Source organism: Winogradskyella sp. (assembly GCF_028289625.1).
GTDB lineage: Bacteria > Bacteroidota > Bacteroidia > Flavobacteriales > Flavobacteriaceae > Winogradskyella.
Genome location: NZ_JANQOM010000030.1, coordinates 1 through 57671 on the forward strand (window position 1 = coordinate 1; position 57671 = coordinate 57671).

The following is a 57671-nucleotide window of genomic DNA, read 5'->3' on the forward strand; positions in this document are numbered from 1 at the left end:
ATTTTCTTTCATCAAAGCTTTTCTTTCTTTCTCAGAAAGTTCAAGATTATAATCTACATAATTAAAACCTTTATCTGCATTAATCGTCATGCGCTTTAATTCTGCACCTTTTTCAGAAAGCACTTTTATGGTTTTTTCACCTGAAGCATTGCTATAAAACTGAATGGTCTTTTCTGGCTCGTAGGCGTCTAACCATTTACTCCAAGAACTTCCCCAACGACTTGAATGACGCACAGAACTTAAATCAAACATTGTAATCGCTTTCGATTTCAACTCTAAATTCATCTTTTGAAGTGGTGCAATGTTCGCCTTATAAATACTTCTACCATGCGTTCCTAGCAAGAGGTCTTTGGCATCTGGCTGAATAACTATATCATGCACAGCAACATTTGGCAAGCCATTGGAGAACACCTCCCAAGATTTGCCCATATCGAAAGAAACATAGGCTCCATTATCAGTTCCTAAATACAAGATGTTTTCATTATCGGAATCCTCTCTTATTACATTGACTGGCGACGCGGGAATATTACTACTGATGTCTTTCCAAGTTTGTCCATAATCATCACTCATGTAAGCATACACTTTAAAATCATCCCAACGGTAACCGTTCAAAGTGGCATAAACACGCTCTTTTTTGTGCTGAGACGCTATAACTCTACTGACCCATAAATCCTTAGGGAATGCGTTTGAAATATTGGCCCAACTGCCACCGGCATTTTTAGTGACATGTAACAAGCCATCATCGCTCCCTGCATAAATCAATCCAAATTGAAAAGGACTTTCACTAATTGACGTCAATGTGCCATAAGCCACATTGCCTTTTTTTCCTCCATTGGTTAGATCATCGCTTATCGCTTCCCATGAGTTTCCTTGGTTCATGGAGCGCATCAATTTATTACCGCCTAAATACAGTATATCCTGATTGTGTGGTGACAATAGAATTGGAGTCTGCCAGTTAAAACGATACGGATTTTCGCCAAGCGTATGTTTCGGTTGGATGTACTTTCGATCTTTGGTCTCCAAATTCAACCTGTAATAATTCCCAAACTGGAAGCCTGTGTATACGATATTTGAGTTTCTATTGTCAATCTGAACTTGCATACCGTCACCTCCCATAATCGATGTCCAAGGATACTTTCCTTGTTGGTGCCAACTTTTATCCTGACGAGCAGTATGAGCTCCTTTCCAAACTCCATTATCTTGTAGGCCTCCATAAACATTATATGGTTTTTCGTTATCAATATTAATCGCATAGAATTGCCCTACGGAAGGGGAGTTATTCTTTATCCAGTTTTCACCATCATCATACGAAATGTTGACTCCTCCATCATTACCATCCACCAAATGATTTGGATTTTTAGGATTTATCCAAAGCGCATGATGATCGGCATGTGCATTTTCTGCACTTATAGAAGTCCAAGATTTTCCCCCATCTTTAGATTTCACAATAGGCACACCATAAATATAGATGTGGTCTTCATTGGCTGGTGACACATGGATATGCCCAAAATAATAGCCATAACTGAAGTAGATGCCATCTAAATAATCGTCATGGGTTTTCTTCCATGTTTTACCACCATTCGTACTTTTGTAGACCTCAGCTCCAATCACTGGAGTGTTAAACAATAACGAATTGGCATCTTCCAAATATTTAGCTAAATCCACTGGCTTCACATTGCCCGAGCGTACCATTTGCTTTACATTTTCAGCTCTGTATTTTTCTTGAAAACCGTTGGTCTTTAAAAAGGTATTTAGCTTTTTATCATCAAGTGCAAGAAAATCCTCATTAGACATGGTTTTAAAATCATCCTTTGTTAAACCTCTTTTGGTTGCTGAGCTTGTTGAAGCATCATCTGGTCGTCTAAACTGACTATCGTGTACGGCATAAACCACATTATCATTATACACCGCAATCCCTATACGACCAACGCCTTCTCCCGTTGGGAAACCACTTCTTTCTGTCGATACTTTAGTCCATGTTTCACCGGCATCTGTACTTTTATAAATTCCTGAATTAGTACCATTCCCAGTAAAGTTCCAAGCTTTTCTATCCTTCGTCCAAGAGGTAGCATACATCACGTTATAATTATTAGGACTGTGCTGTAAGTCTATGATACCACTCATATCATCCACAAACAAGGTTTGTTTCCAAGTTTGTCCACCATCAGTTGTTTTATACACTCCACGTTCATTATTAGGCGAATACAAGTGTCCCGTAACACCTACAGTGATGACATCGGGATTATCGGGATGAATCAAAATTGGAGCAAAATGGTGTGCATCCATTAAACCTATATTGGTCCATGTTTCACCATTGTCCGTAGATTTCAACAAACCAATGCCTGCGTAAGAAGACCGAGACGCATTATTTTCACCTGTGCCTACATAGATGGTTCTGGTTGGCCAGTGCACAGCAATATCGCCGACATTCTGTGTATCCGAATTATCTAAAATTGGTGTAAATGAAGTTCCGTTATTAGTGGTGTGCCAAACACCTCCAGAGGCATAACCCACATAAAACTCAGATGGCATTTCTGGGTTTACCTCCAAATCCACCACACGACCACTCATAATGGTTGGCCCAATATTTTTAAAAGGCACATTCTTTACTAATGAGCTCTCGGTCATTTTTCGTTTTTGCTCTAAAGCCTGTTTAACCGTTTCTGCCGATGTGGCTGGTTGCTGTGCAAAACTAAAAATTGAGAAAAGGATAAAGAATAGACAAAGTTTTTTCATTTGAGTAAAGTAGTATTATTTCAATCAAAAATACTGAATAATTAATTAGTTATTTAAAGTTGATAGATAATAGTGGACTCTGTAAATTTTAATTTTTCTTAAATTTATAGTATTAACTAAATCATAGTATTATGGGATTATTATACGCATTATTAATCGGTGGTGTTGCTGGTTTTTTAGCTGGTAAACTTATGAAAGGCGGTGGTTTTGGTATCATCATCAACATTATTTTAGGTATTGTTGGCGGTATTGTTGGCAATTGGCTTTTTGGCCTATTGGATATTAGCCTTGGCTCTGGAGTTATTAGCGATTTGTTAACTGGTGTTATCGGTGCCGTCGTGGTATTGTTTGTGGCTGGCTTATTTAAAAAGTAAGTTCTAAATAATGTGGTTCTAAATTAAAAGCTGTCGGTTATGATGGCTTTTTTTCTGAACAAAAACTATGTAACTTTAACCTCATAATAAAAAACTCACTTCATGAAATACCATCCAATAGACCGCAACCTCTTTATAAACAACCGTAACAACTTTATGGCACAGATGAAGCCTAACAGTTTGGCGGTGTTCAATTCTAATGATATTTATCCTGTAAGTGCTGATAGCACCTTGCCTTTTGCCCAGCACAGAGATATCTTTTATTTAAGTGGTGTGGATCAGGAAGAAAGCATTTTGGTATTGTATCCTGATTGCCCAAAGGAAAAGCATCGCGAAATTTTATTCTTAAAAGAAACCAACGAACATATTGCGGTTTGGGAAGGCGAAAAACTCACCAAAGAAGCCGCTTTAAAGACTTCAGGCATTAAAACCGTGTATTGGTTACAGGACCTAGAAAAGATTATGTTTGAACTCATGACCCAATGCGATACCGTTTACATTAATACCAACGAACATTATCGTGCCAGTGTAGACACCGAAACGCGCGAAGATCGTTTTACCAAATGGCTAAAAGGTAAATACCCTGCCCATACTGTGGCGAAGAGCAATCCGATTTTACAGCGTTTGCGTTCTGTAAAGAATCCTATTGAACTAGACTTGATGCAAAAGGCTTGCGATATTACCGAAAAAGGGTTTAGACGTGTACTCAACTTTGTAAAACCAGACGTTTGGGAATACAATATTGAAGCCGAATACATGCACGAGTTTTTAAACAACCGTTCAAAAGGGTTTGCCTATACACCAATCATTGCGGCTGGTAATAATGCTAATGTTTTGCACTATATTGAAAATAACCAACAATGTAAGGCTGGTGACCTCATCTTGATGGATGTGGGTGCCGAGTATGCCAATTACTCGAGTGATATGACACGTACCATTCCTGTGTCTGGCAAATTTACTAATAGACAAAAAGACGTATATAATGCGGTGAACAGGGTAAAAATTGAAGCTACAAAACTATTGGTGCCAGGCACGCTTTGGGAAGCATACCACGTCGAAGTTGGTAAACTTATGACTTCTGAATTGTTAGGTTTAGGTTTACTCGATAAAGCTGATGTGCAAAATGAAAATCCTGATTGGCCAGCTTATAAAAAATACTTTATGCACGGTACGTCTCACCATATTGGTTTAGATACTCACGATTATGGTTTGCTACACGAACCAATGCAGGCCAATATGGTCTTTACGGTTGAGCCTGGTATTTATATCCCTGATGAAGGTTTTGGGATTCGTTTAGAGGATGATGTGGTCATCCAAGCGTCTGGCGAACCGTTTAATTTGATGCGAAATATTCCGATTGAGATTGAAGAGATTGAGGATTTGATGAATAATTAACATCATATATATGGACGATAAACAGCGTTTTATATTATTAGAAAAAGCCAAACAATTTTTTAGAGAAGAAATCGTTGAAGCCCATATTAACAAAGCATGTGCAAAAGCTGGAAAGTTGTCAAACTACAATGTTAATCCATTTCTCTTTAAATATTTAGCAAATTTTTTAAGAGGTAATGATGATAGTAGAAGTATTGCAGAGGCACTCGTTCTACCTAGAGTATTAGGATCTGCAATTACAACATCATTTGGCATGAAGGTTCAAAAACTTATAAGTGAATTGTTTGAAGGCTTTGGCTCTACAACTCCTGGAATAGACATTGAGTTCACTGACGCGTTAGATGGGAGGAAAAAATATTGTCAATTAAAATCAGGGCCTAATACTATAAACCATGATGACGTTGAAACTATTTTTGGTCATTTTCAAGGAACTATAAATTTGGCAAGAACAAATAACTTAGCCATTGGAATTAACGATATGATTGTTGGAGTAGTTTACGGAGAAGAAAATGAATTAAGTTCTCACTATAAAAAAATAAATGAAAGATATCCTGTAATTATTGGTAAATCATTCTGGTACAGCTTAACAGGAAAAGAGGATTTTTATTTTGAACTTATAGATGCAGTCGGTGATGTAGCTTTAGAAGTTGACGGAACTGGAGTATTAGAGGAAACAATCGAGACTTTATCTAAAGAGATAGAAGCTAAATTTTCCTGATTTTTCTTATAGTATTTATTTAAGAACTTAACAATAGAATAACCTACCTCTTTACCTAAATTGCATGGAACAGCATTGCCAATTTGTTTATACTGTTGGGAAATAGAACCCATAAATTTCCAATTATCCGGGAAAGTCTGAATCCTAGCATACTCTCTAACAGTAAATGGCCTTGTTTCCTCTGGGTGACAACGTTCGGTTTGCTTTTGAGCTGGACTACACGTTAGGGTTAAACTAGGTTCATCCCAGCCTATTCTTCTGGCCATTCCTGTTTTTCCACCTCCCAAATAGAAGCTTTTACCCATATAATCCTTTTGAATTTCTAATGGTAAATCACGCCAGTAACCTTTCGGTGGTACTAAATCAAGAACTACCTTTTTATGCTCTGGATACTTGGAGCCTTCAGAACGAGGGACATCACAGTCATATAGGTCGCCTTTTTTTAAAGCATCTACTAGGTTATAAATTCTTTTATATGGATTTGGATATTCGTATTTTATATTGATATCTTTTCGAATACCCACAAGAATAAGACGCTCTCGCTTTTGCGGCACTTTATAATGTATTGCTTTTAAAACTTCCACTGGAACAACTTTGTAACCTACTTCATCCAAAATAGAAATCATTCCTTCTAAGGTTTTACCTTTTTCATGGGATAATAGACCTCTAACATTTTCCCCAATACATATTGGAGGTTTGACCTCATTGATCACTCTGGCAAACTCATAGAACAATGTTCCTCTTGCGTCTTCCAATCCTAATTTCTTTCCCGCGTAACTAAATGCCTGGCATGGAAATCCTCCTGTAACTACGTCAACTTTATTCCTATACTTTTCAAAATTGAAACTTTTAATGTCTCCTTCAAGAACATTCCAATTAGGTCTATTTTCCCGAAGGGTTTGGCAAGCCCATTTATCTATTTCATTTAATGCAACACACTTTATTCCTGCTTTTTCTAAACCAATTGCAAGACCACCTGCACCTGCGAATAATTCTAAAACTTTATACTGTTTTAGTGGTTTTTCAAAATTATTCGTAGTTTCTTCAATGCCATCATCAAATAAACCAATAAGCGAATCAATTTCTGACTTTTTATAAATCCTATAATCGCTAATAGGCTCTCTAACTGCAATTAATTTCTCATCTCTATCCCACCTTCTTAGAGTTTCTTTACTTTTCCCAAGTTTTTCTGCAGCTTCCGCAAGCGAATAGTACTCTTTTGTAACCATATTACACAACCTTATACAATGGTTACAAATTTAATAGTAATTTTTAAATAAATAAGATATGCTAAATAAATTTTTTTAAAAAAGAAAAATCAATATCCAAACACAAACAACCGTTCCACACTTTCTTTAGTCGATAAGTTTTCGGCATGCCAAGAAAAAGTAGTTTTCGCACCTTTTTCCCATATACAAGTAAAGTCTTCTGGCGCATTGTATTCGCTGATAAACACTTGATGATCAGCTTGGCTTTGTTGGCGACACCAATCCCAAAAGACCTCATGGTCAAACCTATCTCTGTATTTGGTGGTAGATGCATAAGGAGGGTCACAGTAGATGATACTGTTTTTTAGGATCTCTAAATCGAGATAGGATTTACAAGAGAGTTGCACACCTTCTAATTTGGGCACTTGCTTTGTGATGTTATGGTAATGCTCAGACCAATAATCCCGTTTACCTTGTTTGTCGCGTCGGTACCCAGCAAACCATTTGCCTCCAAAGGAGTTAAACCCAACATAGGCGACCAAATGTTTTGGGTATTCTTCTGGGTTGTGTTTAATGGCTCTGTACTCAGCTTCACTCACGGATTGTGGTGGATCCCAATTTTCATAAATTAAAGCTTGCCACATCGCCATCAGTTCCTCGTGTTGGTCATTAGCCATACGAATCCCATCCACCTTGTCCATCATATTCATACCACCAGCAAAAGGTTCTAAATAGACTTGGTTCGGTTGCCTATCCTTTAAAATAATGGGCAATAAATCTTTGGCAAAACGCGCCTTGCTTCCCATATACTTCATTACACGTCCTATTCTTTTGGTTGAACTAAGGCTACAATAATAAAGGTCAATAACGCTGGTAAGACCCAACCCAAGCTATACTGTGCTAAAGGAATCATCTCAACAACAGGCTGTATCTGTTCTCCCAGACCTAGAGACCCCAAAAAATCCGTGATGCTAAACAGCATGGTCACAAGTACCACCGCTCTGAATATTAAGGGCTTTGCCATGTGCTTTGGCAAGATATTCAATACAATGAGAACAATGGTAATCGGATATATAAACATTAAGGCTGGCACCGCCACTTTAATAATAAATTCCACATTATAACTGCCAACAATAACTCCTGTAACGCATCCGATAATAGCCGTCAGATTATAAGCTAATTGTGACTCATTAAACAAGCCTTTAAAATAATCTGCCGTTCCCGTAATCACTCCAACAGCAGTTGTAAAACAAGCTAGGGCTACTAACACACTCAAAAAGGTGGTACCAATATGTCCAAGGGTCTTTAAACTCAATCCTGAAAGCAAAGCCGTACGCTCAATATCAGCTTCAAAGACATCGCTAAACAATGCACCTACCAAAATAAGCCCAGCATAAATGATAAACAAACCACCACCTGCAACCAATCCTGATTTGGTAATGAGTTCTTTTTTAGCTTCAAAGGTAGTATGTCCTCTAAGGTTTAAGGAAATGATTAAGACGGCTCCAACAACAACTCCACCAATCGCATCAAAGGTCTGGTAACCTTCTAAAATACCATCTACCAATGGAGCTTCGGAACTGCCATTTGCTAAGGCTGGTACATCTGCCGAAACTCCAATACCAATAATCAATAGTAAAATGATGACAATTAAAGGAGTCAAAAACTTACCGAGAATACTTAGTACTTTAGAACGATTGAGCGTAAATACCAAAACCAAAGCAAAATAAATAGCGCTCGTTAACAAGGTCGAACTCTCAAAAAATGGCGCAATGGCCATTTCGTGTGTCACAGACGCTGTTCTTGGCGCTGGTAAGGCAATCGCGATGATATAAATGAGCACGCAATAAATAACACTGAATACAGGTGAGACCTTTTTACCGAAATCATATAAAGTGCCTTGCAAACGTGCATGGGCGTAAATAGCCATAATTGGAATAATCACAGCGGTAATGGCAAAGCCAATAGCGACAATAAACCATTGGTCTAATGCTTTAAATCCTAAAAGTGGAGGAAGTATTAAGTTGCCCGCACCAAAAAACATTGAGAATAGCGCGAGACCGCTCACCCAAATTTCTTTCGTTCTGTTCAACTAGTCGGTCTTTTTGAGTTCTAAATCATGAAAATCGAAACTAAAGTCGGTAATTGGCGCAATGTATTTCATACTTGCGGATACGGCATTTCCTTTTTCATTAAAAGTGAATTGCACAAAGACATCAGCATCATAACTTCGGTCGTTCCATTTGGCGACATAGGTCGTTGCATTGTAAGGTAACAACTCTCCGAACAATCGTGGTGAACGTTTACATTTTATACGATAACCATTCTCGTCATGAGAAATCATAATATCACCGAACCAATCGTCCGTATAAGTCCCAACGATTTGCTCTGGTTTTGGAAGCTGAGGGCTGCCCTTTATTTTAGCAACTTTAGCATAGACATCAGCCTTTAAGCTGTCATTATATTTTAGATAATTCGTGTTGCGCTCTCCATACATTTTTAACCAGCCTCTATCTTCATAACCCAAATAGGAATCCTTAATAGTGTTGGTAATCGTGTTAAAAGCAGACCCATTCATTTGATTGGTCAACACCACAATGGCTAAATCCAGATCTGGAATCATGGTAAACTGTGTTACTGTCCCTAATAATCCGCCTGTATGATAGACTTGCTTATGACCTCCTTTGACGTCGGTGACAAACCATCCTAAACCATAACCTCTAAAATTAGAGTTGTACCAGTCCCCTGGACGCACGGTTAATGACGAATGTAATTGCCATAACTCATGAAACAATCTTGAGTTGAGTAAACGTTCACCGCTTTCAGTCACAGCATCATTCATTAAAAACTTGGCCCAGGTCATCATATCGTGCACGTTACTTACAATACCTCCAGCCGCATTAGCCGTTTCACTCCAATCATGTGGAATCTGAATAACCTTCCCTTCTGCTCGGGTATGTGCTTCTATGATATTCGATTTGTCCGTTACGCGATTGTAAGCAGCTTTGGAATTTTTCATCCCAACAGGCTTCATAATCTTGGTTTCAATAAATTCTTCCCAAGACAATCCACTCACACGTTTTAAAACCTCACCAGCTACAATGAACATATTATTGTTATAAGCGAACTTGCTTCTAAATGAGGTTTCAGGTTCTAAGTACTTCACATTATTTATCACATCCTGAACCGTAAAATCATTCCCTTCTGGAAAGAACATGAGGTCACCAGCACCTAACCCCATTCCGCTACGATGCGTCACTAAATCCCTGACTGTAAAATGTTCAGTCACCCAAGGGTCGTGCAATTGAAATTCTGGAATGTACTTACGTACAGGGTCATCCCATTTCAATTTTCCTGCATCAACCATCATCGCCAAAGCAAAACAGGTAAAGCCTTTACTATTAGAGGCTACGCCCACTAAAGTTTCGGAATTCATATCTTTTTTTGTGGTTAAGGAACGTACGCCATGGCCTTTGGCATACACTTCTTTGCCATCTTTATAAATACCGACGGAAATGCCTGGTACATCAAATGTCGTCAGTGTCTCTTGGATGAGTTTATCGAGTTTGGTTTCTTCAATTTGTGCTGAGAGCGTGAAACTCATTATGACGGCCAACAAGCCTAAGAATCGCTTTAAAATCATGTGACTATTGATTTAGTTTGAAAGAAATCAAATATAATAAAATGTTAGGATGATTCTAGCGTAAAACTATTTTTGAAATTTATCTTTGCAACTATGATTTTAGAGTATAAAAACAGTAGCATCCATTACACAATTCATGGAGAAGGTCCTGCTTTGGTTTTACTTCATGGTTTTTTGGAGACCTTAGATATGTGGAATGATTTTATTCCTGAATTATCGAAACATCATCAAGTGGTTTGCATCGATTTATTGGGCCATGGCAAAACCAATAGTATTGGTTATGTGCATACCATGGAGATTATGGCCGATGTTGTTCTTGCCGTTTTGCATCATCTAGAAATTAAAACAGCCAAGTTTATCGGACATTCTATGGGAGGCTATGTTGCCTTAGCATTGGCAGAACAACAACCTCAACGTGTTGAAAGTTTATGTTTGATGAACTCAACGTTTGAAGCTGATGATGCTGAACGAAAAGTGTTACGAGCGCGTGCTGTGGAAATGGCTAAAACCAACTATGAAAATTTAGTGCGCTTATCTTTTGCCAACCTGTTTGCACCTGAAAGCAGAGAAACATTTAAACTAGATTTTCAAGATGCCTTAGACATCGCATTACAAACCTCAGTCCAAGGCTATATTGCTGCTCAAAAAGGCATGGCATTACGAGCTAATCGTCTTGAAGTTTTCAAGAGTATCAATGGAAAAACACTGATTATAACAGGAAAAAAAGATGCTTTGGTTAATCCGATACATATTGCGGAACAGATTAAAAACACTTCTATTATTCATGAAGAATTATCAGAAGGGCATATGAGCCATATTGAAAATAAATCAGAATTATCTTACTTAATAAAACTTTTTATCGAAAAATAATTCTTTTTAACGTTATTAATAACTTTTTTTTCTAAGTTTATCCAATTAATAGAATTTATCTTAAATCTTAACCTACTTATGCCTACAAAACTATACTGCGATTTTTTTGGTCACAACTACAAGATGACGAAGAAAGTAACCAATCATGTTAAGGAATATACATGTACACGTTGTAAAAAGCAATTAACTACAGATAGTAATGGTAGGCTCACCGAGTTAACCCCTAAATATAAGGACATCAATTCTACCTTAGAACGCATATACAACAATAGAATGATGCGTTTAAAGCAAAAAACAATCAGTTCATCGATTTGTTGATTGTTAATAACTTGTGAATAACTCTTTTTCTTATATTTAAATCCCTTTCTGTGATTAATTCATACTGTAAGAAAAAGCAACCGCAATGAAAAACGTTTATTGCTCATTATTTGGGCATGATTATAAAGTCTCCAAAGTCATCACCTATCATGTGAAAGAGTACAAATGCTCACGCTGTAATTCAGAGGTGACGATAGACAGTAACGGTCAATTAATACCTCTAACACCTAAGCGAAAAGAAATTAATTCTGTACTCAATCGTGTTCATTTGAAACGCTTAGAAAAGAGTCAAAAAATTCTTATGGTTGATTATTAAGGGCATTCCAACCTTTAGCTATAATCGGAATTTTCTCTTCTGCCCTAGTCACCAAATGCATTCCCTTACGTTCTTCTGTCATATAACCAATTACCGATAAATTTGGGTTTCCTTTTATCTTAGGGTAATCTTCTTGTGAAATGGTCATCAGCAATTCATAATCCTCACCACCATTTAGAGCCACAGTTGTACTATCGATATTGAATTCTTCACATGTTGCTATCACTTGAGGGTCTAGCGGAATCTTATTTTCATAAACATCAACCCCAACCTTACTCTGCTTACAGAGATGAATGACTTCTGAAGATAACCCGTCACTAATATCTATCATACTCGTTGGCTTAACGTCGAGTTGTTTTAGCAATTCCACCATATCCTTTCGCGCCTCTGGTTTAAGTTGACGTTCTACAATATAAGTATACATTGACAAATCGGGTTGCGACTGAGGATTGACCTTAAAGACTTCTTTTTCACGTTCAAGAATTTGTAAACCCATGTATGCACCACCTATATCACCAGTTACCACTAATAAATCATTGGGCTTTGCACCTGACCGTAACACCTGGTTCCCTTTCTCAACTTCACCAAGGGCTGTAATCGAAATAATCAAGCCAGAAGTAGAGGATGTTGTATCCCCACCGACAACATCAACATTATACAGTTTAGCCGCAGTACTGATTCCAGCGTATAACTCCTCAAGAGCTTCTAAGGGAAAACGATTTGAAACAGCTATAGAAACGGTAATTTGTGTCGCTATAGCATTCATAGCGTAGATATCGGAAAGGTTAACCATAACTGCCTTGTATCCCAAATGCTTTAAAGGCACATAGCTTAAATCAAAATGGACTCCTTCCACTAATAAATCTGTAGAAATCACAAGGTCCTTGTCTTCAAAACTTAGAATTGCTGCATCGTCTCCAATACCTTTAACTGTTGATTTTTGATTAATCTCAAAGTGATTCGTCAAATGCTCAATTAGTTTAAACTCTCCTAATTCGCTTAAGGGTGTACGTTTTGGGTTTTTATCCTCTATCATGCTGCAAAAATATTATCCTTTTTTGAATTAAAGTCGCATTACTTAGGTTAATTATATATTATTCAAATGGAAATGCAAAAATTACCGTAAATTGCTAAAAAAAGAATATGAAATGTATTGCCCTTAAAAAGACCTACTATACTGTATCTATTTTTGCCTTAATAATCTTTATAGCTTTATCGTGCTCTAGTGACGATGATAACACAACTAATGGGATGACTCAATTTCCTTGTGTTAATGGCATGTCTAATGGCCATCCTTGTAATGGATTTGATTTAATAAGTCATATCCCTATCAATATTCTTGGAGGACCTGGTGCCGAGGGGAATGATTCTTGGGGTTGGACAGATCCTACTACAAATAAGGAATACGCATTAGTATGCTCTAACACGGGTACTGCTTTTGTGGATATTACAAATGCTTCCGAACCAGTTTTTTTAGGGACACTCCCAACAGCCACAGCCAATAGTCCTTGGAGAGATGTTAAAGTGTACAACAACCATGCATTTATCGTAAGTGAAGCCCCAGAACACGGTATGCAAGTTTTTGATTTAACACATTTAAGAAACATCACAAATGAACCAGAAACTTTTAATGCAGATGCCAATTACAATGGTTTTGGAAGTGCACACAATATTGTAATTAATGAAGACAGTGGTTTCGCGTACGCTGTAGGAACCACAACTTTTGATGGTGGCCCTCATTTTGTAAATATTCAAAATCCACTCGCACCTGTCGCAGCTGGTGGATATGCAGACGATTCTTATTCGCACGATGCCCAAGTAGTAACATATAATGGCCCAGATACCGATTACACTGGTAGAGAAATCTTAATAGGAAGTAATGAAAATGAAGTCGTTATTATTGATGTCACCGATAAAGATAATCCAACCCAAATTTCAACAATTGACTACAGCAATATCGGTTACACACACCAAGGTTGGTTTACAGAAAATATGAACTATTTTTTATTGGGAGACGAGGTTGATGAAATCAATTTTGGCGGAAATACCAGAACTATAGTTTTTGATTTTTCCGATCTCGATAATCCTTCATTTCATATGGATTATTTTGGTCCGACCTCTGCCATTGACCACAATGGCTATGTGGTTGGCAACACCTTTTATATGGCTAATTATACAGCAGGACTCAGGGCAGTGGACATATCGAATATTGATTCTGGAGTAATGACCGAAACAGGCTTTTTTGATACATTCGTACCTTCTAACAATGTAGCATTTAATGGTGCATGGAATATATACCCCTTTTTTGAAAGTGGTAATATTGTCGTCAGTGATATTGATGGTGGTTTATATGTGGTAAGAAAAAGTAATCCGTGAGCTTAGGGTAATTCCAATTTCTGTTGTTATAATACTATGGTATAACCTTTATAAATTTTGTTATGAAAATTAGAATATTAAATTTCTTAATTTTTGTCATTAGTATTTCCCAGTTTGTTTTTTCCCAAACCAATTGCGTTAATGGTTTTGCTGGTCAATACCCTTGCAACAATTTAGATTTACTTTCTAACATTCCAATCGCTACACTAGCCAATTCTAGTGGAACTCCAGAAGGAAGTGATATTTGGGGTTGGACAGACCCCTTGGATGGCAAAGAATATGCCCTAGTTGCAACTACAAACAGTACAGCCTTTGTAGATGTCTCAGATCCAATAAATCCAATATTTCTTGGAAGATTAGACACCTCTGCAGGCACAAGTTTTTGGAGAGATGTAAAGGTATATAATGACCACGCTTTTATTGTTGCCGATTTGGTTGGTGCACATGGTATGCAGGTGTTCGATCTTAAACGATTAAGAAATGTCTCGAATCCACCTCAAACATTCACTGCTGACACAGTATATACGGGCGTCACTAGCTGTCACAACATTATTATAAATGAAAGTCAAGGCTATGCGTATTTAGTGGGCTGTAACACATTTAGCGGAGGTATTGTTATTGTAGATATTTCAGACCCAGTAAATCCAGTAGGCGCTGGGGGTTTTGCTGCTGAAGGCTATACTCATGACGCTCAAGTAGTAACTTACAATGGACCCGACACAGACTATACTGGGAGAGAAATCTTAATAGGAAGTAATGAAACTAAGGTAGTTATCCTAGATGTAACAAATAAAAATAACGTTATAAAAATTAGCGAAATTTTTTACCCTCAAACCGGATATACACACCAAGGCTGGTTTACCGAAGACCAAAGGTATTTTATTTTAGGAGATGAAGATGATGAAGTAAGTTTCGGAATCAATACTAGAACTCTAATTTTTGACTTCTCGGATTTAGATAATCCCGTACAATCTTCTACTTATTTTGGACCTTCAGAAGCTATAGACCATAATGGCTACGTCCTAGGTAATGAATTTTATTTAGCTAGCTACAGGGCAGGTTTAAGACTATTAGACATCTCAAATATTCAATCCCCAACTAACCCTATGACAGAAATTGCTTTTTTTGACACATACCCAAATAACGATTTTACAGGTTTTAATGGTGCATGGAGTGTGTATCCATATTTTAGTAGTGGCAACATTGTAATTAGTGATATTGAAAGAGGATTGTTTGTTTTAAGAAAGAACCAAAGTTTATCAATTGATGACATAACATCTGAGGCTCGTTTTTCGTTATCGCCAAACCCAACAAGTGCTTTGGCCTTAATTGAAGCCTCGCAAAACCAAATCATTGAGACCATTGAAATTTATAATAATTTAGGTCAAAAACTATTTTCAAAATCTAATATCAATAGCAATAGTGTTACTTTACCAACATCTACCTACACATCTGGTATGTACGTGGTAGTAATAAATCAAAGAATAACAAAAAAATTAGTTGTCAATTAACACTAAAAGAAGTTACGTATTAAAGTAAAATCATCATAGCGATATGAAAAAAAAGGCTGCCATATTATTATTACTTTGCTTTACAATTTTACTAGTTGACTGCTCTGATGATGATTCAAGGAATCCGGCAATAATCAATGGTGAAATAAGTTTGGTTAAAACTTATGGTGGTGCTAATAATGATAGTGCACAATCAATAGTCTCTACAACTGATGGTGGTTATGCTATTTTAGGATTTACGCAAAGTAATGACGGTGATATTACAGATAAGCAAGATGAAAGTTTTGATTATTGGCTTCTAAAGTTTGATGCTCAGGATAATTTACAATGGCAAAAGACATATGGAGGCAGTGGTGATGATAGAGGCAGGAATATCATTCAAACTCAAGATGATGGCTATGCTATTTTAGGCTTTAGTTCTAGTAATAACGGAGATATGACCTCTAATGCAGGTTTACAAGATTTTTGGATGGCAAAGCTAGATCCAAACGGTAATATAAGCTGGCAAAAATCGTTTGGTTTTCAAGGGGCTGATTCTGGAATTTCTATTATTCAAACCAATGATCAAGGATACTTGATTTCTGGAATTCTCGATGTCACAGCTTCAGGCGGTGAAGGGGATACATCCAGAAACTCTAATAGGCATGCTGGTGGTGATTACTGGGCTTTAAAACTTGATAGTTCCGGCGATTTGGAGTGGAGCCGTTATTTTGGTGGTAATTTTACTGATACTCCTGAAGGTGTTGTTCAAACTGACGATAATGGATTTATCATAGCAGGTGGATCGGATAGTGACGACACTGATATATCGAGCAATATAGGAACATACGATTTTTGGGTGATTCGTATCTCTTCTACTGGAGATTTAGTATGGGAAAAATCTTTTGGTGGAACTCAGATTGATGAAGCACGAGCTATAGTACAAACTGACGATGGCAACTTTATCGTAGCGGGAGATACTCGCAGTAGCGATAATGATATATCCAACAATAAAGGTGCTGCCGATTTATGGCTTCTTAAAATTTCGCCCGATGGTAATCTAATTTGGGAAAAGACCATTGGTGGATCAAACTTTGATGTTGCTAGGGCTATTATAAAATCTCAAAATAATGGTTTTGTGCTTGCGGGTAGTTCTCGCAGCAGTGATATCGACGTTGCCGAGAATAAAGGGCAAAATGATGCATGGATACTAAAAGTAGATGACAATGGCAATTTACTCTGGGAAGTCTCGGCTGGTGGATCTAATATCGATTTTTCGTATGGTGTAGCAGAATTGAACGATGGCTCTATAGTTGCTGTTGGTGATTCTACAAGTAGCGACGGAGACATTACAGAAAATAAAGGCTTTACAGACTTATTATTAATAAAAATTAATTAAAAAATTAAAATGATCAGAAAAATTTTATTGCAGTTATGCATTGTATTATGTGTTTTTGGATGCGAAAGTGATGACTCTAATTCAATTAATACAACTCAGGCATCTCCCACATTTACATTTTCGCACGATTGGGATGGAACTCCAGTAAGCAGTTCGGATTTTAACAATTTCATCTTTACAAATGCTAATGGGGAAACAATTAGTATTGAGCGATTAAGATATGTGATTTCGGATATTATATTTACAGCCAACTCTGGTGAGGCATTAAGTATTAATGGGCACAATTTGGTGGATGTGACCAATGACGAAGGCCTTTCTTATACACTTCCGAGTACCATTCCTATTGGTACTTTTGTAAATGTGTCTTTCACATTTGGCTTAGACAATGAAGATAATTCCCAAAATTTACTTGATCTAAATTCAGCAAACTTTAATGTTCCCGATGTGCTTGGTGGTGGTTACCATTATATGCAATTTGATGGTGAATTCATTAACTCTAATATGGAAGAAATGGGCTTTAACTATCATGCTATAAGAGCGGTTGATGCCTCAGACCCTGATAATTTAGTATTTCCTGAAGACACGTTTTTCACTGTTAACCTTGGGTCTATTCCTATAACCAGTGCAACTGAGATTGAAATAAAAATGAATATTGCCGAGTGGTTTAAAAACCCGAATCTCTGGGATTTGAATGTATATAATCAAATGCTAATGCCTAATGCTACAGCCCAGATATTAATGTCCGAAAATGGTCGTAATGTGTTTAGTTTAGGTGAAGTTACCCAAGGAACAGAATAAAAGATGAAAAAAGGATGGTATTGGATATTCTTGATTTTCCTTTATCTGAATTGCTCAGATGATGATACTGGTTATGAACCTACACCAATGCCTTTAAATATACCTGAGATTTTTTCAACCAATATTATTCCGCCGGTTATTCCTTCGGACAACCCACAAACCGTTGAAGGCGTTGCTCTAGGTAAAAAACTGTTTTTCGATACCATTTTATCAGCCGATGGGACAAAATCCTGTGCCTCTTGCCACTCGCCCCAAAATGCCTTTACAGACAACTCACCAACAAGTGTGGGTATTGACGGCATTGCAGGAATGCGTAACTCCATGCCTATTTTTAACTTAGCTTGGAACGACAATGAACGTTTCAATTGGGATGGAAGTGCTTTGAGCTTAGAACGACAAGCAGAGGAACCCGTTCAAAATCCTATAGAACTACATAGTAATTGGGATAATGTAGTAGATCGTTTACTAGCGCATCCCGAATATCCTGAACTATTCGAACTGGCATTTAAAACATCTACAATAACAAAAGAGTTAACTACTAAGGCCATCGCTCAATTTGAACGCACACTGATTTCGGCCAATTCAAAGTTCGACCAATACACTTTAGGTGAAGCAACGTTAACAGCGCAAGAACTGAATGGGCTGAACATTTTTCTTAGGGAAGATAAAGGGGACTGCTTTCATTGTCATGGCTCACCTAATAGCCCACTTTGGACCAATAACGATTTTCATAATAATGGCTTGGATGCTACATTTACAGATTTAGGTTTAGGAGCGGTTACTGGCGACCCTAGTGACAATGGTAAATTCCGTACACCCTCCCTACGGAATTTAGCCTATACAGCACCATATATGCACGATGGTAGATTTGCAACACTAGACGAGGTCATAGATCATTACAGTGAAGGACTACAGAACTCTCCAACCATAGACCCTTTGATGAAGCAAATTGCCCAAGGAGGCGTGCAATTAACTGCTCAAGAAAAAGCAGATTTAAAAGCATTTTTATTAACACTGTCTGACACTTCGTTCATCAATAATCCTGAATTTCAAAATTAGTTTTGTAAGAATAATCTGTTTTTTTAGTGTGTTTTGTCGAAAAATAATGTGTTTTAGCATTCTTTTCTATAGAAATCACTAAATTTTCAATCCCAAATTTTCTCGATGAAACCTACTTCAAACAAAGCGCTACCATGTGCTGTGTTTGGTCATAATTATGTGAAAACCAAAACAAATTCTGACCAAACAACAGAACTCACTTGCAGCCATTGTGGTACTGTAGTAACTACGGACCAACATGGTAATTTTGATGAGCTAAGCATAGCTAATAAACATATCCAATCCACGCTTAGACAATTATTTCATCTCAATCTTCAAATATCCAAGCCTAATTTTCTTAAACTATAGGAAAATTCTATTAAATCATATGCTAATATAATGTTAGCAAACAAGGTAAAACCTTAGCTATATCGTATATTTGCATACAATTTAGAATTAATCTACTTTAACATTATGATTAAAGTTTCAGAACAAGCAAAGAAAAAAGTCGTTGAGTTGATGAGTGATGACGGCTATAATCCAGATACCGATTACATTAGAGTAGGAGTAAAAAGTGGTGGATGCTCTGGTTTGTCGTACGATTTAAAATTTGACAAGGAACAAGTTGATGGTGATAAAGTATTTGAGGACAATGGCGTAAAAATTATCGTAGATAAAAAGAGTTTTCTCTACCTCATAGGCACCACACTCGAATATTCAGGTGGACTAAACGGGACCGGATTTGTATTTAATAATCCAAATGCTAATCGCACCTGCGGTTGTGGAGAATCATTTTCACTTTAAAAAAGACTCATGAGTAAATATACTGAAGACGATTTAAGGGAAGAATTAAAAACCAAAGAATACGAATATGGTTTTTATACAGATATAGAATCTGACACCTTCCCTAATGGCCTAAACGAAGACATCGTTAGAGCAATTTCTGAAAAGAAAGAAGAACCAGAATGGATGACCGAATGGCGTCTAGAAGCTTTTAAAGTTTGGAAAGAAATGACCGAACCAGAATGGGCTAACGTTAATTATGAAAAACCCGATTTTCAAGCTATATCTTACTATTCGGCACCTAATAGCAAACCAAAATACGATAGTTTAGACGAAGTTGACCCAGAACTTTTGGCAACTTTTGAAAAACTTGGTATTTCCCTTGATGAGCAGAAAAAGTTAGCTGGCGTGGCTATGGATGTTGTTGTTGATTCGGTATCCGTAGCAACAACATTCAAAAAAACATTAGCTGAAAAAGGAATCATCTTTATGAGTATTTCTGAAGCCATTCAAGAACATCCTGAATTGGTTAGAAAATATATGGGTACGGTGGTCCCACAAAAAGATAATTTTTATGCAGCGCTAAACTCTGCTGTATTCAGTGACGGATCGTTCTGTTATATTCCGAAAGGTGTGAAATGCCCAATGGAGCTTTCAACATACTTTAGAATTAACCAAGCAGGAACAGGTCAGTTTGAAAGAACATTAGTCATTGCAGATGAAGGTAGTTACGTAAGTTACCTTGAAGGCTGTACAGCACCAAGTAGAGATGAAAATCAATTACATGCTGCTGTTGTTGAGCTGATTGCTTTAGACAACGCCGAAATAAAATATTCAACCGTTCAAAACTGGTATCCTGGTAATGCTGAAGGTAAAGGTGGTGTTTACAACTTTGTGACCAAACGTGGCCTTTGTGAGAATAATGCCAAAATCTCTTGGACCCAAGTAGAAACAGGTTCTGCCATTACGTGGAAATATCCTTCATGCGTACTAAAAGGTGACAATTCAGTTGGTGAATTTTATTCTATCGCAGTCACCAACAATTTCCAACAAGCAGATACAGGAACCAAGATGGTACACCTAGGTAAAAACACAAAATCTACTATTATTTCTAAAGGGATTTCTGCTGGCAAATCCCAAAATTCATATCGTGGATTAGTACAGATTAGTTCTCGCGCAGAGAATGCACGTAACTTTTCGCAATGTGATAGTTTACTCATGGGCAATGAATGTGGAGCACACACTTTTCCATATATAGAAGCTAAAAACAAGTCGGCTCAGATAGAACACGAAGCTACTACCAGTAAAATTGGTGAAGACCAAATTTTTTATTGTAATCAGCGCGGCATAGATACCGAAAAAGCTATAGCCTTAATTGTTAATGGTTTTAGTAAGGAAGTCCTTAATAAACTTCCGATGGAGTTCGCTGTTGAGGCGCAAAAATTATTGGAAATAAGTTTAGAAGGGTCTGTAGGATAAACCATTTATGATGAAAAAATTAGTATGGATTCTTATGATTTCAATTGGTCTTTTTGCTTGTAAAAATGAGCCTAAGCAAGAGGAAATTAGCTTAGAAGAAAATCGTGCTAAATCCTATAACCAAAACGATGGTTTTATTACCATGAAAGGCGAGTTTATATACGATGCTGACAAAAAGGCTGCTGTATTTCAAACACCAAATGAAATTTATGGAGTTGTTGTTGACGACAACTTGCATCTTTTAAATGAAAAAGTAAAACCATTTAAAACAGATGATTATACATCTGTTCCGGTTACCATAAGAGTTAAAAGAATTGAGAATACCAATCAAGATATTCTATGGGACAACATATTAGAAATTAAAGACATATTAAAGGTGGAAGCGCCTAATCCAAATAAAGAAGACGTAATAAAATTAGCAAACTAAATAGAGCAATGTTAAAGATAAAAAACTTACACGCTAGTGTAGATGATAAAGCCATTTTAAAAGGTATTGACCTTCATGTAAAACCAGGAGAAGTACATGCCATCATGGGACCTAATGGTTCTGGTAAAAGTACTTTAGCTGCGGTTGTTGCTGGTAAAGAAGAGTACGAAGTTGAAGAAGGAGAAATTCTCTTAGATGGGGAAAATATTGATGAGTTAGGACCAGAAGAACGTGCTCATAAAGGAGTTTTTATGTCGTTTCAATATCCCGTAGAAATTCCAGGGGTTAGTGTTACCAATTTTATGAAGACCTCAATCAATGAGACCCGAAAGGCCAAGGGCTTAGAGGATATGCCTGCTAACGAAATGCTTAAAATGATTCGTGAGAAGTCTGAAATGTTGGAGATTGACCGTAAGTTTCTATCGCGTTCCTTAAACGAGGGGTTTTCTGGTGGTGAGAAAAAACGAAATGAGATTTTTCAAATGGCTATGTTAGAGCCTAAGTTGGCCATTTTGGATGAAACAGACTCTGGGTTAGACATCGACGCGCTTAGAATTGTCGCTAATGGCGTTAACAAGCTGAAGTCTAAAGACAATGCTGTTATTATCATCACCCACTACCAGAGGTTATTAGACTATATTGTCCCAGACTATGTACATGTTTTAATGGATGGAAAAATAGTAAAATCTGGCGATAAGCAATTAGCTCATAAGCTAGAAGCTAAAGGCTACGACTGGATTAAAGAAGAAGTTGGTGTGTAGCTATTATATTCCTGCCTTCGCATGAATATCGAGTAGCGTTTGTTTACAAATAATAATAAATTGATTCCTGTCTCAGCAGGAATGACAGAAAATATGGAATTAAAAGAAAAACTTGTATCTTCATTCATGGCCTTTGAAAACATGGTCGATATAGATTCTCCAGTCCACGATATAAGAACTGAAGCCATTAAACATTTTGAAGTTGAAGGGTTTCCAACGAAACGCCAAGAAGCTTGGAAATACACATCATTAAATTCGGTGTTAAAACACGATTACAGTGTATTCCCTAAGCATGAAGAAGCTTTAGAGTTTAAAGATGTTAAGAGGTACTTTATCCACGATATAGATTCGTACCAGATCGTTTTCATCGACGGCAAGTATTCCTCACACTTATCGCAAACCACCCACGATGGCATTGACGTTTGCTTAATGTCGGCTGCCTTAACCAAACCAAAGTACAGATTGATTATTGAAAATTATTTCAATAAGATTGCCACTAAAGATGGCTTATCATCATTAAATACCGCATTTTCTGCTGAGGGTGCTTACATTCACATTCCGAAGAATAAATTAGTTGAAAAACCGATTCAAATTCTTCATTTTTCAACCGGAAATGAAGCCGCACTAATGCTTCAGCCACGTAACTTAATCGTTGTTGACGAAAATTCATATGTTCAGATTATTGAGCGTCACCAAAGCTTAACAGACAATCCTGTTTTAACTAATAGTGTTACTGAGGTTTTTACAAACAAGCGCGCTATTGTAGATTACTATAAAATTCAGAATGATAGGGAAACGGCTTCATTAATTGATAATACATTTATCAATCAAAACCGCGAGAGTATCGCAAAAGTGCATACCTTTTCTTTTGGTGGTAAATTGATAAGAAATAATTTGAATTTCTTTCAAAATGGGGAACGCATCGACTCTACCATGAAAGGGATTACCATTATTGGCAACAAACAACACGTAGATCATAATACATTAGTTCACCATATAGAACCCAACTGCGAAAGTCATCAGGACTATAAAGGTATTTTTGATGATAGTTCTACAGGTGTATTTAACGGAAAGGTTATAGTTGAAAAGGAAGCACAAAAGACGAATGCATATCAGGCCAATAATAACATTTTAGTTAGTGACAAAGCGAGCATCAACACTAAACCTCAACTCGAAATTTTTGCGGATGATGTTAAATGCTCTCATGGCTGTACTATCGGACAGCTAGATGACAGTGCCATGTTCTACTTACGTTCGCGTGGTATCCCAGAGAAAGAAGCAAGAGCTTTATTGATGTTTGCCTTTAGTAATAATGTGTTGGATTCCGTAAAAATTCCTGAAATCAAAAACAGAATCACAAAAATTATCGCGAACAAATTAGGAGTTAATATTGGGTTTGATTTGTAATAAATCCATTGTAAAATCAAGCACAACAGCCTATCATGTATTCGACCAGTTATAGGGCGTCCTGCGCTTTCGCTGTAAAGTATAGAATAGGATAGCACTCAAAAAATATAAGATTATATCTATAGGATCTGAGGTATAACGCTCATAATATTGCGGTAAAACAAATTCAAAAAGCACTGCATAAAAAAGCGCTAAGTACAAAACGGGATAAATACGCAGATAATAACCTTTATCGTTTCTAGTAAGTCTTAATAACGCTAAACTAATCGTTAAACAAATGGGTACAATTAAAAAATCATTCACATAATTATTGATGATTCTTGGTAGTTCAAAATGTTGTTTTTGAGCTACGTATATAGCAGTGCCAATGACTACTGAGATTGTGAAGTATAATTTTAAGAACTTATTCATTTTATCCTGCAGCAATAGCAAATACCAACCACGCTATAAATGCCCCAATAGCACTAACCACTAAAAAACCAGAATATAAAATCCAACCTAGTACACGATAGACCATATATCGATGTTGCTGTAAATTATCAATAAAACTTGGAGGGCTCTTTTTTGCCTTTTCTAACCTTTCGGCTTTTTCAGCTTTTATGTGTTGCTCTCGTCTTTTTTTGTATGACAAAAGTGTACCACAATTTTTACAATGATCCCTGTTTTTATTATAGACACCACAATTAATACACTTTACAATTTTCACTTTTTAGCAGTCTTCTATTTTTCGATTTAACTTAAATTGGTTTTTTCAAAAGTGACTTGAAAACTCTTATCATAATAAAGATACTTATGAAATAATGAATCTACTCTTAAAGCATTGTTATAAGTTTTACTTTGTTAACATTGCTTCGTACCTTTGCATATGGAATTAAAGCTAGTGTTAGACGTTCAAAAAATTAGAAAAGACTTTCCGATACTTAATCGTAAAGTCAACGGAAAACCTTTAATCTATTTCGACAATGCAGCAACATCGCAAACACCGCAACAAGTTATTGACGTTATTGTAGATTACTATTCTAACTACAATGCCAATATCCATAGAGGAGTGCATGCACTAAGTCAAGAAGCCACTGATGCTTATGAGCAAGCGCGACTAAAGACCCAAGCGCATTTCAATGCCAAGCATGCCCACGAAATCATTTTTACATCAGGGACGACTCATGGTATCAATTTAGTAGCTAACGGTTTTTCCTCTCTTCTAAAAGAAGGAGATGAAGTCCTAGTTTCTGCTTTAGAGCATCATAGTAATATTGTGCCTTGGCAAATGCTATGTGAAAGAACTGGTGCCACATTAAAAGTGATTCCGATGAACGATAACGGTGAATTGGTACTTTCTGGATTTGATGTCCTTCTAAATGAAAACACAAAGCTGGTTTTCGTCAATCATATATCCAATGCTTTAGGGACTATTAATCCTATAGAATACATCATTGAAAAGGCCCATGAATATGGTGCAGCCGTTTTGGTGGATGGTGCACAATCTTGTCCACATTTAAAACCAGATGTTCAAGCCTTGGATGTCGACTTTTACGTCTGTTCTGCCCATAAGGTTTGCGGACCAACAGGTATTGGTATGCTTTACGGCAAACAAGATTGGCTTAATAAACTACCACCTTATCAAGGAGGTGGAGAAATGATTGCGGAAGTCACTTTTGAAAAAACCACTTACGCCGACTTACCACATAAATTTGAAGCTGGCACGCCAAATGTCTGTGGAGGTATTGCCTTTGGTGCGGCTATTGATTACATGAATGCTATTGGTTTTGCAAACATAGCGCAATATGAACAAGAGCTTTTAGAATATGCCACCAATCAACTACAGCAAATTGAGGGTGTAAAGATTTACGGTACGGCTAAAAATAAGACCTCTGTGATTTCCTTTAATGTTAGTGATATTCATCCCTATGATATCGGTACTATTTTAGATAAAATGGGAATCGCTGTACGTACTGGTCATCATTGTGCCCAACCCATTATGGATTTTTATCAGATTCCAGGTACCATTAGAACCTCCTTTATGTTCTATAACACTAAAGAAGAAATTGACGTTTTCATAGCTTCATTAAAAAAGGCAATTATGATGCTATCTTAAACTTTGGCATTAAAAGTGTATCTTACTTATCAAACGCTTTTAATATGAAAATTTTATTCTCCCTTTTTACTATATTACTCCTTGCGGATTCCTGTAACACCAACAAAAGTACAATGGAAACTAAAAGTTTGAATCAGAATTCCATTTCTGGTGATTACATCATTACAGAAATGAATGATAAAACCATAACAGACGCAGCTTTAAAAATCTCATTTGAAGGCAACTCAAATAATATTAATGGTTTTGGTGGTTGCAATAGCTTTTTTGGAACATATACATTACAGAATAATAGTATAAGTTTTAGCGATATTGCATCATCCAAAAAGTATTGTGGTAAAGAATTAGGAGCGACTGAAACTAATTTCTTTTCAACTTTAAAAACATCCAATAAAATAGAATTGATAGATAATTCTCTAGTTTTTTATAATGACAATACTAAAGTCTTAAAGGCAGAAAGGATAACGATAGCTGAGCCTAACAAAAAAGTACAAACTCGAGAAAATCACATTAGTAGTAATAGTAATGGAACCTTTATTACCTACAAGGCCTTATCAAGAAGCGCATTTGAGTATGTTCAGATTTCAAAATCTGGTATAACTGTATCTCAAGACAGAACTTTACAAGCCTTAGAATCCTATGCATGTAAACCACAAGACTGGGAGGCATTATCCATAATGTTGAAAGAAATAGATATAGAAAATCTAGATAAGCTAAAGGTACCTATAGATAAACGCTTATATGATGGTGCGGCACATGCTACGTTATCCATAATAAAAGGTGATGTTGAAATGATGTCTCCTTCTTTTGATCATGGTACTCCACCAAAGAAAATTGAAGAACTAGTTAATAAAGTGTTATCTATGGGCGAAAATGCATCTAGAAATTAGTGATTTTGTAATTTTGCAGTAAAGAAATGGATATGACTATTGAAGAGATTCAAAATGATATAATAGACGAGTTCTCCATGTTTGATGATTGGGAAGAACGCTACCAATACATGATAGATTTGGGCAAAACCTTACCGCTTATTGACGAAAAATATAAAACCGAAGACCACATCATAAAAGGTTGTCAAAGCAAGGTTTGGGTACATGCCAATATGGAAGATGATACAATTAATTTCACAGCCGACAGTGATGCCATAATCACAAAAGGCATTATTGCCATATTAATTAGAGTGTTTTCTAATCAGCACCCAAAAGATATCATTGAAGCCAATACCGATTTTATTGACAAAATCGGATTAAAAGAGCACTTATCACCTACGAGAGCTAATGGTCTAGTAAGTATGATAAAACAATTAAAAATGTATGCTATTGCATACCAAACCCAATTGAATTAAAAATGAGCGAAGCAACTATAGATACAACCGTACTTGGAGACAAAATTGTAAGAGTTTTAAAAACGATTTATGATCCGGAAATTCCTGTAGATATCTACGAATTAGGATTAATTTATGATGTACTAGTCAATGAAGATTACGAGGTGAAAATACTGATGACTTTAACATCACCTAACTGTCCGGTGGCAGAAACTTTACCACTTGAAGTTGAAGAAAAAGTGAAATCCATAAATGATGTTAAAGATGCTGAGGTTGAGATTACTTTCGACCCTCCTTGGTCACAAGATTTAATGAGCGAAGAAGCCAAATTAGAACTAGGAATGCTATAGTATGGCCGAAGAAATTGTAAATAGGGTCGCCAAAAGTAAACTGAAGGTGATTGACCTAGAGGATTTTTATCCTGAAGGTAAACGCATCTTATTTGATATAAAAGACTGGCTTTTTGAAGGATTGGTGCTCCGCGAAAAAGATTTTAGAGCATCCGTTTCGGCGCATAATTGGTCACAATACAGAGATTGCTATGTCGCCTTATATTGTTCTACTGATGCCATAGTGCCAGATTGGGCCTACATGCTCATATCCATGCAACTTCAAGGTGTTGCCCAATTAACAGTTATTGGCTCTTTAGAGCATTTGGAATCTATAGTTTACACTTCAATTATTTCAAATTTAGACGTATCTATTTATCAAGATATGCCTGTAATCATTAAAGGGTGTGCCCATAAACCTGTGCCTTCTAATGCACTGGTACTGCTTTCCCAAAAGCTAAAACCAATTGCTAAATCCATCATGTTTGGTGAAGCTTGTTCATCGGTTCCTCTTTTTAAACGAAAAAAAATGTGACCTTACCTCAATTATAAGGTCTAAGTGGTATTGATTTCCAAATATTTATATATTAATCAGAGATCAATAAAGCTTATATTTGCACGCAAATAACAACTTTGATTTACTAAACTATTACTCATTATGAACAAAAAATTAATTTTTTCGACATTGTTAATGTTGGTTATAACTTTTGGTTTTTCCCAGACAAAAGAGGAGTTAGAAGCTCAAAAAGCTGAGAAACAAGCTGAAGCCGACAAATTTCAGGCAGAAGCTGATGCTCTACAAGCACAAATTGATGCCTTACCAGGATGGAGAGTCGGTGCATTCGGTACTATTGGTGGTAGCTTATCTAATTTTAGCAAGTGGTATGCTCAAGGAGCACCTAATAACCAATCTGGTACCATTGGTTTTACGGTTAATGCATTTGCTAATAAAATTGAGGACAAATACTTTTGGAGAAATAGTCTAAATACAAATTTTAATTGGACAAAATTAGATGATAAGGACGATCCTAATGACAGTGAAAATTTTGAACCTACGACAGACGTATTCAATTTAACATCGCTTTACGGTCATAGACTAAGCGACAAGTGGGCGGTTTCTGGTTTAGCAGAATACAGAACCACTATACTCAATAACTTCAATGATCCTGGTTACTTAGATTTGGGTGTTGGTTTCACTTGGACTCCCATTACGGATTTGGTCGTGGTGATTCATCCAGCCAACTACAATTTCGTGTTCTCTAGCGGAGATACGGTTTTCGATTCGTCTTTTGGTGCAAAGATTGTTGCCGATTACACCAGACAAATTGGAAAAATTAACTTTAAAACCAACCTTTCGGCTTTTCAAAGTTACGAGGACAGTAACCTCTCTAACTGGACATGGATTAACTCTTTTGCTTACACCTTATGGAAAGGTATTGGTGTTGGTTTTGACTTTGGTCTAAGAAGTAATCATCAAGAAGCTGTTAATTTTGAACAGACTAGAACAGGAGGAAATCCTGACGCCACATTTGATGATGTAGATAATGATATTCAAAGCTATTACACAGTTGGTTTAAGCTACAATTTCTAGAAAACTGTAAAAAGCTTATAAAAAAAGAGGATGAATAGTATCCTCTTTTTTTATGCAATATCTTCAATATCCGGATAGAGAAAATGGTTATACGGAAATCTTGTGATGTGAATTTGTCTTACCGCCTTGTAGACACGTTTTCTAAATTCATCTAAGTTTTCTTTATTTAATGCAGAAATAAATAAGGCATTGTCACCTATTTTAGACATCCAGGTTTTTTTCCAATCCTCTATGCTATAATTGGCTTTTGTTCTATCAGCGACTAAATCTTCTTCATCAAATGGCTCAGGTTTGTAAGCATCAATTTTATTAAAAATCATAATGGTTGGCTTGTCTTTGCTATCAATCTCATCCAGAATCTGATTAACCGATTCTATGTGCTCCTCAAAATTGGAATGCGAAATATCTACAACGTGCAACAATAGGTCTGCTTCTCTTACCTCATCGAGTGTACTTTTAAAGGACTCAACTAATTGTGTAGGTAACTTTCTAATAAAACCAACCGTATCACTTACTAAAAATGGTAAATTACCGATAACTACTTTTCTAACAGTTGTATCTAGAGTAGCAAACAACTTGTTTTCTGCAAAGACTTCACTTTTACTAATAACATTCATTAATGTAGACTTTCCAACATTGGTATAGCCTACAAGGGCAACCCTCACCATTTTACCTCGGTTACCTCTTTGTACAGCCATTTGCTTATCAATAGTTTTGATTTTGGATTTCAAAAGAGAAATCTTATCGCGAACAATACGTCTATCTGTTTCAATTTCGGTTTCACCTGGGCCACGCATACCTATACCCCCTTTTTGGCGTTCAAGGTGAGTCCACATCCCTTTTAGTCTTGGTAATAAGTATTCCAATTGTGCCAATTCAACCTGCGTTCTGGCATAACTAGTTTGAGCGCGCTGAGCAAAAATATCTAGGATAAGATTGGTCCTATCTAGTATTTTGCAGTTCAATATTTTACTGATGTTACGTTCTTGTGCAGGAGATAATTCATCATCAAAAATGACAGTCCCAATCGCATTCTCCTTTACAAAATGCATTACCTCATCCATCTTACCAGTACCAATAAACGTTTTAGGATTTGGCATGGTCATTTTTTGGGTGTAACGCTTTACCACTTCTCCACCTGCTGTGTAAGTAAGGAATTCCAACTCATCCAAATATTCTTTAGATTGGGCTTCATCTTGATCTTGGGTTATTATACCTATAAGTACAACTTTTTCTAAAGCGATGTCCTTTTTCTCTATCATAAATAAATCAAAGTGCAAAGTTAAACAAATGACATATTCTAAAAACACTTTAAATATCCTATATTTAATGCTATGAATAAATATACCATTGCCTTTTATAATATCGAAAACTTATTTGATATTGAAAATAATCCATTAACTAATGATGACGATTTTTTACCTACCTCTGTAAAGCGTTGGACTCCTAAACGTTATGAAAATAAACTACGAAAATTAGGTGCTGTTATTTCTAAAATAGGTGAAGATGACACAAAAATTGCACCTGTAATTGTTGGTCTTGCTGAAGTCGAAAACAAAAAGGTTTTGTCAGATTTAGTGCAAAGTAAAAATCTTATCGACGAAGACTATAGTTATGTGCACTATGATTCTTCGGACGAACGAGGTATTGACGTCGCTCTGTTGTATAAAAGTGATTATTTTAAATTGGAACATTCTGAAACGTATTCAGTATATCTTCAAACAGAAACAGGTGAAAGAGATTATACCAGAGATATCCTCTTAGTGCAGGGAACATTAAATAACGAATCGCTTAACATCATTGTAAACCATTGGTCCTCTAGACGAGAAGGAGAAAAGGAAACCGAATACAAACGTATAGCCGCAGTCAATGTTGTAAATTCTATTATTCACAAGTTGAAAAAAGATGATGATAAAGCTAAAATAATCGTGATGGGAGACTTTAATGATAACCCAGATAATGACAGTATAGAATTGCTAGAGGAAAAAGGTAATTTATTTAACCCTTTTAAAACGGTTTGGTCAAAAGATAATGGTAGTATAAATCATGATTTTAAATGGAATTTGTTTGATCAGATTTTGTTTTCGACTAATTTTTTTGATAGCTCCAATAATATTCTGGCCTTTGATAAAGCCAATGTATTTAATAATCGGTTTTTAACGCAATATCACGGAAAATATAAAGGACAGCCTTTTAGAACTTATGTTGGCAAAAAATATAAAGGTGGTTATAGCGACCATTTTCCCGTTTACATACAGCTTAAAACATCATAAACCATTTGTCGATTAATACGGTAGTTAATCTATTATAACATTGTTAACATCTTGTTAATAGTCATTTTTTATATATTCGAGTTTATATAAAAAAGGTGACTAACCTACACCTTAATTACTAACAAAAGCTCCATTTTTAAACAAAAAAATCAATTCCTTTATAATCAGAGTGTTATAAAGGAATATATAATTTCTAACAAACCGATTAATAATGAAAAAGATTACTCTACTTTTATTGCTTTTTATGATGCTCTTTTATAGCAACGCTCAAGTTACTATAGGAGCTGGTAATCTGCAAACTGAAAATGGGCCTTTTGAGGCATATTTCGGATTTTCTTACGTGCAAACCATTTACCTAGCTTCGGAAATTAATGCCTCAGGTGATATTTCAGATATTCAGTGGTATTATAGTGGCACCTCTGCACTACCAAATAGTCAAGATTTGACTATTTATATGGCAGAATTGCCTCGGACAGAATTTGCTGACACTAATGATTGGGAGCCGATATCTTCTTTTACACAAGTTTATACTGGTGGTATTACAGTTACTGCAGGAGTAGAAGGTTGGGTAACAATTACCTTAGACGCCCCTTTTACCTATACAGGTACGGGGAACTTAGTTATTGCTGTAGAAGAGAATTCTCCTGGTTTTGATCAGTTTAGTGATGATTTTTACAACACCCAAGTAACCACAAATAGAAGTATATCTTTTTTTAGTGACTCTGTTAATCCAGACCCTTTAGCTCCACCAACGGCTAATAATATTGATGTTACAATAGCTAATATAATATTAGGCGGTATAACACAGTCTTGTCCTACACCTACAGGTTTAGACGCTATGGGTGTAACTTCGGATGAGGCTCAATTATCTTGGACAGAAAATGGAACAGCTACAACTTGGAACATTGAGATAGTGCCAGAAGGTTCAATGCAAACTGAAACACCAACAAATACTGGAGTTTCTAATCCTTTTATGGCTTCAGGACTAACACCAGCTACCAATTACACCTACTACGTGCAATCAGATTGTGGAGGTGAAGTTAGCGCTTGGGCAGGACCATTTGCATTTTCAACAGAATGTGTAACCTTTACCGCACCTTATACTGAAGATTTTGAAAATTCTGGGTCTATCCCATTGTGTTGGGCTATGGATGGAGGCGAAGATTGGTTTTTTGATGTGGCTGCAGATGTTGGAGGAGAGCATGTAGGAGATGATGGTGTTGTTACCGGAACTACCGCCTCTAACGGTTACTTTGCCTGGGCTGACTCTTCGGGTAATGATGGACCAAGAACTTTAACTAGTCCATTGATCGATATTTCAAGCTTAGCAGTCCCTACATTATCCTTTTATTTGATAAGTGATAATGAAGGTAATGCCAATAGTAATTTAGATGTCGAGGTATGGGATGGAGCCGCATGGAATAATTTAGGCACGTTCAATACAAATACCAACGGTTGGGAATTGCGAATCTTAGATCTTAGTGGATTGACCATAACAGGTGACGCACAAGTTCGTTTTATATTTTCTGAAACCGTAACAGGTGATTTTTATGATGATATTGCTATTGATGATGTTACACTTGATGAAGCCCCAGCATGTTTTAATCCGACTTTTTTAACTGCCACCAACATTACAGCTACTGAAGCTACCTTAAGTTGGACTCAAGATGGTACGGTTACACAATGGAACGTAGAAATTGTCACTGCTGGTACAGCTCCAACAGGAACAGCTACAGATACTGGTGTTCCAAACCCCTTTATGGCTTCTGGATTAACTCCAGCTACCGATTATGAATATTATGTGCAAGCAGATTGTAATGGTAATTTAAGTGGCTGGGTAGGACCATTTGCATTTTCAACAGAATGTGTAACCTTTACCGCACCTTATACTGAAGACTTTGAAAATGCAGGGACCATCCCATTATGTTGGTCTATGGACGGCGGAGAAGATTGGTTTTTTGATGTCGCTGCGGATGTAGGTGGAGAGCATGTAGGGGATGATGGAGTTGTCACTGGAAGCACAGCCTCTAACGGTTATTTTGCTTGGGCCGACTCCTCAGGTGATGAAGGACCTAGAACTTTGACTAGTCCACTAATTGATGTTACAGGCTTAACAGTCCCAGCATTATCTTTCTATTTGATAAGCGATAACGAAGGTAATGCTAATAGTGATTTAAATGTCGAGGTATGGGACGGAGCCGCATGGAATAATTTAGGCACGTTCAATACAAATACCAATGGGTGGGAATTACAAATCTTAGGTCTTAGTGGATTAACGATAACAGGAGATATACAAGTGCGTTTTATATTTTCTGAAACTGTACCTAGTGATTTTTATGATGATACTGCCATTGATGATGTGACGATTGATGAAGCTCCCGCTTGTATTGCACCATCTGGACTCACGGCATCAAACATTAATGGCACTTCAGCTGATATTTCTTGGAATGCCAATAACTCAGAGACCTCTTGGGAATATGTTTTGGCACCTGCAGGCACAGGTGAACCAAGTGGCTCAGGAACTACTGTAGCAGCCACTTCTGTTCCCCTTAGTGGACTCGATTTCTCTACATCTTATGAAGTTTGGGTAAGAGCTGATTGCGGTGCTAATGGCTTTAGTGATTGGGCTGGACCTTTACTCTTTGAGACACCTATACAAACTGATTTTACATTAGACTGTACAAGTGGCGGACCTTTAACACAAGACTATTGTTATGACAACGATGGCGAAGACACCCCTCTTATCTTTACATTTACCAGTAATGACGGTACACCATTGAATCTAATCTTTAACTCTGGTTTTATTGAAAACAACTGGGATGAGCTTGTGGTATTAGATTCTGATGGTACACCATTCCCGGGTTGGGAGCCTGGACCACCTGGTTTTGGTAATGGAAACTTTGGTAATGCAGGCGATATATCTGGACTAGTATTTCAATCCAGTGGTGATACCATCTCTTGGTATATTAATTCTGATGGCTCTGTAAGTTGTGTTACGGGTAGCACCGGTAATCCTTTAATAGAAAATGGTATTAATTATACTGTGTCCTGTGCCACATGTATTAATCCTGAAGCTACATATACTGTTGTTGATGATTGTGAAAATGGTGATCAATTTTTAATTGATGTGGATATTACCTCTTTAGGAGATGCCACTTCATTAACCATTTCTAATAACATTGATGCCACTACTGTACCAGTTACGGCAACAGGAACCTATCAAATAGGGCCTTTTCCATTTATGGTTGACGTAGTTACGACAATAAGTAACGATCAAGACACTAATTGTGTCATTAATAGCCCTGCAATACAACTATTGGCTTGTCCGCCAGAAAATGACAATCCTTGTGATGCGACTGTTGCAGTAGTCAATAGTGATATTTTATGCGAAGTCAGCACGCCTGGTAGTATTATTGAAGCCACGCCTTCGGGTGTTCCTGACCCTTCATGTGGTAGCTCTGCGGATGACGATGTTTGGTTTCAATTTGTTGCCGAAAGTGAATTTCATTTAATTTCTTTAGCTAATGTTGTAGGTAGTTCTGCTACAGATATGGATATTTCTATTTACGGAGGCACCTGTGATAACTTAACTGAGTTAGCCTGTGTTGCTGATTTTAACGACTGGTCAATTACTACACCATCGGTAACAATAGGAGAAACTTATTTTATTAGGGTAAATTCTGGTGGTACTGACTCTGAGGATACTACATTCGATTTATGTATCACTCCATATATTGCACCCGTTAATATAAGTTGTGACTTGGCAGAAAACTTCTGTAGTGGGAGTGACGCACTTGATGTTCAGTATAGTTATAATACTATTAATTTTCTTCCTGGTCTAGGAACGATAGATTGTCTGGGTACTACACCAAATCCAACCTTTTCTCTTATAGAGCTTGGAAGTTCTGGTGATATATTATTGGAAATAGTTCAAAATTCTGCATTTGATGCTAATGATAACCCAATCGGTGACGAATTAGATGTTGACTTTTTACTTTGGGGACCATTAGATCCTAATGGTGATGTTTGTGTTAATGGAGACGCCTCAACTATTAATGCTCCATTTGTAGATTGTAGTTTTTCGCCTGATGCTGTTGAAAATGTTGTACTTACTGGCGCTCAAGAGGGGGAACTATATCTATTATTGATAACTAATTGGATTCCTTCTACTAGCGTTTCTCCCAACCCAGGTGTAATTCAAATAAGACAAACTAATTTAGGTGACCCCGGAGCGGGTAGTCTTATAGCAGATCTTGAGGCAGAACTTATCAGTAACGAAGTTGTTATTGATTCTACTAACGATCCTATGGAAGTTGATGAAGTTTCAGTTTGTGGTTTTGATTCTGTTACTATTGAAACCGATTCACCTTTTGCTGATACGTTTATTTGGTTTGAAGACGGTTTTGAAATATCTGGTGAAACATCAAGTACGCTAACAGTTCCAACTGGAGGATTTGGTCTAGGGGCCACCAACTATCAAGTTCAGGCTTTTGATAATCAGTGTGGTGCTGAGGCTTTTTCACAAATTGTAATCATAAATTTCTACGATGATGCTGGCACCGTTGATCCGCAAAACATTACTATTTGCGATGGTCCTAGTTCTGATGGTGTTGAAGATTTTGATTTAGATCAGTTAACAACAGACCTTGGCTTTGGACCTGACTTTACCGTAAGTTACTATACCAGTACTGCAGACGCAAATATGGCTACAGGTGCTGTATCTTCACCATATTCGTCGTCAGGTGAGACATTAATCATTAGAGTTGAAGATACCGACGCGTCTAATGATGGCTTCTTGGGTTGTCGTCAATTATCCCAAGTAGAACTAGTAGTGCTTCCTGCTCCTTTAATTGGTATGCCTGATAATCTTGAGACATGTTCTGCTCTTACTAATGCTGAATTTACTTTAACTGATAATGACAGTGCTACACTAAATGGTTTAAATACTGCTGATTATACCGTAACATACCATAATAGTGAAATGGATGCTGAAAATGATACTGGTGCTTTAACCTCGCCTTACAGCGGTACCAATGGTGAAATTATTTACGTAAGATTGGAAGAGAATACAACAGGTTGTTATAATATTGCTTCTTTTAGTCTCATAATAACTACACCAACTCAGACAGCTACTAGCCAAGACATTGAAGAATGTGATGATAATGATGACCTATTAGACGATACTGCAGATTTTGACTTAAGTGCTCATACAAGTGTGGTGTTAGGAAGTCAAAACCCATCTAACTTTAACGTGACTTACCATACGTCTCAATCTGATGCTGACAACAACACAGATGCTTTACCAGACATCTATTCTACAGCTAGTACTACAATTTATGTAAGGGTTGAGGATGCTACATTACCAAACTGTTATGTTACTAACTCATTTAATTTGGTAGTTTTAGATGAAGTGACTGCAACAATTGAAACAAATGTATTCTATTATGACGACGATACCAACGAGTTTTTATTGTGTCCTGAAGCAGATTCTGGCACTTTGCTAACATTAGTCCCACAAGGTTTTAATGTTCAGGATGTTTCTATCCAGTGGTTATTAGATGGATTTGATATTACTGGAGCAACCGGATTATCCTATGAAGCTGTGTCGCCAGGAGATTATGCTGCTGTTATAACACTTAATGCCACAGGCTGTAGTTTTACCGTTTCAGATCTTACAGTTGTCGAACTAGAAAATTGTGTTATCCCGCAAGGTATTTCCCCAGGAGTATCAGTTGGCTTCAACGACACTTTTGATTTAAGATATTTTGACGTTACACGTTTAGAAATCTTTAATAGAAATGGAACGCTTGTATACTCTAGGGATAACTATACCAATGAATGGGTAGGCCAAACCAATGACGGCGAAGAGCTTCCAGTTGGTACGTACTTCTATACCATGGTATATGAAGGTGGTACAAAAACACGTAGTGCTTGGGTATACATTAACAGATAATCAACTAACTTGAATCAACTTAAAATAATGAAAAAACTCTCAATTATAGCGGTATTGCTCTTGGCTTTTCAAATGCATGGGCAACAAGATCCTCAGTACACGCAGTATATGTATAATATGAATATTATCAACCCTGCATATGCTGGTTCTAGGGAAAACCTCTCCTTTGGATTATTATACAGAAATCAATGGACAGCAATAGATGGTGGCCCAGAAACTGGAACATTTTTTGGTCATTCTCCAATTGGTAATAACCTTGGATTGGGTTTATCTCTAATTTCAGATCGAATTGGCCCCGTAACGGAAACCAATACTTATGTTGATGTGTCTTACACATTAAAATTTGGAGGAGAACATCGTTTAGCCTTCGGTGTTAAAGCTGGTGCAACATTTCATGATATAGATCTTACAAGTGGTAATGTTGATGTTATTGATCCCGGAGACCCCTTCTTTGGTATTGGAATCAATGAGACCACACCTAATATCGGTGCAGGTTTATTTTACTATACCAATAAATACTATATATCAGTATCGGTACCTAATATGTTATCTTCAGTGCATTTAGATTCTAATGGTAATAAAATTGGTTCTGAAACTCAACATTATTTTATAACTGGTGGTTATGTATTTGATTTGTCGCCTAATACTGAATTAAAGCCTTCTTTTATGGTTAAATCGGCTTTTGATGCGCCTACTTCTTTTGATGTTAACCTTAATGCAAGGTTTTTTAAGAAGTTTGAAATTGGAGCTTCCTATCGGTTAGATGATTCAATTTCCGGTTTAGTCAATTTTGCACTATCACCTTCTATAAGAGTGGGTTATGCCTATGATGCTGTATCTTCCGAGATTGAAGCATTTGCACCTGCATCCCATGAGGTTATGTTGCTATTTGATCTTAATTTCCCGAAACGTGTTTCTCGTTCACCTAGATACTTTTAATCCGTTAAGCTAAACAATTATGAAAAACTTAAAAATATTTTTATTTATTGCGTTGATGAGTAGTTTATGCTTAACTGCTCAGAACAGTGACACAAAAAAGGCTGATAAGCAATTTTCTAGATTTGAATTTGTTAAGGCAGCAGAGAGCTATAATAAACTTATTGAAAATGGTAAAGGTAGCCCTTATGTTTATGCGCAACTAGCAGAATCTTATTACAATATCTTTAGTACTGTTGAAGCTGAAAGATGGTATGCAAAGGCCTTAGAAACATCTAACGATCCAGAATTGATTTACAAATATTCGGAAATGCTTAAGGCTAATGGAAAGTATGAGGAGTCCAACCAACAAATGGAAAAATTCGCTTCGATGCGTCCTTCTGACAATAGAGCTACAGCATATAGAAAGAATCCTAATTATTTACCTAAAATCTTAGAACAAGGTAAAAAGTTTAACGTTCAAGATGCTGGTTTTAATTCTGAGCAATCAGATTTTGGTGGCACTATCTATGATGGTAAGCTATACATAGCTTCTGGTCGTAATGACAATCGTAAAACCTACGGATGGAATCAAGAACCTTTCTTGGATATTTATTCATTATCAAAAAACGCTGATGGTTCTTATCAGGCTGCTACATTATTAAATGACAAAATAAATACCAAATTTCACGAAGGATTGGTATCTTTTTCCCCAGATGGTAACACCATGTATTTTACAAGGGAAAGTTATTTTGAAAAAGACTTTCAAAAAGACTCATTAAGCAATGCCAGATTTGGGCAATTATATCTTTTTAAAGCTACAAAGTTAGGATCGGATTGGGATACTGTAGAGAGTTTATCCATCAACAGTGAAAATTATTCCGTAAAAAATCCTTCTGTTAGTCCTGATGGTAAAACCCTATATTTTTCATCGAATATGCCAGGAGGTTATGGTCTGTTCGACCTGTATAAAGCACCTATTAATGACGATGGTACAATTGGTGAACCAGAAAACTTAGGTCAAAAAATTAACACTGAAGGACAAGAAATGTTCCCTTATATTAGTAGTAATAACACACTCTATTTTTCATCTAATGGTCATTTAGGGCTTGGTGGAATGGACGTCTTTTATACTAAAGAAATTGATGGTAAAATGGCTCCTATTAGAAATGTGGGTATTCCTATTAATAGTAATGGTGATGATTTTGCATTTACAATAGATGAAGAATCAGAAGAAGGTTTTGTTTCTTCTAATAGAGATGGCGGGCAAGGTAGTGATGATGTCTATGCCTTTAAAAAATTACAACCGCTTTGTGATGTTCTTATAACAGCTACTGTCTTAGATGATACTACAAGAGAACCTTTAAGCGGTGCTTCAGTTTCTTTATACGATGCCCAAGGTAATAAAGTTGTATCCAAAACGAGTAACGAGCAAGGTGTTGCTGAATTTATTGTTGAATGCGAAAATGACGTTGAGCTAGAAGTGGTTATGGAAGACTTTGAAAGCAAAAAAGTTCAAGTAAGCGGAACAAGTGAAGAAGAATTAACCGTTCAGATTTCTTTAGACCCAATAGAGGAAATTATTAAGCCAGAAGAAATTGTCTTAAACCCAATTTATTTTGATTTCGACAAATCGAACATTACGGCTAAAGCTGCATTTGAATTAGACAAATTAATTCAAATCATGAACAAATATCCAGATTTAGTTATTAATGCTACATCGCATACAGACAGTAGAGGTTCTGATTCCTATAACAGAAGCCTTTCGCAACGTAGAGCCAAGAGTACACAGCAATATGTAATTTCTAAGGGTATTGATGAATCTCGTATCTCTGCTGAAGGAAAAGGTGAAAGTGAGCTTAAAGTAAAGTGTGGTTCTAACTGTACTGATGAAGAACATCAACAAAACAGACGTTCAGAATTCTTAATAGTTAGTGGAGGACCTCAAGCTCAAAAATAGTCTTGTTAATAAATCATTTATCAAAAAGCCTATCAAATTAACAAATGATAGGCTTTTTTAAGACTATCCACGTATTTTTAATATCTATTAATCAAACATTTATTAATGAAAAAAAAACTGCTCTTTTTGACACTATTAGGTTTTGCTCTCCAGATGACAGCTCAAAATCATGTACTTTCTTCAGGTTCAGACAGTGAGTCATCAGCAGGAAAAGTTACTTATTCTGTTGGCTTAATCCATTATAAGGAAGCAACAGGAACTGGTGGAAGTTTGTCTGTTGGATCGCAAATACCTTTCGAAGTTTCAGAAACCCTAAGTATAGACGAGTTTAATAATTTAACGCTTAAAGTTTTCCCAAATCCAACGGAGAATTTTTTGAACGTTCATTTAAATTCTGTGGATGACTTTACCTATCAAATTATAGACTTATCCGGTAGAACTGTAACATCTGGAGAGTTAAATACATTACAATCTAAAATCGAACTCACATCGCTCGAAACTTCAATTTACATCTTTAATATACTTAAAGATAATACCATTGTTAAATCTTTTAAAATTTCAAAAAAATAATCCATGAAAAACTTATACTTAACTGCTCTGTTATTCTTTATCTCTTTTGTTTCTTTTGCCCAAGCGCCCGAGTTAATGAGTTATCAAGCCTTAGTGCGCAATGCAAATGGTGACTTAATTCAAGACACGTCTGTTGGAATAAGAATTAGCATATTACAAAATTCAGAAACAGGAACAGCAGTGTATACAGAAACCCATACCGTTTCTACAAATGAAAATGGATTAGTTACTTTGTCTATAGGTTCTGGTTCAACTTCTGATGACTTCGCTTCCATTGATTGGGGCGATGGAACTTACTATATAAAATCTGAAACCGACCCGACAGGTGGCACCAATTACACCATTGAAGGTACTAGCCAGTTATTGAGTGTGCCATATGCTTTGTACGCTAAAAATTCAGGGGACAGTTCGAATAATACAAGCAACCCTGTCTCATCCGAAGAAGCTAGTTCAAGTTTTGCCTTTTCCGATAACATTAGTGATACAACCTATGCATTAAGTATTTCTACAGGCACGTGGGTAGCTCAAAGTGGTTCAGGAACTATTGTCGCTTCTAATGGAAATTTTGCATTTTCAGACAGTATCAGTGATGATACATACGTTTTTGATCAATCAGAAGGTGCTTGGATAAGTCAAAGTGGTTCTGGAACTATAATTGGATCTGGTGGAAATTTTGCGTTTTCTGATAGTATCAGTGACACGACTTATGCTTTCAGTCAATTTACAGGAACTTGGATTAGTCAAAGTGGCTCAGGGTCTATGATAGGCTCTAATGGAAATTTTGCGTTTTCTGACAGTATCAGTGATACAACCTACGCTTTCAATCAATATACAGGCACTTGGGTAAGTCAAAGTGGAAGTGGTTCGCTAGTAGCCTCTAATGGTAGCTTTGCATTTTCAGATAGTATTAGTGATATGACTTATGCTTTCAATCAATCTACGGGCACATGGGTTGGTCAAAGTGGTTCTGGATCAATTGTTGGTTCAAATGATTAAATGATAGAAAGCTAAAGCAACTTAAAATCTAGATTAATAACGCTCTGATTTCTCAGAGCGTTATTTGTTATCTCAATGGAAACCCTTTCGCTGCCCACCAAGGATGGACTTCTATTACCAATCGGCCTGCTTTAACCATTGGGTCGGCATTGGCTAAACTGTCTGCCATTTGTAGGGTAGGTACGTTGTATATGGTAATACCTTTAATATCACCATCATCACCAAAAGGTCCTGAAATATCGGCATATCCCAACTCGTACATTTTGCCTAAATGTGCCAAATGTTCGTTTTGTAATTTGGATGCTTCCTCCTCATTTTGATTACGTATTGGCCCTCGTTTTAAAAATGCAATAAAGTACTGCTGCATCAATGTAGTGTCATTGGTCTTTTCATCGACGTAATCGAAAACTTGGTAGCCTTTATCCACAAGTTTTGCTTTTATTTCAGCAATAGACTGTTCTTTAATAGTTTCAATATCCGCTGTAGCCTCATTAGCTAATTCCTCTGCACCTATCTTTTTATCTTCATTATTGCAAGACACAAGAACACAAAACACTAATAGCGCTAAGATTATTCTTTTCATTATTTCCAATATTTATAAGGTTGTTTACTTAATTGCGAGTTATAATATCTAATATCACCTGTAACTTCCTTCCCTAACCATTTAGGTTTCTCAAAAGCCTCTTCTTTTGATTGTAGCTCAATTTCAGCAATAATTAAACCCTCGTTATCACCAAAAAACTCATCAATCTCAAAAATATGGTCACCAGATTTTACCTCATAGCGTATTTTATCAATAATAGGTTTTTCACGTAGTTCTAATAGTGATTCAGCTTCTTGTTTAGAGATTTCCTTTTCCCATTCAAAACGTGATAAACCATCATCGGAAGATTTTCCTTTTACCGTTATATAGCCTGTATCCTCTTTTAGCCTTATACGCACCGTTCGTTCTTTATGTGTATTCAAAAAACCTTGCTTGATAACATAGCTTTTTAAAGCTTCTTCTTTAAATTTTTCTGACGTTACTAAAAACTTACGTTCAATCTCTTCAGCCAAAACAGCTAAGATTTAAGGTGATTAATGCCTAAATTTACATTATGATTGACGATTTACCAATAAGAAAGATAATTCATATCGATATGGATGCCTTTTATGCCTCTGTAGAGCAAATGGATAATCCCGAACTTAAAGGTAAACCTATTGCTGTTGGCGGTGGTAGCAAAAGAGGCGTGATTAGCGCTGCAAGTTATGAAGCCCGTAAATATGGCGTAAAAAGTGCTATGTCTGGCCGCTTAGCGGAAAAACTTTGCCCTCATCTAATATTTGTTAGACATCGTTTTGATCGCTACAAGGAAATTTCTAATCGTGTCCGAAGCATTTTTTTTGATTATACCGACTTAGTAGAGCCCTTATCATTAGATGAAGCCTATCTCGATGTTACTGAGAATAAAATAGGGTTACCTAGTGCCACTTTAATTGCCCAGAAAATAAGACAACGCATTTTTAATGAGATTGGACTAACAGCTTCCGCTGGTATTTCCATTAACAAATTTATTGCTAAGGTAGCGAGCGATTATAATAAACCCAATGGACAAAAAACCGTAAACCCAGAGGATGTTATACAGTTTTTGGAAGATTTGGATATTAGAAAGTTTTATGGCGTTGGTAAGGTGACAGCAGAAAAAATGTATCAAAAAGGCATTTTTACTGGTAAAGATTTAAAATCTAAAAGCCTAGACTATTTAGACAATAACTTTGGTAAGTCTGGTCGTTATTATTACCATGTGGTACGTGGCATTCACAACAGTGAAGTAAAACCCAACCGAATACGAAAGTCTTTAGCCGCAGAACGCACCTTTAGTGAGAATTTGTCTTCTGAAATCTTTATGCTCGAAAAATTGGAGCAAATTGCTGAAGAGGTTTCAAGACGATTAGATAAAAGTGAAGTCGCAGGAAAAACAGTTACTTTAAAAATAAAGTATAGCGACTTTACATTGCAAACAAGAAGTAAAACCTTGCCCTATTACATAAGTGACAAAGCTATTATTCTAGAAACAGCGAAAGATTTACTATACCAAGAAAAGCTCAATAATTCGGTACGGCTTTTGGGTATTTCACTCTCTAATCTAAATACGGATAAATCCACCTTGAATAAAGCTTCTGTAGATGAAAAAAAATCTGTCAGCGTACAGTTAAAGTTTGATTTTTAATGTATTAAATTTATAACCTTAAAGCTAATCCTAAAAAATGTTTCAATCAAAATTCTTCTCTTCAAAAAATCTATTAGACTGGAATATTGAATACAATCTTGGCTTACAGAATAGATTACTGAAAAAAGACGAATTACTACTCGAAGCTGGACAACGATGCGATTACTTTTATTTTGTCTTAAAAGGTTTCCTGCGTGTTTACTATCTTGATATTGATGGAAACGAAATCACCCATTGGTTTTCACCAAAAGACACAACTATCACCTCACCATTCAGCTATTTTAATAAGGAAGAGAATATTCTTTTCATTCAGGCTTTAGAAGAAACGGACGTTTTGCTCATCTCTTCAGACCAGCTTAATACTGTTATTGAAAATGTACCTTCCGCCAATAAAGAAGCCCGAAAGTTGCTTGCAGAATTTGCAATGACCTTTAGCCGAAGAGTAATGGAAATACATACAAAAACTGCCGAATCTAGATATCTCAAGCTCATGGCAGAACACTCTACCATTTTTCAAAAAGCTAAACTATCTCATATTGCTTCCTTTTTAGGTATCACTCAACAAAGCTTAAGCAGAATCAGAAAAAATATCTGACACATCGTTTTTTACCATAGGGTAAATATTTCATCGATTGCACCCAATAATTTTGTGGTATCGTTTTAAGTTAAAAATCGAATCACAATGAAAACAACAGCATTAATTACAGGAGCAGCAAGCGGCATCGGGAAAGAATTTTCTCGTATTCACGCTGCTAAAGGTGGCGACATCGTTGCCGTTGACATGAACGCTGAAGGGCTTAAATCCTTAAAAAGCGAATTAGAAAACCAATTTGGTACAACGGTTTACACCATTGTTAAAAATCTTACCGAATTATCCGCACCACAAGAAATCTATGATGAGTTAAAAAACAGTAATATTAAAATAGATTACCTCATTAATAACGCGGGCTTTGGTGGCGTTGGTGCATTTCACGAAAGAAACTGGAACACAGATTTGGCAATGATTCAGGTAAACGTATTGGCACTTACGGCATTGACCAGACAATTCTTACCAGATTTTATTGCTCGCGATTCTGGAAAGATATTAAATGTATCATCTACAGTGAGTTTAATCCCAGGCCCATTTCAAGCTGTATATTTTGCAACTAAGGCCTTTGTAACGTCCTTTAATAGATCTATATATGGTGAATTAAGCGGCACCAATGTATCTTCTACGGCAGTATTGCCAGGTGCTACAAAAACAGCATTTGGTGATCACTCTGGGATGAATAAAACCGCTATTTACAAAAAGCCAGCAAGCGCAGCCGATGTTGCCTTAGAAGGTTACAACGCCATGGAAAAAGGAGAGGTTGAAGTCATTGCCGGATTAGGTTTCAACCAAAGATTAGAACTAAGACTTGCACCATTTTTATCGGCAAAATCTTTAATCAATAGAATTAAAAAGCAATCGGCAGTTAATTAATTATACTGCATCAAAAATATAGAAATCATGACCACACAAACACCCCTTTCAATAGAACAATTTGAGAAAGACGTCAATCAATTAGTAAACAACCAAAGAGCGTATTTTAACAGTAACGCTACACGCTCCGCAGAGTTTAGATTGAAGCAACTAAAAAAGCTAAAGGCCTTACTATTAGAGCACGAGGAAGAAATGCACCAAGCCATATTTAAAGACTTTGGTAAATCTAAATATGAAAATCAGTTAACCGAGTTTTTTCCGTTAATTGATGAGATTAATCTAACCATAAAAAATCTCAAAAAATGGATGCAGCACAAAAGTGTTAGAACCAATTTGCTAAACTTCCCGGCAAAAAGCTATTTAGTACCAGAACCTTTAGGTGTTACTTTAGTTATTGGTGCATGGAACTTTCCGTACAACCTATCTTTAACACCAATGGTTGGGTCTATGGCCGCAGGTAATACTACGATTTTAAAACCTAGTGAGCTTCCTGTAGAAACCAGTAAAATAATGACTAAAATTATCAACGAAAATTTTGATCCAAATTACTTATGCGTTGTAGAAGGTGCCATCCCAGAAACCACGGCATTACTAAAACAACGTTACGATAAGATATTTTTTACAGGTAGTCCAATGGTCGGTAAAATCGTTAATAAAGCTGCTGCTGAACACCTAACCAATGTTACCTTAGAGCTAGGAGGTAAAAACCCTGCTATCTTTCATAAAGACGCTGCTTTAAAGATTGGTGTTAAACGTATGATCTGGGCAAAATTCGTCAACTCTGGCCAGTTTTGTATTACTACCGATTACGCCTTGGTACATAAAGACATTAAAGAAGAGTTTTTAAAGTTGACCATACAAGAAATTGAAAAGGGTAATTTCTCTGAAGAAAACAATAACTATGTTCAGATAATTAACAGCAGAAACTTTGATCGTGTGGTGAATCTTATTGACCCAGAAAAGGTACATTATGGTGGTGGTTATAATCGTGAGGATCGAAGAATTCAACCTACCATATTAACTGAAGTAAATTTAGATGACAAGGTAATGCAAGAAGAGATTTTTGGACCCTTATTACCAGTCATTGAATATGAAACCATAGATGAGGCCTTTGACATCATTAAACGTTTTGAAAAACCATTGGCAGCTTATTTATTCTCTGATAGCAACGCTATAAAAGACCGCTTTTTGAATGAAATTCCGTTTGGTAGCGGTGGTATTAACGACTGCGTTATGCAAGTATCTAATCCTAATATACCTTTTGGTGGAGTTGGTCATAGTGGTATGGGTCGTTATCATGGTAAGTATAGTTTTGAGTGCTTTTCACATTTTAAAGGAGTGCTTGATAAACCTACCGTTATAGAAACCAATTTAAAATACTATGGTTATAGCGAAAAGCGCATGAAGATTATGAAAGCCTTAAGTTAACCGTCATTATTAAATTTAAAAATAAACTACTAGGAGTTGCCTTACATCAACAAGTTAAGGCAACCTGTAACCCCAAAATCTATGAAAGATTTAGTTAGTAAACAGGAGGTCAAAAGAAAACTTGTTTTTGCTTTAATTATGGGAATGATAACTACGGGTATTATTTCTTTCGCGTTAATAGCTATTAATTTAGGGATAACTGAAAGTTTTCTAAAAACCTGGATAAAATCGTGGATATTGGCTTATGTATTTGTCATTCCAGCAATATTATTTATTGCGCCATGTGTAGAACGCCTTGTTAGTCGTTTGGTATAATTGTTCTTTCTTTAGTGATGAAGTAATTGTTGAAGTTGCTCAAAGAGAGTGGCAGCAGAAGGCACGCTCCTATAGCTGTTATAGAAGAGTGGAACGCTTAAATATAAATTTTTATATTAAAAGCTACAACTCTCAATTTCAGTAACACGTAGTGTATTTACCATACCTTTGGCTTGTATTGGCATTGCTGCTAAGCTAATAAGCATATCTCCCACTTCGAGATAGCCTTTTTTACAGGCTATAGCATTAACGTCTTCTATGGTTTCGTCCGTGCTTACAAATCGATCATAATAAAATGCTTCAACGCCCCAGAGCAAACTCAATTGTGTCAGAATTCGCGTGTTAGAAGTGAAAACCAATATGTGCGCCTTTGGTCTCCAAGCCGATATTTGAAAAGCGGTATATCCACTATTGGTCAAAGTAGAAATGGCTTTGGCATTGATTTCGTTGGCCATATTTGCCGCATGATAGCATATAGACTTTGTAATATAACGTTTAGTACGTATATGAGGTGGCGATTGCGGTACTTCAATTAATGGGGAGTCTTCCACACTACGAATGATGTTCGCCATCTGTCTAATAACCTGTACTGGATATTGACCAACAGACGTTTCACCAGACAACATTACGGCATCGGCACCATCCATAACGGAGTTAGCGACATCATTGACCTCTGCACGTGTCGGAGTTAAGCTTGTAATCATGGTCTCCATCATCTGTGTAGCAATGATTACGGGTATCCTAGCACGCTTAGCTCTAAGCACCAATTGCTTCTGGATAAGTGGTACTTCCTGAGCAGGAATCTCCACACCCAAATCACCTCGAGCTACCATCAAACCATCACAATAAGCAACTATTTTATCGATATTCTCAACAGCTTCGGGCTTTTCTATCTTGGCTATAATCGGAATTTTATAATCGCTATGTTCCTTGATTAATTCCTCTAATTGTATTAAATCCTCTGCATGCCTAACAAAAGACAAGGCAATCCAATCAACGCGCTGTCCAATGGCAAAAATGGCATCGTCTATATCTTTCTCGGTTAAGGCTGGTTGAGAAATATTAGTGTTCGGTAGATTAACTCCTTTTTTGGATTTTAAGGGTCCTCCCTGAAGTACTTTTGCTTTTACTTCAGATGTCCCATCCGTAGAAACAACTTCGAAGATTAGCTTACCGTCGTCTAACAATATACGCTCACCAGGCTTGGCATCCTGAGGAAAGTTCTCATAGGTCATATAAACACGTTCCTTTGTCCCTTCAAATCGTTCTCCTGTAGCGAAAATTATTTCATCCCCTTCATTGACGATGACATCTCCCTTCATAGTGCCAACACGCAGTTTCGGCCCTTGTAAATCTGCCAAAATTGATGCATTGTAGCCATGCTCGGCATTAAGCGCTCTTATCATTTTAATACGCTCCTCAACATCTTTATAATCTGCATGGGAAAAATTGATTCTAAAAACATTGGCACCTTCCTCTAGCATCGCCTTTAAAATTTCCTTATTGCTGGTTGCAGGGCCTAAGGTGGCTACTATTTTTGTTTTTTTATTTGACATTAATTCAAAAGATTAAATGGTCTTTAGATTTTATTTGTGATGGATTTACCGAATAACTGGTTACAATCTGCTGAATATTCTGCAGTTTATGTAAAATTAATTTATCATTTATGTTCTGTATTTCATCTGAAATTTTAATAAAGTAATCTACACTTTTATGTTCTGGAACAAGATTAAAAATCTTTATGACTTTGTCTTCAGACTGAAATAGACCAGTACTGTATAAGCTATCCTCTTCTTTTTTGCAAACGTTAGATACTAAATTCCAAGTAACATATTGCGAGGCATTATTCCATTCAAAAATACTGTATGATGACTTTAAATACTCAAAATCCAAATCGTTTGATTTCCGTTTTAAATTAAGTCCTAAACTTTGGTTGAGTAAATAAGCCAAACGGTAATCTTCTAGCCCACAATGAATCGCAATAAGTTTGTAGGTATCGTCATAAAAATCATCAACCAGAAGTTTATGTAAAGCCATACAGTTACAACTTTGAGTGGTAAATATAGTATAATAATAGGTTGATTATGTCAACTTTTGGTTAATCTTGTTGCTTAAAACCTACGAAAACGTTGTAGTAAAATAGGATTTAAAAATAAACTTAAATATCGATACAATCAGATATGCTTGGTGATTTGTTTCTGAAATGCAAAAAATGCACGTTTTGATGCTTTTTCTTCTGCTTTCTTCTTGGAAGTTGCCCTTGCTTTGGATACCACTTTGTCATTGATACTTAGCTTAACTGAAAAATGCTTTAACTCGTCATTTCCTGTATCCTCATAGACCTCATAGTCAAAGGTGTTTTTCTCTTTTTGACACCATTCTATCAATAAACTTTTATAGCTAATAACCTTTCCTTCTAGGGTTTCGATATCAACATGAGGGTTAATAACACGCTTGTATAAGAAATTTTCACAAACCTTATAACCTTTATCTAAATAGATGGCCCCTACTAAGGCTTCAAATAAATTGCCATGAATATTATTACCAAAATTAGATTTAGGGATTCTACTTTGCACTAAGCCTATGAGATTCAATTCTTTACCCAACTCATTGAGGTGTTCTCTGCTTACCACCTTAGAACGCATTTTGGTGAGATAACCTTCATCTCCATGAGGTACCTGTTCATAGAGATAGGCAGCAATAACTGAACTTATCATAGCATCTCCCACAAATTCCAGTCTTTCATAGTTAATTGGATTCCCCTTTTTATCCTTTATATTCATGGAACGATGCGTAAAGGCTTTTATGTAAAGAGATTGGGATTTTGGCTTAAAACCCAAAATCTTTTTTAGTTGTAAAAAAAAATTCCCGTCTTGTTCAGTACGGGAATTCTTTAATATGTTACGAATGAAACCCATTCGGGATTTAATCTAGCTTTTTAAATAATACACAAGCGTTGTGACCGCCAAATCCAAATGTATTACTCATTGCGACTTTAATATCTCGTTTCTGAGCTTTATTGAGCGTCAAATTCAATTCTGGGTCTATGCTTTCGTCAACCGTTTCGTGGTTAATTGTAGGTGGAACCATACTGTTTTCTATGGCCAAAATCGAAGCAATAGCCTCAATGGCTCCTGCTGCGCCCAACAAATGGCCTGTCATAGACTTGGTAGAATTAATATTGATATTTTTAGCATGGCTGCCAAACACTTCTGATATAGCTTTCAATTCAGCAACATCACCTAATGGCGTGGATGTGCCATGTGTATTAATATGATCTACATCTTCAGGGTCTAAGCCCGCATTTTCTAAACAATTCTTCATTACTGCAACAACGCCTATTCCATCTGGATGTGGAGCTGTCATATGATAAGCATCAGAGGATAAACCACCACCAATAACCTCGGCATAGATTTTAGCTCCTCTGGCTTTGGCATGTTCGTATTCCTCGAGGATAATAGCACCTGCACCTTCACCTAATACAAAACCATCACGATTAGCATCAAACGGTCTTGAAGCGGTCTCGGGACTATCGTTTCTTGTAGACATCGCATGCATGGCATTAAAACCACCCATACCTGCAATAGTAACAGCAGCTTCACTTCCACCAGTAATAATAACATCACAATGCCCTAAACGAATAGTATTTAGTGCATCGATAAGAGAATTTGCAGACGAGGCACACGCTGAAACAGTTGTATAATTTGGCCCCATAAAGCCATGCTTTATAGAAATGTTCCCTGGAGCAATGTCCGCAATCATCTTTGGGATAAAGAATGGGTTAAATCTTGGAGTACCATCCCCTTTGGCATAATTTAGGACTTCTTCCTGAAAGGTTTCAAGACCACCTATTCCAGCTCCCCAAATAACACCTACCCTATATTTGTTTATTGTGTCTAGATCTAGATTCGCATCTGCAATAGCTTCATCTGAAGCCACCATAGCATATTGCGAAAATTTATCCATCTTACGTGCTAACTTTCTATCAATAAAGTCAGTAACATTGAAATTTTTTACTTCACAAGCGAACTGTGTTTTGAACTTTTCAGCATCAAAATGTGTAATTGGGGCAGCGCCACTTTTCCCATTGACAAGACCATCCCAATATTCATCTTTGGTATTGCCAATTGGTGTAAGTGCACCTAAACCAGTAACTACGACTCGCTTTAATTCCATAAAAATAAAGTCTTATTTTGCTTCTTCTATATAAGAGATAGCTTGACCAACTGTTGCAATGTTTTCAGCTTGATCATCTGGGATTTGAATATCAAATTCTTTTTCAAATTCCATGATTAATTCTACAGTATCTAGTGAATCTGCACCTAAGTCGTTAGTGAAGCTCGCTTCAGTTACAACTTCGTTTTCATCAACACCTAATTTGTCTACGATAATCGCTTTTACTCTTGATGCAATGTCTGACATAATCTTTTAATTTTAAGTTTTAATTAGACCGCAAAAATAAAAAACTTTATTTTAAAAATCATCTTTACCGATAAAATGTGCACTTTAGTGCAAAAATTCGGCAGAAGTCTTTTTGTTTTGTGCCTAATTGTAAATTATTATTCTTTTTTTTGTTTTTGAACTTTATGAAGATTGCAATTATATATGAAACGTGTAGTAATTTTTGCGTCCGGTAGCGGAAGTAATGCTGAAAATTTAATTCGGTTTTTTCAAAATAGTGACCATGCTTCTGTTGTTCAGGTATTGACCAACAATCCTCATGCCAAAGTATTAGAACGATGTAAAATTCTAAAAATTAGCGCTTTATCTTTCAATAGAATTGCATTCTCTAAGTCAAATGATGTGCTCAATATTTTAAGAATTAACCAACCAGATTTAATTATTCTTGCTGGTTTTCTTTGGAAATTTCCTGAATTCATTTTAAATGAATTCAAAAATAAAGTCATAAATATTCACCCAGCCCTTTTACCAAAATATGGTGGAAAAGGCATGTATGGTATGCATGTTCACAAAGCTGTAGTTGCCAATAAAGAAGCCGAAACTGGGATTACCATTCACTATGTCAATGAAAATTATGATGAGGGAGCTATTATTTTTCAAGCAAAATGCGAGGTTTTACCTATAGAATCCGCTGAAGAGGTAGCTGCCAAGATACACGAATTGGAGATGGAGTATTTTCCTTTGGTAGTCGAGAAATTGCTGGGCACTGAGGCTCTCGAAGTGCCCTTTAAAAAAGATTTATTGTGACTTCGAGAGCCTCAGTCACCATCAAAATGAGCAAAAAGAAAACAAAATACTACACCGTCTGGAAAGGTCACAATACTGGAGTCTTTGAATCTTGGGAAGATTGTAAGGCCCAGATTAAAGATTTTAAGGGAGCGCAATACAAATCGTTTTCAACCTTTGAAGCTGCCAAAAAAGCTTATAAAGAAGGTCCTAATGATTATATTGGAAAATCTAAAACATTTAAAAGCGAGCTTTCGGACGAGCAACTTAAAAAAATCGGATCACCCAACCTCAACTCTATTTGTGTTGATGCCGCTGTAAGTGGTAACCCAGGTAAGATGGAATATAGAGGTGTCGATACCAAAACCAAAAGACAACTATTTATCCAAGGTCCTTTTGAAGAAGGCACTAATAATATAGGAGAGTTCTTAGCCATTGTTCACGGTTTAGCTTTTTTAAAACAGCACAAAAGCAATCGCATTATTTACACGGACTCAAAAACGGCTATGAGTTGGGTACGAAAAAAAACATGCAATTCTAAGCTAGAACGTACTGAAAACAACAAACCTTTATTTGAGTTGGTTGACCGCGCAATAAAATGGCTAAAAACCAATGAGTACCAAACCACAATTGTTAAATGGGAAACCAAAGCCTGGGGAGAGATTCCTGCAGATTTTGGAAGAAAATAATCGCATTGTATTGTTATAGAGTGTTATTTTATAAGGAATATATTTTATGTACTTTTGCACCTTAAATTAAAATTGCATTAATGGGCAAATTAGTGATTGTCGGAACTTTAGCATTTGATGCTATAGAAACCCCTTTTGGTAAAACTGACAAAATTCTTGGTGGAGCTGCTACTTTTATTGGTTTGGCCGCATCTCAATTTAAAGTGGATTGTGCTGCAGTTTCAATCGTTGGTGATGACTTCCCTCAGGATTATTTAGATCTTCTGTCAGGAAGAGGTGTAAATCTTAAAGGTGTTGAAATTGTTAAAGGAGGGAAAACCTTTTTTTGGAGTGGTCGTTACCATAATGATATGAACTCTCGAGATACTTTAGTTACCGAATTAAATACACTTGCTGATTTTAATCCTGTTGTTCCTGAGGACTACCTCAATGCTGAAGTTGTAATGCTTGGGAATTTACACCCTGCTGTACAAATGAGCGTCTTAAACCAAATGACGACAAAACCTAAAATGGTAATTTTAGACACCATGAATTTCTGGATGGATAGTGCTCTAGAAGATTTACATAAAGTAATGCAGCATATCGATGTGATTACTATTAATGATGAAGAGGCCAGACAATTAACAGGCGAATATTCATTGGTCAACGCAGCCAGTAAAATTCATAAAATGGGCCCTCAATTCGTAGTTATTAAAAAGGGAGAGCACGGGGCCTTATTGTTCAATGAAGACAATGTGTTCTACGCGCCAGCATTGCCATTAAGAGAAGTCTTTGATCCGACCGGAGCAGGAGATACTTTCGCAGGAGGTTTTGCTGGGTACTTAGCAAGAACAGAAGATTATTCATTTGAAAATATGAAAAATGCCATTATATATGGATCCACAATGGCTTCTTTTTGTGTAGAAAAGTTTGGCACAGAACGTATGGTGGATCTTAAAGCCGATGAAATCCGTAAACGTTTGCAACAATTTAAGAATTTAACACAATTCGATATAAGACTAACTTAAACCAACGCGCTTCTGAATAAGCGCGTTTTTTTATTACTTACAATGAGTGATGCTATAAAACATGAGTGCGGTATTGCACTTATAAGACTATTAAAACCGTTAGAATACTACAAGGAAAAATACGGAAGTGCATTTTATGGGGTGAATAAAATGTACTTAATGATGGAGAAGCAACACAACCGTGGGCAAGATGGTGCGGGTTTTGCCAGTATAAAATTAGACACAAATCCCGGAGAGCGTTATATAAGTCGAATACGTTCTATCGAACAGCAACCTATTCAAGATATTTTTTCGCAAATCAATGAGCGCATCAACGATGAAATAACAAAGCATCCTGAATATAAAGACGATGTTGCTCTTCAAAAAAGAAACATTCCTTATGTGGGTGAATTACTGCTTGGCCATGTACGTTATGGAACATTCGGTAAAAACAGTGTTGAAAGTGTTCACCCTTTTTTAAGACAAAATAACTGGATGCACAGAAACCTAATTGTTGCGGGTAATTTTAATATGACCAATGTTAATGAGCTTTTCAACAACTTGGTTGATATTGGTCAGCACCCAAAAGAAAAGGCAGATACCATCACCGTGATGGAGAAGATAGGTCATTTTTTAGATGATGCAGTGGCCAAAATATATAAGGATTTAAAGAAAGAGGGCTATTCTAAAATTGAATGTTCACCACTTATTGCAGAACGTTTAAAACTAAGTAAGATTTTAAAACGTGCTGCCAAAAATTGGGATGGAGGCTATGCTATGGCTGGATTATTAGGTCATGGTGATTCGTTTGTATTGAGAGACCCTGCAGGTATAAGGCCTACCTACTATTATAAAGATGATGAAGTGGTGGTCGTCGCTTCAGAACGTCCTGTTATTCAAACCGTATTCAATGTTCCTTTTGAGGACGTTATAGAATTAGATCCAGGACACGCTATCATTACCAAAAAATCGGGCAAAACAGAAGTAACTAAAATACTCGAACCCTTAGAAAGAAAAGCGTGTTCTTTTGAACGCATTTATTTTTCAAGAGGAAGTGATGCAGAAATCTACAAAGAACGAAAAGAACTTGGTAGGTTATTAATGCCAAAAGTACTTGAGGCTATTGATAACGACACTCAAAATACTGTTTTTTCTTATATTCCAAATACAGCAGAAACCTCTTTCTTTGGAATGATAGATACAGTTGAGGAGCACCTTAATCATAAAAAGACACAAACTATACTTAGTGGACGAAGAGAATTATCCGCAGAGAAAGTAGAGGAAATTTTATCTGAGAGGCCACGAATTGAAAAAATTGCCATCAAAGATGTTAAGCTAAGAACTTTTATTACAGAAGATAGTAGTAGAGATGATTTGGTAGCGCACGTTTATGATGTGACTTACGGAGTTATAAAACCAACGGACAACTTAGTAATCATAGATGATAGTATTGTAAGAGGAACGACGTTGAAGAAAAGTATCATTAAAATGATGGACAGGCTTAACCCCAAGAAAATCATTGTTGTCTCTTCAGCACCACAGATACGTTATCCGGATTGCTACGGTATAGATATGGCCAATCTCGAAAGCCTAGTGGCTTTTAGAGCAGCTTTAGAATTATTAAAAGACCATAACCTATATCATATTGTAGAAGAGGTATATCAAAAATGTCTCGAGCAAGTAGATTTAAAGGACAAAAACGTAGTGAACTATGTTAAGGAGATTTACGATAATTTCACGGACGAACAGATATCCGATAAAATAGCTGAGCTACTAAGTGATGACGCTGTCAACTCTGACGTAAAAATAATTTTTCAACCTGTAAAAAACCTCCATAAGGCTTGCCCTAAAAATTTAGGTGATTGGTATTTTACAGGTAATTATCCAACGGACGGAGGAAACAGAGTTGTCAATAGAGCCTTCATAAATTTCTACGAAGGAAATAAGGAACGTGCATACTAATTAGCGTTTAATCCGAAAAAATGTGCATTTTACCCAAGAAAAATGCATTTCGTCCAATATATGTATCGTTTTAACAAATAACATTTACATTGGTATCACCATAACATAAGTAGGTTAAGTTCATGGTAGATTTGGGGCAAAAAAAGGTGAACAGTGTTCACCTTTTTTTATGGAGTTAATTAAAGTATTGCTTTAAGTAATTTAATAAATCGTAGAACCATTTTAGAACATAATTGTTGCTTATTACAGTAGTTTCCACGCTTAGACTAATATATAGGTCGTTTATCCAAAAAATTTAATAGTTGAATTAATGTAAACTTATATTTGATTCACCATAACATAAGTAGGTTAAGTTTATGGTAGATTTGGGGCAAAAAAGGTGAACTTTCTGTTCACCTTTTTTCATTTTATGGCATAAAAAAACCAAGTTTTTCAACTTGGCTTTTTAGTTTTAAAAGGGAATTTATAATTATTTTGCTTCAGCATAACGACGCTCAACTTCATTCCAATTAATGACCTTAAAGAAGGCCGCAATATAATCTGGACGTCTATTTTGGTAGTTTAGATAATAAGCATGCTCCCAAACATCCAATCCTAAAATTGGTGTACCTCCGCAGGTTACTCCAGGCATTAATGGATTGTCTTGGTTTGGAGTAGAACATACCTCAACTTTTCCACCTTTATGTACACATAGCCAGGCCCAACCAGACCCAAACTGTGTTGCTGCAGCTTTGGAAAATGCCTCAATAAAAGCATCCTTAGAACCAAACTCTGCTTCTATAGCGTCTTTTAACTCACCAGACAAATAACCCCTGTCTTCAGGATTCATTACATCCCAAAATAGCAAATGGTTATAAAAACCTCCTCCATTATTTCTTACACCAGCATTACCCATATCTAAATTGGTTAAAATATCTTCGATAGACTTTCCTTCTAAATCTGTGCCTTCAATTGCAGCATTTAGCTTCGTAGTGTAACCATTATGATGCTTAGAGTGATGGATTTCCATTGTGCGAGCATCGATATGTGGTTCTAATGCATCGTACGCATATTTTAATTTTGGTAATTCAAATGCCATGATTTTTTGTTTTAAGTATTAGTAATTTAACTTTAACAAATTTACAATATTGAGAACAAGATGTTCCTAATAAATTATTAAGATTACCTATTTTGGTATAAAATTTTTCTTTTGCAAAATTCCACATTCAAAATATATAATGCATCCGCAGGTAGCGGTAAAACCTTCACCATTGCGAAGTCATTTATTAAAATTTTGGTGCAATCCAAAAACCCCGAACAGTTTAAATACATTTTAGCCATAACCTTTACTAACAAAGCAGTTGGTGAAATGAAAGAACGCATTTTAGAAATGTTTCGATTATTTACCGACAACAAAAGCCTTAACAAACCGAATGCTATCTTCGTTGCTATTTGTGAAGAACTCTCTATTTCGCCCGAATATCTTCATACCAAATCCAAGCAGATTTTAAAACATATAATGCACAACTATGGTGCCTTTGATATTTCTACCATTGATGGGTTTACACATAGAGTTATTAGAACCTTTGCACACGATTTAAAACTCCCCGTAAATTTTGAAGTTGAGCTAGAGGAGGAACGTTTGTTGAACGAAGCCGTTGACAGCTTAATATCAAAAGCAGGAAGCGATACAATATTGACAAATACCCTAGTTGATTTTGCCATAGAAAAGGCTGACGATGATAAGAGTTGGGATATTAGTTACGACTTTAAGAAAATAGCCAAGTTGCTCATAAGCGAAAATGACTTAACAGCTATTGAGACTTTAAGCAACAAAACCATTGCAGATTTTAAACTCTTAAAAACAAAACTAATAAAGGACATTACCATACTTGAAAATGATATTGTAGAAAT

Annotated in this window: 56 protein-coding genes (1 of these 56 running past the window's edge); 39 read left to right on the forward strand and 17 right to left on the reverse strand. The window is 36.4% G+C overall.

The genetic code is table 11. The features are described 5' to 3' along the window. Window positions 1-2736 (reverse strand): glycosyl hydrolase (locus Q0992_RS06235; RefSeq protein WP_299521483.1); only part of this gene is annotated, 2736 nt, incomplete at its 3' end. Between the two features lie 131 nt (window positions 2737-2867). Here Q0992_RS06235 and Q0992_RS06240 point away from each other — a divergent pair. The 3 genes from Q0992_RS06240 to Q0992_RS06250 all read left to right on the forward strand — a co-directional run bounded on the left by Q0992_RS06240 (window position 2868) and on the right by Q0992_RS06250 (window position 5223). Then, complete coding sequence (locus tag Q0992_RS06240) at window positions 2868-3110, forward strand: GlsB/YeaQ/YmgE family stress response membrane protein (protein ID WP_299521484.1); 243 nt, start codon at window positions 2868-2870, stop codon at window positions 3108-3110. Between the two features lie 102 nt (window positions 3111-3212). Beyond that, window positions 3213-4505, forward strand: coding sequence for an aminopeptidase P family protein (locus Q0992_RS06245; RefSeq protein WP_299521485.1), 1293 nt, complete (start codon window positions 3213-3215; stop codon window positions 4503-4505). Between the two features lie 10 nt (window positions 4506-4515). After that, window positions 4516-5223: a PmeII family type II restriction endonuclease gene (locus Q0992_RS06250; RefSeq protein WP_299521486.1), complete on the forward strand. Its 708-nt coding sequence runs from the start codon at window positions 4516-4518 to the stop codon at window positions 5221-5223. Here Q0992_RS06250 and dcm read toward each other — a convergent pair. From dcm to Q0992_RS06270, 4 genes are all read right to left on the reverse strand, one after another. Beyond that, a complete protein-coding gene (gene dcm / locus Q0992_RS06255) occupies window positions 5109-6452 on the reverse strand; it encodes a DNA (cytosine-5-)-methyltransferase (protein WP_299521487.1) in 1344 nt (447 codons plus the stop codon). The genes Q0992_RS06250 and dcm overlap by 115 nt on opposite strands. A gap of 89 nt (window positions 6453-6541) precedes the next feature. Continuing rightward, window positions 6542-7246, reverse strand: a complete 705-nt coding sequence (locus tag Q0992_RS06260) for a DNA adenine methylase (RefSeq protein ID WP_299521488.1) — start codon at window positions 7244-7246, stop codon at window positions 6542-6544. 8 nt (window positions 7247-7254) lie between these two features. Next, window positions 7255-8523 (reverse strand): branched-chain amino acid transport system II carrier protein, encoded by a 1269-nt coding sequence (gene brnQ, locus Q0992_RS06265; RefSeq protein ID WP_299521489.1) that lies wholly within the window; start codon window positions 8521-8523, stop codon window positions 7255-7257. Then, window positions 8524-10074 (reverse strand): serine hydrolase, encoded by a 1551-nt coding sequence (locus tag Q0992_RS06270; protein WP_299521490.1) that lies wholly within the window; start codon window positions 10072-10074, stop codon window positions 8524-8526. It lies immediately after the preceding gene. A gap of 72 nt (window positions 10075-10146) precedes the next feature. Between Q0992_RS06270 and Q0992_RS06275 the strand changes: the two genes are divergently transcribed. From Q0992_RS06275 to Q0992_RS06285, 3 genes are all read left to right on the forward strand, one after another. After that, window positions 10147-10944: an alpha/beta hydrolase gene (locus tag Q0992_RS06275; protein ID WP_299521491.1), complete on the forward strand. Its 798-nt coding sequence runs from the start codon at window positions 10147-10149 to the stop codon at window positions 10942-10944. A gap of 78 nt (window positions 10945-11022) precedes the next feature. Then, window positions 11023-11262 (forward strand): DUF1660 family phage protein, encoded by a 240-nt coding sequence (locus Q0992_RS06280; RefSeq protein WP_299521492.1) that lies wholly within the window; start codon window positions 11023-11025, stop codon window positions 11260-11262. A gap of 85 nt (window positions 11263-11347) precedes the next feature. Further along, window positions 11348-11578 carry a DUF1660 family phage protein gene (locus tag Q0992_RS06285; protein ID WP_299521493.1) on the forward strand — a complete coding sequence of 77 codons (231 nt, stop codon included), beginning with the start codon at window positions 11348-11350 and terminating at the stop codon, window positions 11576-11578. Here the strand turns inward: Q0992_RS06285 and thiL are convergent. Continuing rightward, window positions 11562-12614: a thiamine-phosphate kinase gene (thiL, locus tag Q0992_RS06290; protein WP_299521494.1), complete on the reverse strand. Its 1053-nt coding sequence runs from the start codon at window positions 12612-12614 to the stop codon at window positions 11562-11564. The two genes, Q0992_RS06285 and thiL, sit on opposite strands and share 17 nt — an antisense overlap. Before the next feature lie 107 nt (window positions 12615-12721). On the opposite strand from thiL, the gene Q0992_RS06295 reads away from it, so the two are divergent. The 11 genes from Q0992_RS06295 to sufD all read left to right on the forward strand — a co-directional run bounded on the left by Q0992_RS06295 (window position 12722) and on the right by sufD (window position 23536). Then, on the forward strand, window positions 12722-13954 hold the full coding sequence (locus Q0992_RS06295) for a choice-of-anchor B family protein (protein ID WP_299521495.1): 1233 nt from the start codon (window positions 12722-12724) through the stop codon (window positions 13952-13954). A gap of 62 nt (window positions 13955-14016) precedes the next feature. Next, the gene (locus Q0992_RS06300; RefSeq protein ID WP_299521496.1) at window positions 14017-15465 is read left to right on the forward strand and encodes a choice-of-anchor B family protein; all 1449 of its coding nucleotides are present in this window, start codon (window positions 14017-14019) and stop codon (window positions 15463-15465) included. Between the two features lie 43 nt (window positions 15466-15508). Then, complete coding sequence (locus tag Q0992_RS06305; protein ID WP_299521497.1) at window positions 15509-16843, forward strand: hypothetical protein; 1335 nt, start codon at window positions 15509-15511, stop codon at window positions 16841-16843. A 9-nt stretch (window positions 16844-16852) separates the two neighbouring features. Continuing rightward, window positions 16853-17641, forward strand: a complete 789-nt coding sequence (locus Q0992_RS06310) for an MbnP family protein (RefSeq protein WP_299521498.1) — start codon at window positions 16853-16855, stop codon at window positions 17639-17641. 3 nt (window positions 17642-17644) lie between these two features. After that, window positions 17645-18700, forward strand: a complete 1056-nt coding sequence (locus Q0992_RS06315; RefSeq protein WP_299521499.1) for a cytochrome c peroxidase — start codon at window positions 17645-17647, stop codon at window positions 18698-18700. A gap of 105 nt (window positions 18701-18805) precedes the next feature. Next, window positions 18806-19048 (forward strand): hypothetical protein, encoded by a 243-nt coding sequence (locus Q0992_RS06320; protein WP_299521500.1) that lies wholly within the window; start codon window positions 18806-18808, stop codon window positions 19046-19048. 105 nt (window positions 19049-19153) lie between these two features. Next, on the forward strand, window positions 19154-19483 hold the full coding sequence (locus tag Q0992_RS06325; protein WP_299521501.1) for an iron-sulfur cluster assembly accessory protein: 330 nt from the start codon (window positions 19154-19156) through the stop codon (window positions 19481-19483). Between the two features lie 9 nt (window positions 19484-19492). Beyond that, window positions 19493-20941, forward strand: coding sequence for a Fe-S cluster assembly protein SufB (sufB, locus tag Q0992_RS06330; protein ID WP_299521502.1), 1449 nt, complete (start codon window positions 19493-19495; stop codon window positions 20939-20941). 10 nt (window positions 20942-20951) lie between these two features. Then, window positions 20952-21368, forward strand: coding sequence for a hypothetical protein (locus Q0992_RS06335; protein WP_299521503.1), 417 nt, complete (start codon window positions 20952-20954; stop codon window positions 21366-21368). An 8-nt stretch (window positions 21369-21376) separates the two neighbouring features. After that, a complete protein-coding gene (gene sufC / locus Q0992_RS06340) occupies window positions 21377-22129 on the forward strand; it encodes a Fe-S cluster assembly ATPase SufC (RefSeq protein ID WP_299521504.1) in 753 nt (250 codons plus the stop codon). 93 nt (window positions 22130-22222) lie between these two features. Further along, on the forward strand, window positions 22223-23536 hold the full coding sequence (gene sufD / locus Q0992_RS06345; protein WP_299521538.1) for a Fe-S cluster assembly protein SufD: 1314 nt from the start codon (window positions 22223-22225) through the stop codon (window positions 23534-23536). 33 nt (window positions 23537-23569) lie between these two features. Here the strand turns inward: sufD and Q0992_RS06350 are convergent, their stop codons facing one another. Continuing rightward, window positions 23570-23947 carry a hypothetical protein gene (locus Q0992_RS06350; RefSeq protein WP_299521505.1) on the reverse strand — a complete coding sequence of 126 codons (378 nt, stop codon included), beginning with the start codon at window positions 23945-23947 and terminating at the stop codon, window positions 23570-23572. 1 nt (window position 23948) lies between these two features. After that, a complete protein-coding gene (locus Q0992_RS06355; RefSeq protein ID WP_299521506.1) occupies window positions 23949-24242 on the reverse strand; it encodes a hypothetical protein in 294 nt (97 codons plus the stop codon). Window positions 24243-24401: 159 nt separating this feature from the next. Here Q0992_RS06355 and Q0992_RS06360 point away from each other — a divergent pair, with 159 nt between their 5' ends. The 6 genes from Q0992_RS06360 (at window position 24402) to Q0992_RS06385 (ending at window position 28872) form a co-directional block, all read left to right on the forward strand. After that, complete coding sequence (locus tag Q0992_RS06360) at window positions 24402-25631, forward strand: aminotransferase class V-fold PLP-dependent enzyme (protein ID WP_299521507.1); 1230 nt, start codon at window positions 24402-24404, stop codon at window positions 25629-25631. A 113-nt stretch (window positions 25632-25744) separates the two neighbouring features. Then, window positions 25745-26518, forward strand: a complete 774-nt coding sequence (locus tag Q0992_RS06365; RefSeq protein ID WP_299521508.1) for an META domain-containing protein — start codon at window positions 25745-25747, stop codon at window positions 26516-26518. Between the two features lie 32 nt (window positions 26519-26550). Next, the gene (locus Q0992_RS06370) at window positions 26551-26973 is read left to right on the forward strand and encodes a SufE family protein (protein ID WP_299521509.1); all 423 of its coding nucleotides are present in this window, start codon (window positions 26551-26553) and stop codon (window positions 26971-26973) included. A 2-nt stretch (window positions 26974-26975) separates the two neighbouring features. Next, a complete protein-coding gene (locus Q0992_RS06375) occupies window positions 26976-27302 on the forward strand; it encodes a DUF59 domain-containing protein (RefSeq protein ID WP_299521510.1) in 327 nt (108 codons plus the stop codon). 1 nt (window position 27303) lies between these two features. Continuing rightward, window positions 27304-27816, forward strand: a complete 513-nt coding sequence (locus Q0992_RS06380; RefSeq protein WP_299521511.1) for a DUF2480 family protein — start codon at window positions 27304-27306, stop codon at window positions 27814-27816. 123 nt (window positions 27817-27939) lie between these two features. Beyond that, window positions 27940-28872, forward strand: a complete 933-nt coding sequence (locus tag Q0992_RS06385; RefSeq protein ID WP_299521512.1) for a DUF3078 domain-containing protein — start codon at window positions 27940-27942, stop codon at window positions 28870-28872. Between the two features lie 50 nt (window positions 28873-28922). Here Q0992_RS06385 and hflX read toward each other — a convergent pair whose 3' ends face one another. Next, on the reverse strand, window positions 28923-30134 hold the full coding sequence (gene hflX, locus Q0992_RS06390) for a GTPase HflX (protein WP_299521513.1): 1212 nt from the start codon (window positions 30132-30134) through the stop codon (window positions 28923-28925). Between the two features lie 72 nt (window positions 30135-30206). Here hflX and Q0992_RS06395 point away from each other — a divergent pair, with 72 nt between their 5' ends. The 6 genes from Q0992_RS06395 to Q0992_RS06420 all read left to right on the forward strand — a co-directional run bounded on the left by Q0992_RS06395 (window position 30207) and on the right by Q0992_RS06420 (window position 41539). Next, a complete protein-coding gene (locus tag Q0992_RS06395; RefSeq protein WP_299521514.1) occupies window positions 30207-31145 on the forward strand; it encodes an endonuclease/exonuclease/phosphatase family protein in 939 nt (312 codons plus the stop codon). 211 nt (window positions 31146-31356) lie between these two features. Continuing rightward, window positions 31357-37098: a fibronectin type III domain-containing protein gene (locus tag Q0992_RS06400; RefSeq protein ID WP_299521515.1), complete on the forward strand. Its 5742-nt coding sequence runs from the start codon at window positions 31357-31359 to the stop codon at window positions 37096-37098. Window positions 37099-37125: 27 nt separating this feature from the next. Next, window positions 37126-38037 carry a type IX secretion system membrane protein PorP/SprF gene (locus Q0992_RS06405; RefSeq protein WP_299521516.1) on the forward strand — a complete coding sequence of 304 codons (912 nt, stop codon included), beginning with the start codon at window positions 37126-37128 and terminating at the stop codon, window positions 38035-38037. Between the two features lie 19 nt (window positions 38038-38056). Beyond that, on the forward strand, window positions 38057-39973 hold the full coding sequence (locus Q0992_RS06410) for an OmpA family protein (protein WP_299521517.1): 1917 nt from the start codon (window positions 38057-38059) through the stop codon (window positions 39971-39973). Window positions 39974-40078: 105 nt separating this feature from the next. Beyond that, complete coding sequence (locus Q0992_RS06415) at window positions 40079-40543, forward strand: T9SS type A sorting domain-containing protein (RefSeq protein ID WP_299521518.1); 465 nt, start codon at window positions 40079-40081, stop codon at window positions 40541-40543. 3 nt (window positions 40544-40546) lie between these two features. Beyond that, window positions 40547-41539 carry a hypothetical protein gene (locus tag Q0992_RS06420; RefSeq protein ID WP_299521519.1) on the forward strand — a complete coding sequence of 331 codons (993 nt, stop codon included), beginning with the start codon at window positions 40547-40549 and terminating at the stop codon, window positions 41537-41539. A 67-nt stretch (window positions 41540-41606) separates the two neighbouring features. Here the strand turns inward: Q0992_RS06420 and Q0992_RS06425 are convergent, their stop codons facing one another. Together Q0992_RS06425 and Q0992_RS06430 are read right to left on the reverse strand one after the other, a co-directional pair. Continuing rightward, window positions 41607-42122 (reverse strand): YciI family protein, encoded by a 516-nt coding sequence (locus Q0992_RS06425; protein WP_299521520.1) that lies wholly within the window; start codon window positions 42120-42122, stop codon window positions 41607-41609. Continuing rightward, on the reverse strand, window positions 42122-42595 hold the full coding sequence (locus tag Q0992_RS06430; protein ID WP_299521521.1) for a CYTH domain-containing protein: 474 nt from the start codon (window positions 42593-42595) through the stop codon (window positions 42122-42124). The genes Q0992_RS06425 and Q0992_RS06430 overlap by 1 nt, the downstream gene beginning before the upstream one ends. 41 nt (window positions 42596-42636) lie before the next feature. On the opposite strand from Q0992_RS06430, the gene dinB reads away from it, so the two are divergent. The 5 genes from dinB to Q0992_RS06455 all read left to right on the forward strand — a co-directional run bounded on the left by dinB (window position 42637) and on the right by Q0992_RS06455 (window position 46954). Beyond that, on the forward strand, window positions 42637-43749 hold the full coding sequence (gene dinB, locus Q0992_RS06435) for a DNA polymerase IV (protein ID WP_299521522.1): 1113 nt from the start codon (window positions 42637-42639) through the stop codon (window positions 43747-43749). Between the two features lie 37 nt (window positions 43750-43786). Further along, window positions 43787-44344 carry a Crp/Fnr family transcriptional regulator gene (locus tag Q0992_RS06440; protein ID WP_299521523.1) on the forward strand — a complete coding sequence of 186 codons (558 nt, stop codon included), beginning with the start codon at window positions 43787-43789 and terminating at the stop codon, window positions 44342-44344. Window positions 44345-44431: 87 nt separating this feature from the next. Then, window positions 44432-45211, forward strand: coding sequence for an SDR family oxidoreductase (locus Q0992_RS06445; RefSeq protein ID WP_299521524.1), 780 nt, complete (start codon window positions 44432-44434; stop codon window positions 45209-45211). A gap of 27 nt (window positions 45212-45238) precedes the next feature. Next, the gene (locus tag Q0992_RS06450; protein WP_299521525.1) at window positions 45239-46639 is read left to right on the forward strand and encodes an aldehyde dehydrogenase; all 1401 of its coding nucleotides are present in this window, start codon (window positions 45239-45241) and stop codon (window positions 46637-46639) included. Between the two features lie 81 nt (window positions 46640-46720). Further along, window positions 46721-46954: a DUF2798 domain-containing protein gene (locus tag Q0992_RS06455; RefSeq protein ID WP_299521526.1), complete on the forward strand. Its 234-nt coding sequence runs from the start codon at window positions 46721-46723 to the stop codon at window positions 46952-46954. 116 nt (window positions 46955-47070) lie between these two features. Here Q0992_RS06455 and pyk read toward each other — a convergent pair whose 3' ends face one another. The 5 genes from pyk to Q0992_RS06480 form a co-directional block, all read right to left on the reverse strand. Next, a complete protein-coding gene (gene pyk, locus Q0992_RS06460) occupies window positions 47071-48510 on the reverse strand; it encodes a pyruvate kinase (RefSeq protein ID WP_299521527.1) in 1440 nt (479 codons plus the stop codon). Window positions 48511-48514: 4 nt separating this feature from the next. Further along, window positions 48515-48991, reverse strand: a complete 477-nt coding sequence (locus Q0992_RS06465) for an IPExxxVDY family protein (protein WP_299521528.1) — start codon at window positions 48989-48991, stop codon at window positions 48515-48517. A 137-nt stretch (window positions 48992-49128) separates the two neighbouring features. Beyond that, complete coding sequence (gene rnc / locus Q0992_RS06470) at window positions 49129-49872, reverse strand: ribonuclease III (RefSeq protein ID WP_299521529.1); 744 nt, start codon at window positions 49870-49872, stop codon at window positions 49129-49131. A gap of 7 nt (window positions 49873-49879) precedes the next feature. Beyond that, window positions 49880-51130, reverse strand: a complete 1251-nt coding sequence (gene fabF, locus Q0992_RS06475) for a beta-ketoacyl-ACP synthase II (protein WP_299521530.1) — start codon at window positions 51128-51130, stop codon at window positions 49880-49882. A gap of 12 nt (window positions 51131-51142) precedes the next feature. Then, window positions 51143-51376 (reverse strand): acyl carrier protein, encoded by a 234-nt coding sequence (locus Q0992_RS06480; RefSeq protein WP_008269813.1) that lies wholly within the window; start codon window positions 51374-51376, stop codon window positions 51143-51145. Window positions 51377-51559: 183 nt separating this feature from the next. On the opposite strand from Q0992_RS06480, the gene Q0992_RS06485 reads away from it, so the two are divergent. From Q0992_RS06485 to Q0992_RS06500, 4 genes are all read left to right on the forward strand, one after another. Continuing rightward, on the forward strand, window positions 51560-52162 hold the full coding sequence (locus tag Q0992_RS06485; RefSeq protein ID WP_299521531.1) for a phosphoribosylglycinamide formyltransferase: 603 nt from the start codon (window positions 51560-51562) through the stop codon (window positions 52160-52162). A 26-nt stretch (window positions 52163-52188) separates the two neighbouring features. After that, window positions 52189-52830, forward strand: coding sequence for a ribonuclease H family protein (locus Q0992_RS06490; protein WP_299521532.1), 642 nt, complete (start codon window positions 52189-52191; stop codon window positions 52828-52830). 80 nt (window positions 52831-52910) lie between these two features. After that, window positions 52911-53837, forward strand: a complete 927-nt coding sequence (locus Q0992_RS06495; RefSeq protein ID WP_299521533.1) for a PfkB family carbohydrate kinase — start codon at window positions 52911-52913, stop codon at window positions 53835-53837. 42 nt (window positions 53838-53879) lie between these two features. Further along, window positions 53880-55778: an amidophosphoribosyltransferase gene (locus Q0992_RS06500; RefSeq protein ID WP_299521534.1), complete on the forward strand. Its 1899-nt coding sequence runs from the start codon at window positions 53880-53882 to the stop codon at window positions 55776-55778. Between the two features lie 469 nt (window positions 55779-56247). Here Q0992_RS06500 and Q0992_RS06505 read toward each other — a convergent pair whose 3' ends face one another. After that, a complete protein-coding gene (locus Q0992_RS06505) occupies window positions 56248-56856 on the reverse strand; it encodes a superoxide dismutase (protein ID WP_299521535.1) in 609 nt (202 codons plus the stop codon). Between the two features lie 111 nt (window positions 56857-56967). Between Q0992_RS06505 and Q0992_RS06510 the strand changes: the two genes are divergently transcribed. Next, window positions 56968-57671: the beginning of an exodeoxyribonuclease V subunit beta gene (locus Q0992_RS06510; protein ID WP_299521536.1), read on the forward strand. The gene runs 2428 nt beyond the window's last position; only the first 704 of its 3132 coding nucleotides appear in the window; it begins with the start codon at window positions 56968-56970; its stop codon lies beyond the right edge, outside the window.

Coding starts and splice junctions, on each gene's coding strand:
- Q0992_RS06240 (WP_299521484.1), top strand. CDS start 2,868: ATGGGATTATTATACGCATTATTAATCGGTGGTGTTGCTGGTTTTTTA.
- Q0992_RS06245 (WP_299521485.1), top strand. CDS start 3,213: ATGAAATACCATCCAATAGACCGCAACCTCTTTATAAACAACCGTAAC.
- Q0992_RS06250 (WP_299521486.1), top strand. CDS start 4,516: ATGGACGATAAACAGCGTTTTATATTATTAGAAAAAGCCAAACAATTT.
- dcm (WP_299521487.1), bottom strand. CDS start 6,452: ATGGTTACAAAAGAGTACTATTCGCTTGCGGAAGCTGCAGAAAAACTT.
- Q0992_RS06260 (WP_299521488.1), bottom strand. CDS start 7,246: ATGAAGTATATGGGAAGCAAGGCGCGTTTTGCCAAAGATTTATTGCCC.
- Q0992_RS06270 (WP_299521490.1), bottom strand. CDS start 10,074: ATGATTTTAAAGCGATTCTTAGGCTTGTTGGCCGTCATAATGAGTTTC.
- Q0992_RS06280 (WP_299521492.1), top strand. CDS start 11,023: ATGCCTACAAAACTATACTGCGATTTTTTTGGTCACAACTACAAGATG.
- Q0992_RS06285 (WP_299521493.1), top strand. CDS start 11,348: ATGAAAAACGTTTATTGCTCATTATTTGGGCATGATTATAAAGTCTCC.
- thiL (WP_299521494.1), bottom strand. CDS start 12,614: ATGATAGAGGATAAAAACCCAAAACGTACACCCTTAAGCGAATTAGGA.
- Q0992_RS06295 (WP_299521495.1), top strand. CDS start 12,722: ATGAAATGTATTGCCCTTAAAAAGACCTACTATACTGTATCTATTTTT.
- Q0992_RS06300 (WP_299521496.1), top strand. CDS start 14,017: ATGAAAATTAGAATATTAAATTTCTTAATTTTTGTCATTAGTATTTCC.
- Q0992_RS06305 (WP_299521497.1), top strand. CDS start 15,509: ATGAAAAAAAAGGCTGCCATATTATTATTACTTTGCTTTACAATTTTA.
- Q0992_RS06310 (WP_299521498.1), top strand. CDS start 16,853: ATGATCAGAAAAATTTTATTGCAGTTATGCATTGTATTATGTGTTTTT.
- Q0992_RS06315 (WP_299521499.1), top strand. CDS start 17,645: ATGAAAAAAGGATGGTATTGGATATTCTTGATTTTCCTTTATCTGAAT.
- Q0992_RS06320 (WP_299521500.1), top strand. CDS start 18,806: ATGAAACCTACTTCAAACAAAGCGCTACCATGTGCTGTGTTTGGTCAT.
- Q0992_RS06325 (WP_299521501.1), top strand. CDS start 19,154: ATGATTAAAGTTTCAGAACAAGCAAAGAAAAAAGTCGTTGAGTTGATG.
- sufB (WP_299521502.1), top strand. CDS start 19,493: ATGAGTAAATATACTGAAGACGATTTAAGGGAAGAATTAAAAACCAAA.
- Q0992_RS06335 (WP_299521503.1), top strand. CDS start 20,952: ATGAAAAAATTAGTATGGATTCTTATGATTTCAATTGGTCTTTTTGCT.
- sufC (WP_299521504.1), top strand. CDS start 21,377: ATGTTAAAGATAAAAAACTTACACGCTAGTGTAGATGATAAAGCCATT.
- sufD (WP_299521538.1), top strand. CDS start 22,223: ATGGAATTAAAAGAAAAACTTGTATCTTCATTCATGGCCTTTGAAAAC.
- Q0992_RS06350 (WP_299521505.1), bottom strand. CDS start 23,947: ATGAATAAGTTCTTAAAATTATACTTCACAATCTCAGTAGTCATTGGC.
- Q0992_RS06360 (WP_299521507.1), top strand. CDS start 24,402: ATGGAATTAAAGCTAGTGTTAGACGTTCAAAAAATTAGAAAAGACTTT.
- Q0992_RS06365 (WP_299521508.1), top strand. CDS start 25,745: ATGGAAACTAAAAGTTTGAATCAGAATTCCATTTCTGGTGATTACATC.
- Q0992_RS06370 (WP_299521509.1), top strand. CDS start 26,551: ATGACTATTGAAGAGATTCAAAATGATATAATAGACGAGTTCTCCATG.
- Q0992_RS06375 (WP_299521510.1), top strand. CDS start 26,976: ATGAGCGAAGCAACTATAGATACAACCGTACTTGGAGACAAAATTGTA.
- Q0992_RS06380 (WP_299521511.1), top strand. CDS start 27,304: ATGGCCGAAGAAATTGTAAATAGGGTCGCCAAAAGTAAACTGAAGGTG.
- Q0992_RS06385 (WP_299521512.1), top strand. CDS start 27,940: ATGAACAAAAAATTAATTTTTTCGACATTGTTAATGTTGGTTATAACT.
- hflX (WP_299521513.1), bottom strand. CDS start 30,134: ATGATAGAGAAAAAGGACATCGCTTTAGAAAAAGTTGTACTTATAGGT.
- Q0992_RS06395 (WP_299521514.1), top strand. CDS start 30,207: ATGAATAAATATACCATTGCCTTTTATAATATCGAAAACTTATTTGAT.
- Q0992_RS06400 (WP_299521515.1), top strand. CDS start 31,357: ATGAAAAAGATTACTCTACTTTTATTGCTTTTTATGATGCTCTTTTAT.
- Q0992_RS06405 (WP_299521516.1), top strand. CDS start 37,126: ATGAAAAAACTCTCAATTATAGCGGTATTGCTCTTGGCTTTTCAAATG.
- Q0992_RS06410 (WP_299521517.1), top strand. CDS start 38,057: ATGAAAAACTTAAAAATATTTTTATTTATTGCGTTGATGAGTAGTTTA.
- Q0992_RS06415 (WP_299521518.1), top strand. CDS start 40,079: ATGAAAAAAAAACTGCTCTTTTTGACACTATTAGGTTTTGCTCTCCAG.
- Q0992_RS06420 (WP_299521519.1), top strand. CDS start 40,547: ATGAAAAACTTATACTTAACTGCTCTGTTATTCTTTATCTCTTTTGTT.
- Q0992_RS06425 (WP_299521520.1), bottom strand. CDS start 42,122: ATGAAAAGAATAATCTTAGCGCTATTAGTGTTTTGTGTTCTTGTGTCT.
- dinB (WP_299521522.1), top strand. CDS start 42,637: ATGATTGACGATTTACCAATAAGAAAGATAATTCATATCGATATGGAT.
- Q0992_RS06440 (WP_299521523.1), top strand. CDS start 43,787: ATGTTTCAATCAAAATTCTTCTCTTCAAAAAATCTATTAGACTGGAAT.
- Q0992_RS06445 (WP_299521524.1), top strand. CDS start 44,432: ATGAAAACAACAGCATTAATTACAGGAGCAGCAAGCGGCATCGGGAAA.
- Q0992_RS06450 (WP_299521525.1), top strand. CDS start 45,239: ATGACCACACAAACACCCCTTTCAATAGAACAATTTGAGAAAGACGTC.
- Q0992_RS06455 (WP_299521526.1), top strand. CDS start 46,721: ATGAAAGATTTAGTTAGTAAACAGGAGGTCAAAAGAAAACTTGTTTTT.
- pyk (WP_299521527.1), bottom strand. CDS start 48,510: ATGTCAAATAAAAAAACAAAAATAGTAGCCACCTTAGGCCCTGCAACC.
- Q0992_RS06465 (WP_299521528.1), bottom strand. CDS start 48,991: ATGGCTTTACATAAACTTCTGGTTGATGATTTTTATGACGATACCTAC.
- rnc (WP_299521529.1), bottom strand. CDS start 49,872: ATGGGTTTCATTCGTAACATATTAAAGAATTCCCGTACTGAACAAGAC.
- fabF (WP_299521530.1), bottom strand. CDS start 51,130: ATGGAATTAAAGCGAGTCGTAGTTACTGGTTTAGGTGCACTTACACCA.
- Q0992_RS06480 (WP_008269813.1), bottom strand. CDS start 51,376: ATGTCAGACATTGCATCAAGAGTAAAAGCGATTATCGTAGACAAATTA.
- Q0992_RS06485 (WP_299521531.1), top strand. CDS start 51,560: ATGAAACGTGTAGTAATTTTTGCGTCCGGTAGCGGAAGTAATGCTGAA.
- Q0992_RS06490 (WP_299521532.1), top strand. CDS start 52,189: ATGAGCAAAAAGAAAACAAAATACTACACCGTCTGGAAAGGTCACAAT.
- Q0992_RS06495 (WP_299521533.1), top strand. CDS start 52,911: ATGGGCAAATTAGTGATTGTCGGAACTTTAGCATTTGATGCTATAGAA.
- Q0992_RS06500 (WP_299521534.1), top strand. CDS start 53,880: ATGAGTGATGCTATAAAACATGAGTGCGGTATTGCACTTATAAGACTA.
- Q0992_RS06505 (WP_299521535.1), bottom strand. CDS start 56,856: ATGGCATTTGAATTACCAAAATTAAAATATGCGTACGATGCATTAGAA.